The 55,950-nt window shown below is 55.4% G+C and carries 59 protein-coding genes, 3 tRNA genes and 1 pseudogene; 43 read left to right on the forward strand and 20 right to left on the reverse strand.

Annotated elements, in window-relative coordinates:
- Positions 1–346: 346 nt before the first annotated feature.
- Positions 347–1,957 carry a bifunctional glucose-1-phosphatase/inositol phosphatase gene (gene agp / locus Q7C21_RS15160; RefSeq protein WP_140033549.1) on the forward strand — a complete coding sequence of 537 codons (1,611 nt, stop codon included), beginning with the start codon at positions 347–349 and terminating at the stop codon, positions 1,955–1,957.
- Positions 1,958–2,023: 66 nt separating this feature from the next.
- Here agp and Q7C21_RS15165 read toward each other — a convergent pair whose 3' ends face one another.
- The 3 genes from Q7C21_RS15165 to wrbA are packed head-to-tail and all read right to left on the reverse strand — an operon-like array spanning position 2,024 to position 4,301.
- A complete protein-coding gene (locus Q7C21_RS15165) occupies positions 2,024–3,397 on the reverse strand; it encodes an NAD-dependent succinate-semialdehyde dehydrogenase (protein WP_008925885.1) in 1,374 nt (457 codons plus the stop codon).
- A 54-nt stretch (positions 3,398–3,451) separates the two neighbouring features.
- On the reverse strand, positions 3,452–3,682 hold the full coding sequence (locus tag Q7C21_RS15170; protein WP_003850006.1) for a YccJ family protein: 231 nt from the start codon (positions 3,680–3,682) through the stop codon (positions 3,452–3,454).
- A 19-nt stretch (positions 3,683–3,701) separates the two neighbouring features.
- Entirely contained in the window at positions 3,702–4,301 is a 600-nt protein-coding gene (gene wrbA / locus Q7C21_RS15175; RefSeq protein WP_003850004.1) for an NAD(P)H:quinone oxidoreductase, read from the reverse strand.
- Between the two features lie 293 nt (positions 4,302–4,594).
- Between wrbA and Q7C21_RS15180 the strand changes: the two genes are divergently transcribed.
- The gene (locus tag Q7C21_RS15180) at positions 4,595–4,768 is read left to right on the forward strand and encodes a general stress protein (RefSeq protein ID WP_003850002.1); all 174 of its coding nucleotides are present in this window, start codon (positions 4,595–4,597) and stop codon (positions 4,766–4,768) included.
- Between the two features lie 97 nt (positions 4,769–4,865).
- Positions 4,866–5,780 carry a DMT family transporter gene (locus tag Q7C21_RS15185; RefSeq protein WP_003850000.1) on the forward strand — a complete coding sequence of 305 codons (915 nt, stop codon included), beginning with the start codon at positions 4,866–4,868 and terminating at the stop codon, positions 5,778–5,780.
- Here Q7C21_RS15185 and rutG read toward each other — a convergent pair whose 3' ends face one another.
- From rutG to rutA, 6 genes are read right to left on the reverse strand one after another with little or no spacing between them, the layout of a single operon-like run.
- Positions 5,781–7,109 carry a pyrimidine utilization transport protein G gene (gene rutG, locus Q7C21_RS15190; RefSeq protein WP_008925887.1) on the reverse strand — a complete coding sequence of 443 codons (1,329 nt, stop codon included), beginning with the start codon at positions 7,107–7,109 and terminating at the stop codon, positions 5,781–5,783. It abuts the gene before it with no gap.
- Positions 7,110–7,155: 46 nt separating this feature from the next.
- Positions 7,156–7,671, reverse strand: coding sequence for an NADH-dependent FMN reductase RutF (rutF, locus tag Q7C21_RS15195; protein WP_003849996.1), 516 nt, complete (start codon positions 7,669–7,671; stop codon positions 7,156–7,158).
- A 19-nt stretch (positions 7,672–7,690) separates the two neighbouring features.
- Complete coding sequence (rutD, locus tag Q7C21_RS15200) at positions 7,691–8,500, reverse strand: pyrimidine utilization protein D (protein WP_003849995.1); 810 nt, start codon at positions 8,498–8,500, stop codon at positions 7,691–7,693.
- Positions 8,500–8,895 (reverse strand): pyrimidine utilization protein C, encoded by a 396-nt coding sequence (gene rutC, locus Q7C21_RS15205; protein WP_003849994.1) that lies wholly within the window; start codon positions 8,893–8,895, stop codon positions 8,500–8,502. The genes rutD and rutC overlap by 1 nt, the downstream gene beginning before the upstream one ends.
- 20 nt (positions 8,896–8,915) lie before the next feature.
- Complete coding sequence (gene rutB / locus Q7C21_RS15210; RefSeq protein WP_033761869.1) at positions 8,916–9,629, reverse strand: pyrimidine utilization protein B; 714 nt, start codon at positions 9,627–9,629, stop codon at positions 8,916–8,918.
- A complete protein-coding gene (gene rutA, locus Q7C21_RS15215; protein ID WP_003849992.1) occupies positions 9,629–10,720 on the reverse strand; it encodes a pyrimidine utilization protein A in 1,092 nt (363 codons plus the stop codon). The genes rutB and rutA overlap by 1 nt, the downstream gene beginning before the upstream one ends.
- A 306-nt stretch (positions 10,721–11,026) precedes the next feature.
- Between rutA and rutR the strand changes: the two genes are divergently transcribed.
- Positions 11,027–11,662: an HTH-type transcriptional regulator RutR gene (rutR, locus tag Q7C21_RS15220; protein WP_003849991.1), complete on the forward strand. Its 636-nt coding sequence runs from the start codon at positions 11,027–11,029 to the stop codon at positions 11,660–11,662.
- A gap of 38 nt (positions 11,663–11,700) precedes the next feature.
- On the forward strand, positions 11,701–12,675 hold the full coding sequence (locus Q7C21_RS15225; RefSeq protein ID WP_003849990.1) for a metal-dependent hydrolase: 975 nt from the start codon (positions 11,701–11,703) through the stop codon (positions 12,673–12,675).
- A gap of 44 nt (positions 12,676–12,719) precedes the next feature.
- Here the strand turns inward: Q7C21_RS15225 and cycA are convergent, their stop codons facing one another.
- Positions 12,720–14,114 (reverse strand): D-serine/D-alanine/glycine transporter, encoded by a 1,395-nt coding sequence (gene cycA / locus Q7C21_RS15230; protein ID WP_003849989.1) that lies wholly within the window; start codon positions 14,112–14,114, stop codon positions 12,720–12,722.
- 284 nt (positions 14,115–14,398) lie between these two features.
- Between cycA and Q7C21_RS15235 the strand changes: the two genes are divergently transcribed.
- Positions 14,399–15,094, forward strand: a complete 696-nt coding sequence (locus tag Q7C21_RS15235; RefSeq protein ID WP_105099332.1) for an extensin family protein — start codon at positions 14,399–14,401, stop codon at positions 15,092–15,094.
- A gap of 365 nt (positions 15,095–15,459) precedes the next feature.
- Here the strand turns inward: Q7C21_RS15235 and Q7C21_RS15240 are convergent, their stop codons facing one another.
- Positions 15,460–15,786: a hypothetical protein gene (locus tag Q7C21_RS15240; RefSeq protein WP_140915863.1), complete on the reverse strand. Its 327-nt coding sequence runs from the start codon at positions 15,784–15,786 to the stop codon at positions 15,460–15,462.
- A 454-nt stretch (positions 15,787–16,240) separates the two neighbouring features.
- On the opposite strand from Q7C21_RS15240, the gene sdiA reads away from it, so the two are divergent.
- Both sdiA and Q7C21_RS15250 read left to right on the forward strand, forming a co-directional pair.
- Positions 16,241–16,963 carry a transcriptional regulator SdiA gene (sdiA, locus tag Q7C21_RS15245; RefSeq protein ID WP_003849987.1) on the forward strand — a complete coding sequence of 241 codons (723 nt, stop codon included), beginning with the start codon at positions 16,241–16,243 and terminating at the stop codon, positions 16,961–16,963.
- Positions 16,964–17,085: 122 nt separating this feature from the next.
- A complete protein-coding gene (locus Q7C21_RS15250; protein ID WP_003849985.1) occupies positions 17,086–17,697 on the forward strand; it encodes an acyl-homoserine-lactone synthase in 612 nt (203 codons plus the stop codon).
- Positions 17,698–17,729: 32 nt separating this feature from the next.
- Here Q7C21_RS15250 and Q7C21_RS15255 read toward each other — a convergent pair whose 3' ends face one another.
- Positions 17,730–17,954 carry a DUF2594 family protein gene (locus Q7C21_RS15255; protein ID WP_003849983.1) on the reverse strand — a complete coding sequence of 75 codons (225 nt, stop codon included), beginning with the start codon at positions 17,952–17,954 and terminating at the stop codon, positions 17,730–17,732.
- A 431-nt stretch (positions 17,955–18,385) separates the two neighbouring features.
- Between Q7C21_RS15255 and uvrY the strand changes: the two genes are divergently transcribed.
- The 7 genes from uvrY to Q7C21_RS15290 all read left to right on the forward strand — a co-directional run bounded on the left by uvrY (position 18,386) and on the right by Q7C21_RS15290 (position 23,073).
- Positions 18,386–19,045 carry a UvrY/SirA/GacA family response regulator transcription factor gene (uvrY, locus tag Q7C21_RS15260; RefSeq protein WP_008925894.1) on the forward strand — a complete coding sequence of 220 codons (660 nt, stop codon included), beginning with the start codon at positions 18,386–18,388 and terminating at the stop codon, positions 19,043–19,045.
- Positions 19,038–20,870, forward strand: a complete 1,833-nt coding sequence (uvrC, locus tag Q7C21_RS15265; RefSeq protein WP_039660976.1) for an excinuclease ABC subunit UvrC — start codon at positions 19,038–19,040, stop codon at positions 20,868–20,870. The genes uvrY and uvrC overlap by 8 nt, the downstream gene beginning before the upstream one ends.
- Positions 20,871–20,939: 69 nt before the next feature.
- The gene (gene pgsA, locus Q7C21_RS15270) at positions 20,940–21,488 is read left to right on the forward strand and encodes a CDP-diacylglycerol--glycerol-3-phosphate 3-phosphatidyltransferase (RefSeq protein WP_008925896.1); all 549 of its coding nucleotides are present in this window, start codon (positions 20,940–20,942) and stop codon (positions 21,486–21,488) included.
- 152 nt (positions 21,489–21,640) lie between these two features.
- Positions 21,641–21,716, forward strand: a tRNA-Gly gene (locus tag Q7C21_RS15275).
- Positions 21,717–21,755: 39 nt separating this feature from the next.
- A tRNA-Cys gene (locus Q7C21_RS15280) sits at positions 21,756–21,829 on the forward strand.
- Between the two features lie 10 nt (positions 21,830–21,839).
- Positions 21,840–21,926, forward strand: a tRNA-Leu gene (locus tag Q7C21_RS15285).
- Positions 21,927–22,227: 301 nt separating this feature from the next.
- Complete coding sequence (locus Q7C21_RS15290; RefSeq protein WP_039660978.1) at positions 22,228–23,073, forward strand: substrate-binding domain-containing protein; 846 nt, start codon at positions 22,228–22,230, stop codon at positions 23,071–23,073.
- A gap of 31 nt (positions 23,074–23,104) precedes the next feature.
- Here the strand turns inward: Q7C21_RS15290 and Q7C21_RS15295 are convergent, their stop codons facing one another.
- Complete coding sequence (locus Q7C21_RS15295) at positions 23,105–23,299, reverse strand: hypothetical protein (RefSeq protein ID WP_375150862.1); 195 nt, start codon at positions 23,297–23,299, stop codon at positions 23,105–23,107.
- Between the two features lie 193 nt (positions 23,300–23,492).
- Between Q7C21_RS15295 and Q7C21_RS15300 the strand changes: the two genes are divergently transcribed.
- A complete protein-coding gene (locus Q7C21_RS15300; RefSeq protein ID WP_003849972.1) occupies positions 23,493–23,693 on the forward strand; it encodes a DUF6404 family protein in 201 nt (66 codons plus the stop codon).
- A 33-nt stretch (positions 23,694–23,726) separates the two neighbouring features.
- Here the strand turns inward: Q7C21_RS15300 and Q7C21_RS15305 are convergent, their stop codons facing one another.
- From Q7C21_RS15305 to Q7C21_RS15315, 3 genes and pseudogenes are all read right to left on the reverse strand, one after another.
- A complete protein-coding gene (locus Q7C21_RS15305) occupies positions 23,727–25,232 on the reverse strand; it encodes a SulP family inorganic anion transporter (protein ID WP_008925898.1) in 1,506 nt (501 codons plus the stop codon).
- Between the two features lie 137 nt (positions 25,233–25,369).
- Entirely contained in the window at positions 25,370–25,630 is a 261-nt protein-coding gene (locus Q7C21_RS15310) for a biofilm/acid-resistance regulator YmgB/AriR (protein ID WP_003849968.1), read from the reverse strand.
- A 536-nt stretch (positions 25,631–26,166) separates the two neighbouring features.
- Positions 26,167–26,634: pseudogene (locus Q7C21_RS15315) on the reverse strand (AraC family ligand binding domain-containing protein); the annotation flags it as partial.
- Positions 26,635–26,779: 145 nt separating this feature from the next.
- Here Q7C21_RS15315 and Q7C21_RS15320 point away from each other — a divergent pair.
- The 23 genes from Q7C21_RS15320 (at position 26,780) to Q7C21_RS15430 (ending at position 46,187) form a co-directional block, all read left to right on the forward strand.
- Positions 26,780–27,211, forward strand: a complete 432-nt coding sequence (locus Q7C21_RS15320; protein WP_003849964.1) for a MarR family winged helix-turn-helix transcriptional regulator — start codon at positions 26,780–26,782, stop codon at positions 27,209–27,211.
- Positions 27,212–27,213: 2 nt separating this feature from the next.
- Positions 27,214–28,899 carry an MFS transporter gene (locus tag Q7C21_RS15325; protein WP_008925900.1) on the forward strand — a complete coding sequence of 562 codons (1,686 nt, stop codon included), beginning with the start codon at positions 27,214–27,216 and terminating at the stop codon, positions 28,897–28,899.
- Positions 28,896–29,990, forward strand: a complete 1,095-nt coding sequence (locus tag Q7C21_RS15330) for an HlyD family secretion protein (RefSeq protein ID WP_003849960.1) — start codon at positions 28,896–28,898, stop codon at positions 29,988–29,990. The genes Q7C21_RS15325 and Q7C21_RS15330 overlap by 4 nt, the downstream gene beginning before the upstream one ends.
- A complete protein-coding gene (locus Q7C21_RS15335; protein ID WP_187512814.1) occupies positions 29,990–31,372 on the forward strand; it encodes an efflux transporter outer membrane subunit in 1,383 nt (460 codons plus the stop codon). Before Q7C21_RS15330 ends, Q7C21_RS15335 begins: the two co-directional genes overlap by 1 nt.
- A gap of 389 nt (positions 31,373–31,761) precedes the next feature.
- The gene (locus Q7C21_RS15340; RefSeq protein ID WP_008925902.1) at positions 31,762–32,028 is read left to right on the forward strand and encodes a hypothetical protein; all 267 of its coding nucleotides are present in this window, start codon (positions 31,762–31,764) and stop codon (positions 32,026–32,028) included.
- Positions 32,029–32,256: 228 nt separating this feature from the next.
- Positions 32,257–32,988, forward strand: coding sequence for a beta-ketoacyl synthase chain length factor (locus Q7C21_RS15345; RefSeq protein WP_375150863.1), 732 nt, complete (start codon positions 32,257–32,259; stop codon positions 32,986–32,988).
- Positions 32,981–33,781, forward strand: a complete 801-nt coding sequence (locus Q7C21_RS15350; protein ID WP_003849954.1) for a 1-acyl-sn-glycerol-3-phosphate acyltransferase — start codon at positions 32,981–32,983, stop codon at positions 33,779–33,781. The genes Q7C21_RS15345 and Q7C21_RS15350 overlap by 8 nt, the downstream gene beginning before the upstream one ends.
- A 13-nt stretch (positions 33,782–33,794) precedes the next feature.
- Positions 33,795–34,052, forward strand: coding sequence for a phosphopantetheine-binding protein (locus tag Q7C21_RS15355; protein ID WP_003849953.1), 258 nt, complete (start codon positions 33,795–33,797; stop codon positions 34,050–34,052).
- 16 nt (positions 34,053–34,068) lie between these two features.
- On the forward strand, positions 34,069–34,323 hold the full coding sequence (locus tag Q7C21_RS15360; protein WP_003849951.1) for an acyl carrier protein: 255 nt from the start codon (positions 34,069–34,071) through the stop codon (positions 34,321–34,323).
- Between the two features lie 6 nt (positions 34,324–34,329).
- Complete coding sequence (locus Q7C21_RS15365) at positions 34,330–34,893, forward strand: hypothetical protein (protein WP_003849950.1); 564 nt, start codon at positions 34,330–34,332, stop codon at positions 34,891–34,893.
- Positions 34,890–36,209 (forward strand): AMP-binding protein, encoded by a 1,320-nt coding sequence (locus Q7C21_RS15370; RefSeq protein WP_078804263.1) that lies wholly within the window; start codon positions 34,890–34,892, stop codon positions 36,207–36,209. The genes Q7C21_RS15365 and Q7C21_RS15370 overlap by 4 nt, the downstream gene beginning before the upstream one ends.
- A complete protein-coding gene (locus tag Q7C21_RS15375; RefSeq protein ID WP_003849948.1) occupies positions 36,196–36,543 on the forward strand; it encodes a hydroxymyristoyl-ACP dehydratase in 348 nt (115 codons plus the stop codon). Before Q7C21_RS15370 ends, Q7C21_RS15375 begins: the two co-directional genes overlap by 14 nt.
- Positions 36,537–38,246, forward strand: coding sequence for a glycosyltransferase (locus Q7C21_RS15380; RefSeq protein WP_078804264.1), 1,710 nt, complete (start codon positions 36,537–36,539; stop codon positions 38,244–38,246). The genes Q7C21_RS15375 and Q7C21_RS15380 overlap by 7 nt, the downstream gene beginning before the upstream one ends.
- Positions 38,239–38,652, forward strand: a complete 414-nt coding sequence (locus Q7C21_RS15385; RefSeq protein ID WP_003849946.1) for a thioesterase family protein — start codon at positions 38,239–38,241, stop codon at positions 38,650–38,652. The genes Q7C21_RS15380 and Q7C21_RS15385 overlap by 8 nt, the downstream gene beginning before the upstream one ends.
- The gene (locus Q7C21_RS15390) at positions 38,646–39,254 is read left to right on the forward strand and encodes an outer membrane lipoprotein carrier protein LolA (RefSeq protein WP_003849945.1); all 609 of its coding nucleotides are present in this window, start codon (positions 38,646–38,648) and stop codon (positions 39,252–39,254) included. Before Q7C21_RS15385 ends, Q7C21_RS15390 begins: the two co-directional genes overlap by 7 nt.
- The gene (locus Q7C21_RS15395; RefSeq protein WP_375150864.1) at positions 39,241–41,547 is read left to right on the forward strand and encodes an MMPL family transporter; all 2,307 of its coding nucleotides are present in this window, start codon (positions 39,241–39,243) and stop codon (positions 41,545–41,547) included. Before Q7C21_RS15390 ends, Q7C21_RS15395 begins: the two co-directional genes overlap by 14 nt.
- On the forward strand, positions 41,544–42,116 hold the full coding sequence (locus Q7C21_RS15400) for a DUF3261 domain-containing protein (protein ID WP_375150865.1): 573 nt from the start codon (positions 41,544–41,546) through the stop codon (positions 42,114–42,116). Before Q7C21_RS15395 ends, Q7C21_RS15400 begins: the two co-directional genes overlap by 4 nt.
- Positions 42,113–43,273 carry a beta-ketoacyl-[acyl-carrier-protein] synthase family protein gene (locus tag Q7C21_RS15405; protein ID WP_337027773.1) on the forward strand — a complete coding sequence of 387 codons (1,161 nt, stop codon included), beginning with the start codon at positions 42,113–42,115 and terminating at the stop codon, positions 43,271–43,273. The genes Q7C21_RS15400 and Q7C21_RS15405 overlap by 4 nt, the downstream gene beginning before the upstream one ends.
- Positions 43,263–43,739, forward strand: coding sequence for a 3-hydroxy-fatty acyl-ACP dehydratase (locus Q7C21_RS15410; RefSeq protein WP_375150866.1), 477 nt, complete (start codon positions 43,263–43,265; stop codon positions 43,737–43,739). The genes Q7C21_RS15405 and Q7C21_RS15410 overlap by 11 nt, the downstream gene beginning before the upstream one ends.
- Complete coding sequence (locus tag Q7C21_RS15415) at positions 43,736–44,467, forward strand: 3-ketoacyl-ACP reductase FabG2 (protein ID WP_003849940.1); 732 nt, start codon at positions 43,736–43,738, stop codon at positions 44,465–44,467. Before Q7C21_RS15410 ends, Q7C21_RS15415 begins: the two co-directional genes overlap by 4 nt.
- On the forward strand, positions 44,464–45,699 hold the full coding sequence (locus tag Q7C21_RS15420) for a beta-ketoacyl-ACP synthase (RefSeq protein WP_008925911.1): 1,236 nt from the start codon (positions 44,464–44,466) through the stop codon (positions 45,697–45,699). The genes Q7C21_RS15415 and Q7C21_RS15420 overlap by 4 nt, the downstream gene beginning before the upstream one ends.
- A 131-nt stretch (positions 45,700–45,830) precedes the next feature.
- Positions 45,831–45,974: a hypothetical protein gene (locus tag Q7C21_RS15425; protein ID WP_003849938.1), complete on the forward strand. Its 144-nt coding sequence runs from the start codon at positions 45,831–45,833 to the stop codon at positions 45,972–45,974.
- A gap of 39 nt (positions 45,975–46,013) precedes the next feature.
- Positions 46,014–46,187: a hypothetical protein gene (locus tag Q7C21_RS15430; protein ID WP_003849936.1), complete on the forward strand. Its 174-nt coding sequence runs from the start codon at positions 46,014–46,016 to the stop codon at positions 46,185–46,187.
- On the opposite strand, the gene Q7C21_RS15435 is transcribed toward Q7C21_RS15430, so the two are convergent.
- The gene (locus Q7C21_RS15435; protein ID WP_003849934.1) at positions 46,188–47,345 is read right to left on the reverse strand and encodes a hypothetical protein; all 1,158 of its coding nucleotides are present in this window, start codon (positions 47,343–47,345) and stop codon (positions 46,188–46,190) included.
- 156 nt (positions 47,346–47,501) lie between these two features.
- Between Q7C21_RS15435 and Q7C21_RS15440 the strand changes: the two genes are divergently transcribed.
- On the forward strand, positions 47,502–48,962 hold the full coding sequence (locus Q7C21_RS15440) for a phospholipase D family protein (protein ID WP_003849932.1): 1,461 nt from the start codon (positions 47,502–47,504) through the stop codon (positions 48,960–48,962).
- Between the two features lie 295 nt (positions 48,963–49,257).
- Here the strand turns inward: Q7C21_RS15440 and mdoC are convergent, their stop codons facing one another.
- A complete protein-coding gene (gene mdoC / locus Q7C21_RS15445) occupies positions 49,258–50,391 on the reverse strand; it encodes a glucans biosynthesis protein MdoC (RefSeq protein ID WP_008925914.1) in 1,134 nt (377 codons plus the stop codon).
- Between the two features lie 268 nt (positions 50,392–50,659).
- Here mdoC and Q7C21_RS15450 point away from each other — a divergent pair, with 268 nt between their 5' ends.
- From Q7C21_RS15450 to Q7C21_RS15460, 3 genes are all read left to right on the forward strand, one after another.
- Positions 50,660–52,195 (forward strand): glucan biosynthesis protein G, encoded by a 1,536-nt coding sequence (locus Q7C21_RS15450; RefSeq protein WP_375150890.1) that lies wholly within the window; start codon positions 50,660–50,662, stop codon positions 52,193–52,195.
- Positions 52,188–54,740, forward strand: a complete 2,553-nt coding sequence (gene mdoH / locus Q7C21_RS15455) for a glucans biosynthesis glucosyltransferase MdoH (RefSeq protein ID WP_003849929.1) — start codon at positions 52,188–52,190, stop codon at positions 54,738–54,740. Before Q7C21_RS15450 ends, mdoH begins: the two co-directional genes overlap by 8 nt.
- Positions 54,741–54,869: 129 nt before the next feature.
- Positions 54,870–55,109 (forward strand): YceK/YidQ family lipoprotein, encoded by a 240-nt coding sequence (locus Q7C21_RS15460; RefSeq protein ID WP_033743162.1) that lies wholly within the window; start codon positions 54,870–54,872, stop codon positions 55,107–55,109.
- Here the strand turns inward: Q7C21_RS15460 and Q7C21_RS15465 are convergent.
- Together Q7C21_RS15465 and Q7C21_RS15470 are read right to left on the reverse strand one after the other, a co-directional pair.
- A complete protein-coding gene (locus Q7C21_RS15465; protein WP_003849925.1) occupies positions 55,100–55,501 on the reverse strand; it encodes a MysB family protein in 402 nt (133 codons plus the stop codon). The genes Q7C21_RS15460 and Q7C21_RS15465 overlap by 10 nt on opposite strands.
- A gap of 131 nt (positions 55,502–55,632) precedes the next feature.
- The gene (locus Q7C21_RS15470; protein WP_008925916.1) at positions 55,633–55,899 is read right to left on the reverse strand and encodes a hypothetical protein; all 267 of its coding nucleotides are present in this window, start codon (positions 55,897–55,899) and stop codon (positions 55,633–55,635) included.
- Positions 55,900–55,950: the final 51 nt, after the last annotated feature.

A 55,950-nucleotide genomic window follows, 5' to 3' on the forward strand; every position in this document is an offset into this window, starting at 1 on the left:
GAGCGGCTTAAGGCAGCGGTCTTGAAAACCGCCGATGGGAAACCATCCGAGAGTTCGAATCTCTCCTCCTCCGCCACATTTTACAGGCCAGCACTCCGTGCTGGCCTGTTTCGTTTCTGACTTTCCAGCTTCTTCCTCCAGTCCGAAAAACCACGTCTCTGCTGCTGACGCGCGGCTGCGCATTCATCTGTTCGATGCATCTCTGCTATAGTCCACTCACTGTTTTTGCAAACATCTGGCGCTTTTCCGAGGCGAGCTGAGTTACACTGTTGATTACTTCGCTCTGAGGCGAGCTAATCGGTTGATAGCCAGAGTGTTTCTTTACTGAATAAATGGAATAGGCACAATGATCAAGAAACTGAGTCTTTGCGCATTGTCAGTGCTCGCTGCATTGCCGGTCGGAACGGTAGCATTTGCTGCTGAGGGTGACATGCAGCTGCAACAGGTGCTGATGTTGAGTCGTCACAATCTGCGTGCGCCACTGGCCGATAATGGCAGCGTGCTGGAACAGTCCACCAAAAAAAGCTGGCCGCAGTGGGATGTTCCCGGCGGACAGCTGACCACCAAAGGTGGCGTGCTGGAAGTCTACATGGGTAATTACACCCGTCAGTGGCTGGCACAGCAGGGCCTGGTGAAGAACGGCAGCTGTCCTGACAGTAATAACGTCTTTGTCTACGCTAACAGCCTGCAACGCACCGTTGCGACGGCTCAGTTCTTTGTTAATGGTGCCTTCCCAGGCTGTGACGTCGCGGTCACACACCAGGATGAAATGGGCTCCATGGATCCTATCTTTAATCCGGTCATCACCGATGGCAGCGATGCTTTCAATAAGAAAGCACTGGCCGCGATGACCGCAGCAAATGAAAAACTGTCGCTGAAACCTGCTTTCCAGCGCCTGGAAAAGATTGTCGACTATAAAGCATCGCCTGCCTGCAACAATAAAAAGCAGTGCGATCTCAGCAGCGGCCAGAACACCTTCAGCGCTGAAAACGGTAAAGAGCCAACTGTCAGTGGCCCGCTGAAAGTGGGTAACTCCCTGATGGATGCGTTTACGCTGCAGTATTATGAAGGATTCCCGCTGGATCAGGTTGCATGGGGCCAGATCAAGACGCCTGAACAGTGGAAAGAGCTGTCAGCCATTAAAAATGGTTATCAGGACGCCCTGTTCACCAGCCCGGACGTTTCCCGTGAAGTGGCGGCCCCACTGGTGGATTACATCCGCAGTCAGTTAGTGGATCAGGACAAAGCCAACGCGCCGAAAATCACGCTGATGGTGGGTCATGACTCGAATATCGCCTCGCTGCTGAGCGCGTTGCAGGTCAAACCTTATGAGCTGCCTGATACTTACGAAAAAACGCCGATTGGCGGCCAGGTTGTTTTCGAACGCTGGCATGATGCGAAAACGGATAAAGACCTGCTCAAAGTCGAGTATGTCTATCAGACGGCCGATCAGCTGCGCAACGCTGACGTGCTGAATCTGAAAAACCCACCGAAGCGCGTTACGCTGCAACTGGCGGGTTGTGAGACGGATGCAAACGGCTATTGCAGCTGGGATCAGTTCGCTCAGGCGCTGAATGCTGCGCTGCAGGGCACGCCAATGCAACCTGCGGCGGCACCACAACCTGCAGCACAGTCTGACGACGACAGCGCAAAAGCCGCAGCGACGAATGACGCTGCTGCTGATAAAGCTGAAGCGGATAAAGCGACCGCAGCCAAAGCGAAAGCTGAAGCCGACAAAGCTGCCGCTGAGAAGTCTGAAGCAGATAAAGCGGCTGCTGAGAAAGCAAAAGCGGATAAAGAAGCATCTGAGAAGGCTAAAGCGGATAAAGCCGCTGCTGAGAAAGCGAAGGAAGACAAAGCAGCCTCAGCCAGTGACGCGAAAGCTGACCAGGCTAACGCTGCGAATAAGCCTGCCACAGTGCACAACGACGAATCAAAGTCAGCGGCAACGCAGTAATTGCGCTGTAGCGACCCATAATAAAAAACCCCGTCGAAACGGGGTTTTTTTATGGCTGCAGGGCGATTAACCCGCCACAACGACCAGTTTCTGGTTAGCAAACTCTTTGATACCCAGATCAGAGAGTTCACGGCCATAGCCTGAACGTTTCACACCACCAAAAGGCAGTTCCGCTGAGGTGTCGCTCTGTGAGTTGATAAACACCATCCCGGTTTCAATGGCGGAAGCCAGTTTACGACCGCGAGCCGTATCCCGCGTCCAGACTGAGCCACCCAGACCGTAGTGCGAGTCGTTTGCCAGCGCCACAGCCGCATTATCGTCGCCGACGACATAAACCTGTGCCACAGGACCGAAGAACTCCTGATAATAAGCAGGATTATCCGGGGTGATGCCAGTGAGAATGGTTGGCTGATAGAAGCAACCCGCGCCCTCTGCCGCTTTACCGCCTGTCACCAGTGTTGCGCCATTAGCGACCGCTTCATCGACCTGTTTCACCAGGCGGTCACGTGCATCAGCAGAAGAGAGCGGGCCAAGTGTGGTTTTCTCATCCAGCGGATCGCCCAGCGTTGCAGAACTCAGCGCAGCACTGAACTGGCTGATAAAGCGATCGGCAATTTTCTCATGCAAAATAAAGCGTTTTGCGGCAGTACAAACCTGACCGCAATTGCTGAGACGTGCCTGCACGCCCTGACGCACGGCTTCGTCAAGATCCGCATCATCCAGCACCACAAACACATCATTGCCGCCCAGTTCCAGCGTCGATTTCTTAAGATACTTACCAGCCTGCTCAGCAACGGCGCTTCCTGCGCGCTCTGAACCGGTCAGGGCAACACCCTGCACGCGATCGTCAGCAATCAGATCGGCAACCTGCTCGTTTGATATAAACAGGTTAGTCCAGGCCCCTTCAGGCGCACCCGCTTCACGAACCAGTTTTTCAAACACATCGGCACAATGCGGCACAATATTGGCATGTTTCGCCAGCACAGGGTTGCCCAGCGCCAGATTAGGTGCCAGTACGCGCATCAGCTGATAGTAAGGGAAGTTCCACGGCTCGACGGCAACTAACACGCCAATCGGGTGATACTCAACCCAGGCCTCGCCCAGCTCGCTGGGATAGGCCTGCGGCTGCAGAATACGTTCGGCATGCTCTGCGTAGTAGCGGGCAATCTGTGAACAGATTTTCACTTCGCCACGACTCTGACCAATCAGCTTACCCATCTCTTTACTGGCGATGGTTGCCAGCTCTTCCGCGCGGCTATCAATCAGGTCAGCCAGTTTTTTCAATACCTGCAGACGTGGCTGAATTTCACCTTTGCTCCATGACGAGTGGAAAAGACGATCGGCCACGTCCAGCGCATGGCTGACAGCCGATTCATCATGTGAAGGCCAGCTTTTCAGCAATTCATTGTTTGCGGGATTAATGCTTTGATAGGAAGACATAACGTACTCCTTGGTGAGCTAAAAAAGTGAGGGCGGGAAATTCCCGCCCCTGAATCAGACGTTCTTACGTTCTACGGGCTTATCATCCCAGGTCAGGAGATCTTTATCGGTCTTTTCAAAGGCGCGAATGAGCACATCGTCGCTGCCTTGCTGACGCCAGATCTCTTCTGCCAGTCTTTCATCGTAATTCGCCACTTCGAAAATGGCCTCGGCAATTTCAGGGGAGGTATGACGCAAACTTGCCCATTCGCCAACGTGATGTGCTTTCGATTGTTCAGTAGACATACTTTTCTCCTTGATTAAATCAGTCCTGCAGTTTCACAGTCAGTCCGGCAACATGTTCACCCTGAAAACGGGCAATATTGAGTTCCGCCTCTGTAGGCTGACGCGAGCCATCGCCGCCCGCCAGCGTGGTCGCACCATAGGGTGTGCCACCACGAACCTGAGAAATATCAAACAGCTCTTTGGTTCCGTAGCCGATAGGAACGATGACCATGCCGTGATGGGCCAGAGTGGTCCAGACTGACGTAATAGTCTGTTCCTGACCGCCGCCAGTCCCGGTTGAGGTAAAGACACTGGCAACCTTGCCAAACAGTGCACCCGATGCCCAGAGACCGCCAGTGCGATCCCAGAACGTCCGCATCTGCCCGGCCATGTTGCCAAAGCGGGTCGGGGTACCGACGATAATTGCGTCATAGTGCGGCAGCATCTCAGGCGAAGCTTCTGCAGCCTGCTGATTGGTTTTGCCGCCCACCTGTGCAAAGCGATCGGCCTCCATTGTTTCTGGTACCCGCAGGATATCCACTTCCGCGCCGGGAACCCGACGAGCGCCTTCTGCAACTGCGTTCGCCATTGTTTCAATATGTCCGTACATCGAGTAGTAGAGCACCAGAATCTTGGCCATAAATCTCTCCAGGTGGTTTTGACGTCCAGAAAAAGTATAGAAGAGCTTTTGTTTTACGCAGGCGATACAGACATCGTGGCGAATGAATCGGGCAATAATCCTGCAGATAATCGGTGATAAACCGGCGTAATGTTCGTTCTTTAAGCAAATTACTGGTGATTACTCTGTTGCGAAATGTGACTGCTGGATGAGTTTATGCAGAGTCTGGCTATTATTTAAGCATGGGCTGGTTTCGGAATTCAGCCTTCTACTTTTAGTTCTTTATTAATCGCACTACGCGAAAGGAGCAAATCATGACAGCACATCGTGGAGGTTCAGGAAATTTTGCTGAAAACCGTGAGCGTGCCGCTGAAGCGGGACGTAAAGGCGGAAAAAACAGCGGCGGTAATTTTAAAAATGATCCGCAGCGCGCAGCACGCGCCGGTGAGAAAGGGGGACGCAGCAGCCCTAAAAAAGCGGACGCATAACCTGACGTTCACCGCCGGCGCTTACCGGCGGTGAACGTCGTTGCTTTTCCTCCTCGCTCTCCCCACAATATCGTCCGGACACATCATCAGGTGAATTATGTCGGACACACCCCGCGGTTTAACCCTGCGCCTGACGCGGCAGGAGCTGGTATTACTTTTTATCACCATGATCTGGGGCGGCACCTTTCTGGTGGTGCATCGGGCGATGCAGCACTCTGGTCCATTCTTCTTTGTTGGCCTGCGTTTTGCCACCGCCGCGCTACTGCTGGCCTTTTTTTTCCGGCGGTATCTGGTGGGCATGACCTGGCTGGAGGTGAAAGCGGGCACGCTGATAGGCCTGTCGATCGCCGGTGGCTATGGCCTGCAGACCTGGGGAATGCAGACCATCTCCAGCAGTCAATCTGCTTTCCTTACCGCACTTTATGTTCCGGTGGTGCCGTTGCTACAGTGGCTGTTTTTACGCCGTCCGCCGGGCATCATGTCATGGCTGGGGATTGTGCTGGCGTTTACCGGATTACTGCTGGTGGCCGGGCCGCAGGATGGCCGTATTAGCCTGAATGCCGGTGAAATAGCGACGCTGCTCAGCACGCTGGCAATTGCCGCCGAGATCATTCTGATCAGTCGTTATGCCGGCAAGGTCGATGTGCGCCGCGTGACGTTGATCCAGCTGGCGGTGGCGTCTGTGTCTGCCTTTGTTTTGATGGTCCCCAATGGCGAGACGGTGCCCGCAATATCAACACCACTGCTGCTCAGTGCTCTGGGACTGGGTGCGGCCAGTGCGCTGATTCAGGTCACCATGAACTGGGCGCAACGCAGCGTTTCGCCAACCCGTGCCACGGTAATTTATGCCGGAGAGCCAGTATGGGCTGGTGTAGTAGGACGTATTGCGGGTGAGCGTCTGCCTGCTCTGGCGTTGCTGGGTGGGGCGCTGATCGTCTGCGGGGTGATCGTCAGTGAACTGCGGCTGAAACGAAAAAAAGCGGTGCAGCCTGTAGCCACACCGCTGGAGTAGTTAACCCTGCTGCCGCGCAAGCGGCTTTTCCTGCGATGCCCCACTGCGGCGTCGCAGAATGGCATTCAGGATAATCGCGCCAAACGTGGCGGTACCGATTCCACCAAGTGTGAAAGACCCGATTTTCAGCGCGAAATCCCCTGCACCAAGAACCAGCGTGGTAGCGACCATAATCAGGTTGCTGTTCTGACCTAAATCAACATGGTTCTGCACCCAGATGCGTGCGCCTGCCACCGCAATCAGTCCGAACACCACAATGGATGCGCCGCCAATTACCGGGGCCGGAATGGTGTGGATCAGCGCACCAAACTTCGGCGAGAAACCGGCGAGGATAGCGATGATGGCCGCCGCAACAAATGCCAGCGTGGAGTAGACTTTAGTCACGGCCATCACGCCAATATTCTCGGCATAGGTCGTCACGCCACTTCCGCCGATCGAACCAGAGAGCATGGTGGCCAGTCCATCCCCGACAAAAGCACGTCCCATGTAAGGATCGAGGTTACGGCCGGTCATGCCCGCCACCGCTTTCAGATGCCCGAGGTTTTCAGCCACCAGAATGATCGCCACCGGCGCAATCAGCACCATCGCCTGCAGATCAAAAGTGGGTGCGGTGGTGTGCGGCAGGCCAAACCAGGCAGCCTGTGACAGCATCGTAAAATCGACCGGTTTGCCCAGTCCGAGACCGTTGGTCAGAATCGCATAGATCGCCCACGCCAGAATCAGGCCGACCAGAATCAGCAGACGCTGAATCATCCCGTGGGTAAACACCGCCACCAGACCGATACAGAGCACGGTCATCACCGCGACCCAGCTGTCGAATGAAGAGGCAGAGACGCTGTGAACCGCGATTGGAGCCAGATTCAGCCCGATCGCCATCACCACCGCGCCTGTCACTACCGGCGGCATCAGGTTTTCGATCCAGCGCGTGCCTGACTTCATTACCACCAGCCCAATCAGCGTGTAAAGAACGCCACAGGCGATGACACCGCCCAGCGCCACGCTGAGATTTGGATTCAGTCCCTGACCACTGAAGCCGGTTACCGCAATCACCACGCCAACAAAGGCGGCGCTTGACCCAAGATAACTGGGTACCCGACCGCCGGTAATAAAGAAGAACAGCAGCGTGCCAATACCCGAGACCAGAATCGCCAGATTGGGATCCAGCCCCATCAGCAGCGGCATCAGCACCGTTGCGCCAAACATCGCCACCGCATGCTGTAAACCCAGCACCAGCGTTTGTCCCAGAGGGAGTGTCTCATCCGGGGCGATAATACCGTTTTCTGTTAGTGCCGACTTCTTTTGCCATTGCGGAAACCAGGATCGTGCCATCGTCTACTCCAGAGCGTGATGAATGCCGGTGGGTTACAGGGAAGTGTTAACAGGCATCCTGCCGCATCAGGGGATGATATCCCCGGTCAAACCATGCCAGGCCGTGGGTATCATCGTTACGAACCAGGCCCACGACTTCACAGAACAGCGTGTCATGCGTACCGACGCTGACAATCTGCGTGATACGACAGTCAAAGGAGGCCACCGCGCCGCTCAGTACCGGCGATCCGGTCACGGCCGTTGACCACTCAGCCGCAATGAAACGATCAGCCATTGGCGTTTTTCCGCCGAAAAGATTGGAAAGCGTTTCGTGTCCTGCAGCCAGCGTGTTGACGCAGAGCTGCATGTTTTCGCGGAATACAGAGTAAACCGAGGCAGAGCGATTCAGGCAGACCAGCAGCGTCGGTGGCGAATCAGTGACGCTGCACACAGCAGAAGCGGTAAAGCCTGCGCGGCCAGCCGGTCCTTCAGTGGTAATGATGTTGACCGCAGCACCCAGCCGCGACATCGCATTACGAAACTCAGTTTTCTCAACGGCTGGGGTAAGGGTTTCCAGGCTCATAGTGTTCTCCGCGAAAGGGTTATCCTGCGACGCGCTGCAGCGGCTGCACGTCATCAGTCTGATCCAGCCACTGCAGCAGCAGGGCATTAAATTTTTCAGGGTCGGTGACGCTCATGGCGTGGCCGCCCCAGGCCATCATCTGTTCAGTGGCATTCGGCAGCGTCGCGGCCAGCTCGGTTGAGCAGCTCCACGGCACCAGCAGATCGTCCTGGCTGGCAATCACCAGCACCGGCTGCGGAATGGCGGCGGCCCGTACGCTGAAATCGGCGCTCATCAGGGCGTGCAGCCGACGCATCAGGTTTTCCATCCCCTGAAAATGGGTGATGTGATGGCTATCCTCCTGCTCCAGCCGCGTCTGATGCTCTGCCATCCACTCCGCAGGATAGAGAAACAGCGGCTGAGCACGAACAAAAGCCTCGACGCCGACATTGAGCAGCAGATCCTGCCGTACCTGGAAGCAGCGGCGGGTATGCGGATGCAGTGTCAGCCAGCCGTTAATTACCACGATCCTTTCAATCCGATCCGGATAATCCAGCGCCAGCTGCATCCCCACCAGACCGCCCAGCGCGTGACCGATCAGGCTGAAGCGCAGGATGCCGTGCTGCGCCAGCGCCTCGGCCAGCTCTGCGGCCATCATCGCCATGCTGTAACCTTCCGGTAAACTCTCCGCGCTGCGACCGGTCCCGCGCTGGTCATAGAGCACGACCCGATAGCGTGCGGTCAGTGCCGCCAGCTGTGGCTGCCAGAAACCCGCCACCCCGCCCAGACCCGAAGAGAGCACCAGCGTCGGTGCCTCAGGGTTTTGCAGACCCAGAAAATCCAGCTGCATCAGACCTCCGGTTTGCCGATGTGCGCCACGCTGGCGATTTCAATCAGCGCGTCAGGCTTGACCAGTCCGCACTGAATGCAGAAACGTGCCGGTTTTTCACCCGGGAAGTATTCGGCGTAAACCTCATTCACCGCGGCGTAATTCGACCAGTCGGTGATGAAGATCGAGTTAAAAGTCACATCAGCCATGCTGCCACCGGCGGTCTCAATCACCTTTTTAATCGTGTCCAGCACGTGGCGGGTCTGCGCGGCGGCGTCACCCACATGGACGACATTGTTGTCACCATCAAACGGCAACGTACCTGAGACATAGACCACGCCATCCGCCAGCGTGCCGGGGACAAACGGGGCGATAGGTGTGGTGGTGCCTGGCGGAACAATGATACTTTTCGGCATAGTGACGTCCTTTTAGTGGATTAGCGGGTATTCAGGCTTTCGCAGAAGGTATCGACATCCGATACCCAGCCAAAAAAGGTTTCGATATTGAACAGGGCCGCCTGCTGTGCAAAGGGCGGACCCGCCTGGTAGGTGGCGTCTTCCAGCACCACACCGAAATATTCCAGGAAGAAGCCGTCGCGTAGTGTCGATTCGACACAGACGTTGGTGGCGATGCCGGTGAAAATCAGATGCCGGATCCCGCGACTGCGCAGCGTGCTGTCCAGTGAGGTGTTATAGAAACCGCTGTAGCGCGATTTTGGCAGCACAATGTCACCCGGCTGCGGCACCAGTTCATCCACCAGCGCGTAATCCCAGCCGCCCTTCGACAGCAGCGTGCCCTGCAGTTCAGGCCGTTTGCGCATGGTTTTTAGCGCATTCGATTTGTGGAAGTTAGGGGAACCGGCATCACCCGCTTCAACATAGTCACTGTCCCAGCCGTTCTGGAACCAGATGATTTGAACGCCAGCGGCACGGGCCGCGGTCACCGCCTGATGAATTTTCGCAATCACCGGTTTCGTGGCAGACACATCGAATCCGGCCAGATCGAGGTAGCCTCCTTCAGTGGCGTAGGCATTCTGCATATCTACGACAATCAGTGCTGTCTGACCTGGCGGAAAGGCGATCGGCTCTGGACGGGCAGGCAGTTCGACCTGATGAAGCGCCTGAGTATGGGCGCAATAAACGGTACTCATCATGCCACCTCCTGCTGTGCATCAAGCAGGGCGCTGCGACAGGTCATCAGTGGCTGAATGTGCTGACCGAAGTTTTCGATACCTTCCAGGAAATCATCAAAGGTCAGCAGCACGCCGTGCGTGCCTTCTACCTGCGCCACTTCATCCAGCATCCGCGCTACGTTTGCGTATGAACCGACCAGGGTGCCCATATTGATATTGACCGCTGAGGTCGGATCCGCCATCTGACGTACATTGGTGTCACTGCCCGATTTGGTGTCCTGCTGACTCTGGGTGGTAAGCCATGAAAGCGCCTCTTCATCCGCTCCCGCTTTGTAGTGTTCCCACTTAGCCCGCGCTTCTTCGTCTGTTTCGGCAGCAATGATCATAAACAGTACATAGGAGCCGACATCGCGACCCGCTTTTTCAGCGGCCTGCTTCATGCGAATCGAGGTCGAGCTGAATGCAGAAGGGGTGTTCACACCTTTGCCGAAGCAGAAGTTGTAATCGGCGTGCTGAGCAGAGAAGGCCATGCCGGCATCGCTCTGTCCGGCGCAGATAACTTTCATCGGGCGCTGTGGCTGCGGACTGACGCGGCAGTCGTTCATGGTGAAGAACTCACCTTTAAAGTCCGATTTTCCGGTGCCCCACAGGTCACGCAGCACGGTAACGTACTCGGTCAGATAAGAATAACGGCTGCCGAAGTACTCATCGCCAGGCCACATTCCCATTTGTTCATATTCTGGTTTCTGCCAGCCGGTTACCAGGTTGACACCGAAACGACCGCCTGAAATGGAATCAATGGTGGACGCCATGCGCGCCACAATGGCCGGAGGCAGCGTCAGGGTGGCCGCAGTGGCATAGATCTCAATACGTGACGTGACAGCAGCCAGGCCTGCCATCAGCGTGAATGACTCCAGGTTATGATCCCAGAATTCTGTTTTACCGCCAAAGCCGCGCAGTTTGATCATCGAGAGCGCAAAGTCGAAATGGTAATGCTCTGCTTTCAGCACAATGGCTTTGTTCAGTTCAAACGTTGGCATGTACTGCGGCGCATTGGATGAAATCAGCCAGCCATTGTTACCAATCGGAATAAAGACGCCTATCTTCATGTGAAACCTCGTTGCGATGGGGGAAAGGTATTTCACGCGCTGCACTGCATCCTGCTACGTCCTTGTGGGCTGCGCTCAGTCACAATTCTGCAAACTGTGTGCCACATTTTTTATTGTTTTAAATAACAATGAGTTAAATTTAACCCGAAAGAGGTAAGTGGAGTCACTGGTCCATTTCGGACCATCTGGTCAAAATTCGCTGCACGTTTTACATGCAACCTGGGCAAAAAAGGTGCAGGTCGTGGATTGGGCAGCAATGAATCCCTTTGCTATGATGCGCTGACACCAGATGGATGAGGTAAACCTGTGAATACCGATGAAAAAAAACCAACGCGTCGATCGCGTGCGGTTGCAGCGAAGCGGGCCGCTATACTGGAAGCGGCGTTAACATTCTTTTCACAGTTTGGCATTCACGGCACCAGCCTTGATAAGGTGGCTGAGCTGGCCGATGTCTCTAAAACCAATCTGCTCTACTATTTTCCCTCAAAAGAAGTGCTTTATGTGGCGGTGCTTAAGCAGATTCTGGATGTCTGGCTGGCGCCGTTGCGTGCCCTGGCCCACGATCAGGATCCGCTCGTCGCTATTCGGCGCTACATCCGGCTGAAGCTGGAAGTGTCGCGCGATCATCCTCAGGCTTCGCGGCTGTTCTGTCTGGAGATGCTGCAGGGCGCACCGCTGCTGAAAGGTGAGCTGGCGGGCGATCTCAAGCAACTGGTGGATGACAAGGCGGCCATTATTGAACGCTGGATTGATGAGGGACGGCTGGCAGGCGTTCAGCCGCAGCATCTGATCTTTATGCTATGGGCCACCACACAGCATTACGCCGATTTTGCTACCCAGGTTGAGGCTGTCACCGGTCAGACACTCAGCGATCCGGCGTTTTTCGACCAGGCTGTTGATAATGTTCAGCGCATGATCATTGAAGGGATTCGCGTACGCTAAATCGGGCCACATTCATCGTTCGGTAACGGAGTGAATTAATGGATTCTGTTTCGCAGTTCGTACTGGGTGCCTCAGTCAGTGTTGCCGTGATGGGACGACGGGCGCCGATCTGGCAGGCCGCGCTGGTGGGCGGTGTCTGCGGCACCTTACCCGATCTGGATGTGTTTATTGACCACGGCGATGCAATACGCAACATGACGCTGCATCGCACAGAAACGCATGCGTTGCTCTGGCTTACGCTGGCATCGCCACTGATTGCCTGGCTCGTAGCAGCACTGTGTCGTCAGCGGGTGAAGTGGCTGGCATGGTGGCCTGCGATCTGGCTGGCTCTGATTACCCATCCGCTGCTTGATTTGATGACGGTTTATGGTACCCAGCTTGGTCTGCCACTCACCGATTATCCCTATGCCATCGGCAGTATTTATATCGTTGATCCCCTTTATACATTTCCACTGCTGACAGGGCTGGGCGTTGCGCTCTGGCGTCGCGGTGACAAAGGCATCCGCGGTAACCGTGTCGGACTGACGCTGAGTACACTGTATCTGGTCTGGAGCGTGGTGATTCAGGGCGTGGCAGGCTGGCAAATTCGGGCGTCGCTGACGACACAGGGGATTGCGGCTAATCACGTGCTGGTAACGCCCACTGCGTTTAATACGCTGGTCTGGCGCAGCGTGATTATGACGCCGGAACGCTACGGCGAAGCTTACTGGTCACTGCTCTCGCCGTCGCGTCCCCTGCAGGTGACATGGTATCCGCGGCATCCTGAGCTGTTTGACGCTTTTCGGGGCAGCTGGTATGCAGAACGTGTCGCCTGGTTCAGCCACGGTTTTTACGCCCTGCGTGAGCAGGATGGAGAGACGACAATTGCCGACCTTCGTATGGGCGAAGGCGATAGCTATACGTTCACCTTTGGTCTGGGCTCGCCTCAGCATCCCGATGCACGGCCACAGCGTTTACCTTATGAACGCCCCTCTTTATCCGCCATTTTCTCGTCACTTGGCGAGCGCCTGTAAAAAAGCCCGGTCAGATGACCGGGCTTTTTCCATGCTGTTACCGATTAGCGGCTGCGACGATTACGCAGCATCCAGCCCACACCCAGCAGGGCAAACCAGAGTGGCGTAACCATCAGCGCCTGGCGCGTATCTTCCTGTAGCGTCAGCAGCACCAGCACAAAGGCGAAGAAGGCCATGCAAACCCAGCACATGAATTTGCCGAGCGGCATCTTAAAGGCCGACTCCGCATGGCGCTGCGGATGCTTTTTACGGTAGGCCAGGTAGCTGCACAGAATGATGGTCCAGACGAACATAAACAGGATGGCGGAGACGGTCGTCACCAGCGTAAAGACCTTCATGACATCCGGGATCAAATAGATCAACGCTACGCCAATCAGCAGGCAGAGACAGGAGAAAAACAGACCCGTGGTAGGGACCGCGCGGGCGGAAAGCCGGCCAAACGCGCGACTGGCGACACCCTGCTGCGACAGGCCATAGAGCATACGGCTGGTGGAGAAGATACCGCTGTTGGCTGAAGAGGCGGCAGAGGTCAGCACCACAAAGTTGACGATACTTGCCGCAGCGGGCAGACCAATCAGGACGAACATCTCAACAAACGGACTGCGATCGGCCATGACCTGGGTCCACGGCGTTACCGCCATAATGACCATCAGCGCCAGCACGTAGAACATGATCACCCTGAGTGGAATCGCATTGATAGCACGCGGTAAGACTTTATGCGGATCGTGGGTTTCAGCTGCTGCCGTGCCCACCAGTTCAATACCGACGAAGGCAAACACCGCAATCTGAAACCCGGCAAAGAAGCCGCTGAGACCTTTCGGGAACATCCCGCCGTGATCCCAGATGTTGCTCAGTGCCGCCGTGCCGCCACCCGGTGAAGGATAGTGAACAGACACCAGCACAATCCCGGTCACGATCAGCGCCACAATGGCGACGATTTTAATGATTGCGAACCAGAACTCCATTTCGCCAAACAGCTTGACGGTGGCAATGTTCAGCGCCAGAAAAACCACTACGCAGAGCAGAGCGCTCATCCAGATTGAGAAGCCCGGAAACCAGAGCTGGAAATAGGCGCTGATGGCCACCACGTCAGCGATGCCTGTCACCACCCAACAAAACCAGTAAGTCCAGCCAGTAAAATATCCCGCCCACGGACCAAGCAGGTCAGCCGCAAAATCACTAAAAGATTTGTACTCAAGGTTGGAGAGCAGCAACTCCCCCATGGCGCGCATCACAAAGAACAGCATAAAGCCGATAATCATGTAGACAAAAATGATCGAGGGACCGGCCAGACTGATGGTTTTACCGGAACCCATAAACAGGCCGGTGCCGATAGCGCCACCGATGGCGATTAGCTGGATGTGACGGTTGTGCAGGTTGCGCTGTAATTTATCAGGCGCATCCTGGGTGCGTGCGGTTTCTTTAGATTGATCAACCATAGAATTGTCTTTCCTGTCTTGATGTTGTGTCAGCTCTGCTGGCTGTTAGTTAAGGCATCTGCCTGAGGGCAAGTCGGATAAGATAGAGGAAGTCACCCCAAAGCCGGTAACAATTTTTTACCTGATGTGATACCGGTCAGGCGCAATGACGGTGGCAGCGGGTCATTCTGGTTATTACTGCGTCAGTCTGAGTAATGATTCATCACGTAATGTCAGGCAGACGGCGTAAAGGGTTTTTTGCCCCTACACTTTTTTTTGCTTATCATCATGCTGCACAGGGGACTATGCGTACGCTTATCCTGTTTCTGCTGTTAATCGCGCTGGGGTGGGGCAGCTTACCCTGGCTTAAGCAGCATCTGCCGCCGCAGTTCAATCCGTTTACACCGCTCTCTGTCACAGACCCGCCGGGCTGGATGACGCAGATTAAGATGAAAAGGCTGGCCAGCGATCCGGACGAATGTCTGGACGTGATGCGTCGTGCTCAACAGGCGGGTTGGGTCAGTTTCACTGAGCGTCCGGCCGTAACAGGTAAATGCCCGCTTACTCATCCGCTGAGGATCCAGAAATTCGGTCCGATCAGCCTCAGCAGCAGTTTTCTCGCCAGTTGCCCTATGGCGGTCGCCAGTACGATGTATGCGCTTCACAGTCGTGAACAGACCGCCAGGGATATGCACAGTCCGCTGGTACGAATTACGCATGTCGGCAGCTATGCCTGTCGTAACATCTATCACCGCACACAAGGGCGGCTTAGCGAGCATGCCACCGCCGATGCGTGGGATGTCACAGGCTTTCAGCTGGCTGATGGTCAGCGGCTTGAGGTCAGTCGTCACTGGCAACAGCCAGAAGAAAAGGCGGCGATGTTACATACGTTGTGGCGTGGCGGCTGTGAGGTGTTCGGCAATGCGCTCGGCCCGGATTACAATGCCGCACATGCCTCACATTTTCATCTGGGTATGCGAGGAGCAGGGTACTGCCGATAAATCATCAGACAGGATTAATACCGTGTTTGGTTAAGGAATGTTCTGACAGCGTTTGCAAAACCCACCCAGTTTTCATCGCAGAACCCGAATCACACGGGATTTAGCCTGACGACAGATTAGGGTGCCGAAAAAGCGCCTTTTTCAGGTCCATTATTTAAAATAAATCTACGCCTGCGGGATTAATGGATTGCGCGATTTTTCAGCATCGATGGTGCTAACAGGCTCCACGTTATAATGAAATTTTTTCACGATCTTACTTGTAAGAATAATCGTATTAATATGAATTTTTCTTAAGCGTGATGGGCGATTTTTATTCCGTAAATCTATTTTATGTGGTTCCGGTTTATGGCTATCGATAAAGTGATTTAATTGATTAAAAGAGAATCAGTAATTGATGTACAGATGCTATAAATAGTGTTTTGTGCTATAGCATTATTGACACCGGGAGAGGAGTGAAGCTGATTTTCCCGGCCAGGGCTTAGTGAGGGCAGATAAACAGAAAAGTCCTGCCGTGATGGGAAGGGTTCAGAAGAGAATATCGCCATGCAATGCATGAGCAGAATGTTCTTATTAACAGCGCATGGCCAGGCCTGACGAAGAGAGGCAAAAAATGAAGGTAGATGTGCCATCATGACCTGCTGAATACCTGCCGGAAGCCGGGAATCTGTCGTGAAGATGAGTAAAACAGCCACATAACTGGCTGCCAGTGCCTGGACTTAAGGCGACAATAACTAAGCCGCGCTTATTTCCTGATGAAAAATATGTCAGTCAACCAGGCCTGCCGTCTCGCTTATAATCGCTATTTAACACATTGTTTACTCATTATTTACTCAGCGATGTGACGCGTTATTGAATATCTTTATCTGAAATTACTGGCAAATGATAAAGTGATGCCCGATATTGGGGATTGAAATCCTATCAGAAAAATCTTATTCTCATGGGGTGATTGAAATTGCTGTGATCGACCTCACATTACCATTGCCAGCAAGCTTTTTCACTCCGCTCACAAGGTGAAAGGTTAATTGGCCCCGCAGGGCGACGGGTTCATCCCTGACGATGAATTAAATGACTTATGCTAATTTAATTTATCCGATGAATCCGAATGAATATTACCGCAAGAGCGAGTGAAATTAACGTTGAGGCAATATGAGTACTGAAAATTATTTCGCCTGGCGAAGTGAGGTGAAACAACAATTTCAGGCATTAATGGCATGTTCTGATTTGAAGCCATTATTGCAACAATTTACTGAGTCATTAGGTTTCGATTATTTCGCTTTTTTGATTCAGCATCCGGTGCCCTTTAGCCGGCCGCGTATTCATCTGCATAGCACCTATCCCAAATTATGGGTTAAACGTTATGAGAAGCAGAATTATTACGCTGTCGATCCAGTACTCTCGCTGTGTCAGCGACCGGGAAGAGGGTTGATGTGGACAGAAGAAATGTTCGCTGGTGCCGGCAATCTGTGGCGTGAGGCAAGAGAGTATGGGCTGCAGAGCGGATTTTCTTGCTCTGCAATGGCACCAAATCGCGCGCTTGGTATATTATCTATATCATCGCAACAGCCCATTCCTCTCAAGCTCTGCCACGAAGAGCTTGAAGTAAAACTGCACCTTTTAGCGGAACTAAGCCTGGATACGCTGGAACGCTTTAGCGATGATGCAATGATGGTACTGAAAAAAGAGTTTAGTCAGCGTGAGCTGGAAATTCTGAAATGGACGGGTGAAGGAAAAACGGCGGTCGAAATTTCTCTTATTTTATCCATCTCTGAACATACCGTTAATTTTCACCAAAAAAATATGCAAAAGCGTTTCAATGTTTCCAATAAAACGCAGATTGCCTGCTACGCAGCAGCAATCGGACTGATTTGAACATAAAACAACTGCTACATTTGGCAGTTCCTTTGTACAGGTCTGTTGTCTACCCTGCGCCGGGACTGTGTCAGGCTGGCGCAAAGAAATCATTGTAAAAATGGGGATGTCAGAGGCGCATGATGAAAATAGTGCAAACGCAATTAAAGGATATGCCATCCTCGTTGCTTGCCGAACTCGGCAGCTACCGTTACAGCGTCTTTGCGCGCGGCGAAGGGTGGTCAATACCGCCCCGTCTGAGTACGCCAGGACAGGAATATGATCGCTATGATCGTTCAGATGTGACCTGGTTGATCGCATGGAATGCGCGTGAAGGAATCAGCGGCTGTGCACGTCTGATGCCCTGGTTTGAACCTGAGCAGAGCGAAGGCATTGTGCTGCCTTTCAGCCATGAGAGAGTGTGGGAAATGTCGCGCTTCTCGGCCCGGCTGGAGGTCGACGCCGAACTGCCGCTGAATATTCTCTGGCACGCGGTGCAGATGGCAGAACTCAATGGCATGGAGTACATCATTAGTTCGGCAACGCCGATGCTGGAAAAGATGTTTGAACAGCATGGGGTGGTGTATGAACCGCTTACGCCGGGACTTATTCTGTCAGAAGATAATCTGTTTGCGATCAGGATTCCGGTGGAACAGCCAGCGCTGGCAGAGAAGTATCGGGGAACAAGGCGTTTCAGTCCGGAAGAGGTACTGCCAACGCTGGGCGTTTCCGTTAACTGGCAGGCGCACAGTTAGCGTATATGCCCCCGCCACTGGGGGCAAAAGAATTACTGACGGTAGGCAGTTTTAATCTGCTTAATGGTGTTGCTGAACACTTCCGCCTGAGGCTTGTCACCCAGCGTCTGTACATAGCGTTCCATGTTGATAATCACTTTTCCAGCATCAGCCTGGCCCATACCTTTCAGGATCAGGGTGATCATCATCTTCAGCCCCGCGATTTCATCCGCTAATTTCCGGGCTTCCTGCGAAGTTGCAAAATCTTCATCGCTCATGTGTATCTCCTTGGTGAATGACAACGTGTCGGCAATCTGTCCGAACAGCAGTGCGTGAGTATATCACAGCGTCAGTATGTTGCTGATGCAGCCGGTTCGTTTCGTCTGAAACAGCAGGTTTGTCCAGTGCAACTAATCAATCGCAGAAAGTAATCAACGAGAGCCTTCCACCTGATATTACCTGTCACTGCAGCGCTGGGTAACCGTAGTACCAGTTGTTAATGTCATGAAATAGTGAGACTTTAAGGATTGTTTGACGGTGCTTTCTGTTTCAGGAAATGTCTGAGAAATCAGGCTGGGCCAGGCTAAAAGTGAACAGGCTAAGCCAGGACTGTTTTACTTTGTTGATGTGCTTTTGAGGTAAAAGCGGGTATGATTATCGCTTGAAATCGTTAGTCGCTTCCTCTTTTTCAGCCTCTGGAGTTTCCCCGTTGATCAGTGTGCTTCTTGTTGATGACCATGAACTTGTCCGTACCGGCATCCGTCGCATCCTGGAGGATGTTAAAGGTCTGGCCGTGGTCGGAGAGGCCAACTGTGGTGAGGATGCGGCTAAGTGGTGCCGTGCTAACCAGGTTGATGTGATCCTGATGGACATGAACATGCCTGGCATCGGCGGACTGGAGGCGACGCGCAAAATCGTGCGTTACAATCCCGATATCAAAATCATTATGCTGACTATTCATACGGAAAGTCCGCTGCCTGCTAAAGTTATGCAGGCGGGGGCAGCAGGCTACCTCAGTAAAGGGGCAGCACCCCAGGAAGTGGTCAATGCAATTCGCTCGGTGAATGCCGGACAGCGATATATCGCATCAGACATCGCTCAGCAGATGGCCCTGAGTCAGATTGAGCCGCAAAAAACGGAATCCCCCTTTAGCTGTTTGTCGGAAAGGGAATTGCAGATTATGCTGATGATCACCCGGGGACAAAAGGTGACGGAAATTTCCGAGCAGTTAAATCTCAGTCCTAAAACCGTTAACAGTTACCGCTATCGGATGTTCAGTAAGCTGAATATCAGTGGCGATGTAGAGTTAACGCATCTGGCCATTCGACATGGCCTCTATAATGCGGAGCCGTTAATCAGTAGTGAATGACGTTTTTGATTCCAAAGCCTTTTTGAGTACGGTAACCAGCAAGCCCGGTGTTTACCGCATGTATGACGCCTCAGGCACCGTCATCTATGTAGGCAAAGCCAAAGACCTGAAGAAGCGTCTGACCAGTTACTTCCGCGTTCAGGTCGGCAGCCGAAAAACCGAAGCGCTGGTCAGCAATATCCAGCACATCGATGTCACCGTCACCCACACCGAAACCGAAGCGCTGCTGCTTGAACATAACTACATCAAGCTCTACCAGCCGCGCTATAACGTTCTGCTGCGCGACGATAAATCGTATCCCTACATCTTTCTCAGCAGCGATACTCATCCGCGACTGGCGATGCACCGTGGGGCAAAGCATGCCAAAGGCGAATATTTTGGCCCGTTCCCGAACGGCTATGCGGTGCGTGAAACGCTGGGACTGTTGCAAAAAGTTTTCCCCATTCGCCAGTGCGAAAATAGCGTCTACCGCAATCGCTCCCGGCCCTGTCTGCAATATCAGATTGGTCGCTGTCTCGGCCCCTGTGTTGCCGGGCTGGTCAGTGAGGAAGAGTATGCGCAGCAGACCGACTATGTGCGCCTGTTCCTGGCCGGTAAAGATGATCAGGTGCTTAACCAGCTGGTTAAACGTATGGAAGAGGCGAGCATTGGCCTGCGTTTCGAAGAAGCGGCCCGGCTGCGCGATCAGATTCAGGCCGTGCGGCGCATCACCGAAAAACAGTTTGTCTCCAATCAGGGCGATGACCTGGATGTGATGGGTGTGGCTTATGAGGCGGGCATGGCCTGTCTTCACGTGCTGTTCATTCGTCAGGGCAAAGTGCTGGGCAGCCGCAGCTACTTCCCGAAGGTGCCTGTGGACACTGATTTGGCCGAAGTCGTGCAGACCTTCGTCGGGCAGTTCTACCTGCAGGGCAGTGAAGCACGTACGCTGCCTGGCGACATCCTGCTGGACTTTACTTTGCCAGAGCGCGAGTTGCTGGCAGAGTCCCTAAGTGAACTGGCGGGACGTCGGGTTAACATTCAAAGCAAGCCACGCGGCGATCGCGCCCGCTATCTCAAGCTGGCGCGCACCAACGCCGCGACAGCGTTAACCACGCGTCTGTCTCAGCACTCTACCATCCACCAGCGGCTGAATGCGCTGGCAGAGTTTCTTGAGCTCGACAAGATCACACGCATGGAGTGTTTTGATATCAGTCACACCATGGGTGAGCAGACCATCGCCTCCTGCGTGGTGTTTGACCAGAATGGTCCGCTGCGTGCCGACTATCGTCGCTACAACATTACCGGCATTACGCCGGGAGATGACTACGCCGCCATGAACCAGGTGTTGCGACGCCGGTATGGCAAAGCGATTGAAGAAGATAAGATCCCCGACGTGATTTTGATTGATGGCGGTAAAGGTCAGCTGTCACAGGCGATACAGGTCTTTGCCGAGCTGGATGTGCCCTGGGATAAAAACCAGCCCATTTTACTCGGCGTTGCTAAAGGCAGCGACCGTAAAGCCGGTCTGGAAACGCTGTTCTTTGAGGCTGAAGGGGAGGGCGTTTCGATGCCACCTGATGCACCTGCACTGCATGTGATTCAACACATTCGTGATGACGCTCACAATCATGCAATTTCAGGTCACCGAAAAAAACGGGCCAAAGTGAAGAACACCAGTGCACTGGAAAGCATCGAAGGCGTCGGGCCGAAACGACGTCAGCAACTGCTTAAGTACATGGGAGGCCTGCAACCGTTAATGAATGCCTCGGTGGAGGAGATCGCAAATGTACCAGGCATCTCGCATGCGCTGGCAGAAAAAATATACTATTCCTTGAAACACTAACATTGAAACGGGGGGGGCAATGTAGGAACATAGGTTAAATTCTACCTATATCCAGACAGTTACCGGCATATGCAATTAAACATCCCGACGTGTCTCACCCTGTTTCGAGTTGTGCTCATCCCGTTCTTTGTGCTGGCTTTCTATCTGCCGTTCATTTGGGCGCCGCTGGCTACTGCACTGATCTTTATTTTTGCTGCTGTTACCGACTGGTTTGATGGCTTTCTGGCGCGCCGCTGGAAGCAGACGACGCGCTTTGGCGCATTCCTCGATCCGGTTGCTGATAAAGTGCTGGTCGCGATAGCGCTGGTGCTGGTGGCAGAACATTTTCACGCATGGTGGATTACTCTGCCAGCGGCAACCATGATTGCCCGCGAGATCATTATCTCTGCGCTGCGTGAATGGATGGCGGAGATTGGCAAGCGCAGTAGTGTTTCTGTCTCCTGGATTGGTAAAGTCAAAACGACTGCGCAAATGTTGTCTCTCTTCGCACTGCTGTGGCGCCCAGATGCCACCGTTGTAGCGATTGGCGTGGTGGCGTTATACATTGCTGCAGTGCTGACTTTCTGGTCGATGTTCCAGTATTTAAGCGCGGCGCGCGGTGATTTGCTCGAACCGTGATCGATACGATTTAAAAAGCAGCAAACGGATGGTCTGTGAGGATAATTTTATTGACTCATTGCGTCATCTAAGTAGAATGCATCGCATCGAACGGCAGCCAGGCTGCCAGAAGATAAACAAAATCAGCAGGTTCGATAAGATTGCTGAAAATTGCGGGAATAGCTCAGTTGGTAGAGCACGACCTTGCCAAGGTCGGGGTCGCGAGTTCGAGTCTCGTTTCCCGCTCCAGATTCGCATGTCAGGTTAGCCTGGCGGCATCATAGTTAAGGCGCGTTGGCAGAGTGGCTATGCAGCGGATTGCAAATCCGTGTACCTCGGTTCGACTCCGGGACGCGCCTCCAGTTACACCCAGCCCGGGTGGTGAAATCGGTAGACACAAGGGATTTAAAATCCCTCGGCTGTAAGGCTGTGCGGGTTCAAGTCCCGCCCCGGGCACCATATCGCTTTACCAATAAAATCAATGATAAGCAGTGTCGTCAAGCCGCCCCTCAGAGGCGGTTTTTTTGTGCCCGGAATCTGGCATGGCTGGCACCTCACATCCTTAGGCTTTTCAACTGGCATCACGTCTCAGTGCTGAATAACCGTTCATTATCCGTGTCACTGCTTTGCCAATTCAAACCTGATTACATCTGATTTCATTCATTTTTGCGGCCTGAGTCGAATTTCATAACCTGTTGAAACAGGTTGGTTTATCGTAAAGTGGTGGGTATTATTTGCCGTTGCAGAGACGTTAACGTCAATGACCAGACCTTTCAAACATGACTCAGCCCTTTCGGCTTTACCGCCGGTTATTGGTATTGTCGCCAGCCAGTTGCTCAATCCGTATCAACAGAAAATGCTGGACGAGGTAACGCGGCAACTTAATGTTCGCGGTGCTATCACCGTGCTGTTGAGTGCCGATAGCGAAGAAGCTCTGACAGCACTCATCCGGCAGGCGAAACCGCTTGCGACGCGGGGGTTGATACTGCTACCCGGCAACCGCATTACAGATACCTGCAATTTGCCGGTGCTTGAGATTGACGCGGAGCCTGAACTGCAAGCGGATGCGCGGCGGGCAGGGGAAGTAACATCGGAATTACTGCTCGCGGAAGGGCATCAGCGGTTTGGCTTTATGCAAAGCCAGCCTGTTGAAGGCGCGCAAAAGCAGGGCTATAGCACGGCACTACAGGCGGCGGGCAGGGTGCTGAATGCTGTGCTGACTTCAGAGGCAGATGATCGTGATGGCGCGTATCAGGCGATGATGGATTATTTGAAAAAGACCCGTGCCGCCGATCGTATTCAGGCACTCTTCTGTGAAAGCGATCTCCTGGCCTTTGGTGCGATACAGGCAATCCGTGATTTTGGTCAGGGTGCCCACATTGCGGTGGCGGGATTTGGAGACAGTGAGGAAGCCCGGAGCTCTACCTGGCATCTTACCAGCTGGTCACCTGATATCAGGCAAATTATGGGCAACGCGTTAGATCGCTGGTTGGGGCAGCACGTTGTCACCAGTCAAGTGCAGGGGCAATTAGCGCGTCGCCACTCCCATTTTGGCAAAATTGCGCCAGGAGAAATGTCAGCCTGCGGCTGCGCCTTTCGGCATTAGCCAGCCTGCAACGCAGACTGGCTGAAACAGACTATCCCTGCGGTTGTCCTGCCGGGCCAACACCGCCTGGTGCGCCAACTGGCTGCTGCCCGCCCGGAGGGGGTGGTGGAGCCTCTTTGCCTGGCGGCGGTGGCGGTGGTGCATCTCTGCCCGGCGGTGGTGGTGCACAGGCAATGAGTGTCGCAAGTATAGCCAGCATCGATAACAGGTAAGCAATACGTTTCATCGTAATTCCCTGATCAGGTAAGCGGAACGTAGAGTATAGAGAATCGCCGTAAAATTACCTGGACGAGGTAACATGTCCGAGCCAGAGAGAGAATTTGTGGCGATTATATGAGACGTCTCTCAACCCGAATAAACGGGCGATGCTTTTTGGGCCGGAGCAGGTTAAGGTGGTTCATTATTTAAGAGGAGTCGTTATGAATGGCATTATGAAGTTCGTCCGCGGATGGCTGGTGTTCTCTGTACTGTGGGGCGTATTCATGTGGTTTATGTCATGGCATCAGCAGGGAAAAGAGCCAGGCCTGGCGATTCTGACAAGTCTCTATGCTGGTTTAATCTATCAGGCGCTGATTACTATGGTTGGCCGCTATCGGGCGCGGCGGCAACAGGCAGAGTAAAGTCTGCTGCCGGAGAGGCAGCAGAACGGCGTTTTAGCCGAAATTACCGGTCAGGCGCTGATGGAAATCAGTGCTGCGCGGATCCAGCCCTTCAATCGTCACGTCTGCACCATAACGCTGATAGCGATATTCAATACCATCCAGCGCTGCGACGCTGGATGCATCCCAGATCTGCGCGTGCGTTAAGTCAATCGTCACTTTTTTCGGGTCATGCGCATAATCAAAATGCTCAAACAGATCGTTGCTGCTGGCAAAGAACAGCGGGCCACGTACCTCATAGCGTACTGACTCACCATCTTCACTCAGCTGACGTTCAGCATGAATGACATGTGCAATACGGCGGGCAAACAGCAGCATCGCCAGGATTACTCCAGCGAGCACGCCCAGTGCCAGATTTCCTGTCCAGACCGTTACCGCCACTGTCAGCACCATAATCAGCGTCTCTGACCACGGCATACGTTTCAGTGTGTTGGGCTGCAGGCTATGCCAGTTAACGGTTTTCACTGCCACCACCATCATGATACCGGCCAATACTACCATCGGAATTTGCGCCATTATCCGGCTCAGTCCGGTCACCAGCAGCAGCAGCACCAGACCCGCAGCCACGGTTGAAACGCGGCTGCGCGCACGGCCCAGCTCAACGTTGACGATAGTCTGACCTATCATCGCGCATCCGGCGATACCGCCATAAAATCCCGCAAGGATATTTGCCACACCCAGACCCCAGGATTCGCGGCGCTTACTGGACGGGGTATCGGTCAGGTCATCGACCAGTTTGGCGGTCAGCAGCGACTCCATCAGCCCGACAAAGGCGATACTCAGTGCGGTGGGCCAGATAATCTGCAGAGTCTGCAGGTTAAGCGGTACCAGCAGGCTGTTAAAACCGGGCAGGCCAGGACTCATCGGTCCTTCATCGCCCACGTTCGGCATGCGATAGCCCATTAATAGCGCGACGCCCGTCACCACTACAATGGCAACCAGCGGAGAAGGAACACTCTTTAACAGACGCGGTAACAACAGCACGATTGCCAGGGTCGCGACAAAGAAAATCCACACCAGAGATGACTGGCCCCAGACGTGCGGCACCTGAGCAAAGAAAATCAGCACGCCCAGCGCATTCACAAATCCCAGCATCACCGAGCGGGGGATGTAGCGCATCATGCGTGCCAGACCGGCCACGCCAAACAGAATCTGAATCACGCCGCCCATGACTACCGCGGGCAGAATATATTCAACACCGTGCAGATGAACCATCGGTCCGATTACCAGTGCGACAGAACCGGCAGCCGCCGTAACCATCGCCGGGCGTCCGCCGAGTATCGACAGGGTCAGGCAGAGCACGACCGAGGCGATGAGACTGACTTTAGGGTCTACACCGGCAATAACGGAAAAGGAGATCACTTCAGGGATTAATGCCAGCGCGGTAATTACTCCGGCAAGGCATTCGCGGGTCAGCAGCGCAGGCGAACGCAGAACGCGCCCCACACTGATATCGCCCGCCACAACGTCGGTTGCGGCAACATCATTGGTTTGAGTCATAAAGGTCTGCAGGCTCTTTAGTTGTTTTGCTCCCGCGCGAGGGGCGGGAAGATCAGGCTCATGGTGAGGGGCAGATAGTACCGGGCGACGGGCAAAGATGCCAGAAAAAGGGGGGAACTCCCTCCATGGAGTCAGTCTTACAGCGAAAAATCATCCGGGGTCTTGTGGACCACGAGGTCGAGCAGCTGGCGGTAGCTATCCAGCATTTCCCTGTCACTTTCCAGTTCAAGCCGATGAATGAGTTTGGAAATAATGGCTTTATTATTCACTGGCATGCCTGACTGCAAAATTTCTGCAATCAGGATACCCAGCATTTCCATCTCGCTGGCTGGCTTGTTGGCCGCAGGGTTAAAATAATCAGCGATTTCCTGATTGGTCCGGGGAATAATATATTGCATGTGTAAGCCCTTCAGAACAGCCCGATTCCGGTTCGGATGTCAGGACAAAAGCGATCAAAAAAACCACCGCATGGACAGATGCGATGGTACCAGTGCCACAAATTGAGCAAACAAAAATTAACCTCTGAAGGTGGAAATCCACTGACACCTTCAGAGGCGACGCAAATGCATCATTCGTTACAGAGTCGCATACAACTCGTGACAGTAAACTTATACAATGAATAACTATCTGTAAAATCGAATTCTTTAGCAAAATGTGCCATTCACAACTTATCAAGGAGTTATAAGGATTATTCCGACACAAAAGTTGTACAAATAACCTATACAGATGGCGGGATTGACGAACCGGGTGGAAAAAGCCGGGAAGCCGTGGCCAGCTTCCCGGGAACAAATTAGCTGAACAACACCAGTTTAGCCGTCAGCTTACGCAGGTTTTTTTTATCGCCGACGATGGCAATGCCCAGCAGCCGCCATTGCACCAGCCTGGCATCTTTATCGACGGGCTGAGCGGGCAGTGACCATTGCCGGTGCGAGGTGAGCTGACTGAACATCCGATCCATCGCCGCCTCTTTGATGATCGCGGGATGGTTGTACCACAGTGCATCAAACGCGTGCCAGACAGCATAAGCCAATGGGCGGTCGTCGCGCAGTGTGGTTGCAAAGCGGAGTTCACGCGGCAAGGGGTCATCAGCCTGATTAGGCGTAAGCTGCTGCGCAATCTGTTGCGGTGAAAGATAGAGCATACGATAGGTGAAGCCGCTGTGGTTGATAGCATCGCCATCATGCAACTCCTCAGGCTCCAGCATAAAAACCGTGCCGGGACGGCTTTGATGCTGTTTGCGCCGCGAATGAAACTGCTGTACACCTTGCTCGGTCACGCCAATAAGATAGCTGTCGTGCCAGTGGGGATCCCAGGCGTGGCCAGTGAAATGGGCGCACAATGCCTCAATACCGCTAACGGCGTCACGGCGCAAATCGATCCAGTTTGCTGATGCCTGATTCATGTTATCCGGCTCCTGATTGCGGCCTCTGGACATTCTGACGCGATCCACTAATTTTTAACAGACCGGACGCTTTTCAATCGCGTTTCGCTTTGCGTATAATAACGCCTCCACTCAATTAGATATCTTACTATTAGGCTGCTAACATTTGTCTGAGCATACGCGTACCTTTACCCACTTACTGCATCTGACCGCCCATGCCTGGCGCCTGGCGGTTGATCGTCACCTTAAAGATAGCGGCTTAAGCATGAGCAGCTGGATGGCCATCGGGCTGATTGCCAGTGAGCCGCAGCGCATGACGCAGACCGAACTGGCGCAACTGCTGGGGCTGGAAGATGCCAGTATGGTGCCGCTGGTGGATCGGCTGGTGAAACAGTCGCTGCTGACGCGGGTACAACCGCCAGAAGATCGCCGTAAACGTCACCTGGTGCTGACCGATAAAGGCAATGAAGCCTTCGCCAAAGTGAAAACCGAGGCTGATGCTCTCCGTACTGAAATGCTGGCTGATATTGATCCCGGGGATCTGGCCGTCACCGAGCGCGTCCTGCAACAACTGCTGAGCCGCATGGGAAGTATGTAGAGGTGGCAAAGCGAAATCCCTACGCTGCACGCGAGTGGTTACCGCACGAAAAACCGATGCTGCCGGGTTCACCCTCGACGCCGCTGCATCCCATGCCAAAGCGCCTGGCATTTGGCCTGATCGGCTTACTGATTTCGCTGACGGGTGCGTTAAGTAACGCACTGGTCACCGCGAACCTGGTTAATCTGCAGGGCACCTTTGGAGCCTGGTCGAATGAGATTGCGTGGTTACCTGCAGTCTACGTGATGGGCAACATCTCTATAAATCTGCTGCTGGTAAAATTCCGACAGCAGTTTGGCCTGCGTGTCTTTACTGAAGCCTTTCTGGTGCTTTATGTACTGGTCGCATTCTTTCACTTATTCGCTAACGACCTGAGCTCGGCGATCATTGTGCGCACCGCCCATGGCATGGTGGCGGCGGCGCTCAGCTCACTGGGCATCTACTATCAGGTTCAGGCCTGGCCCGCAAAACATCGCCTGAAAGCGCTGGTGATTGGCCTGACGGTCTCTCAGCTGGCTATTCCGCTGGCCCGCTTATTTTCGTCAGAATTACTGCAGCTCAACGAGTGGCGTGGCCTTTATCTGTTTGAACTCGGTCTGGCACTGATCGCGCTGGGTGGGGTGCTGCTGGTGAAACTGCCACCAGGCGATCGCATTAAAACCTTTGAAAAGATGGATTTCCTGACCTTCGTTCTGCTGGCGCCTGGCATGGCGCTGCTGTGCGGCGTGCTGACGCTGGGTCGCATTGAATGGTGGTTCACCACGCCGTGGTTGGGAATCTGTACTGCAATTGCCCTGACGCTGATTGTCGCGGCGATTGTTATTGAGCATAACCGGCGTAACCCCCTGATTAACACCCGCTGGCTGAGCAGCGGCATGATGGTGCGGCTTGGCATTGTCATGGTCATGATCCGTATCGTACTGGCGGAACAGAACACCGGCGCGATCGGCTTTTTGCAGCAGATGGGTTTGCAGAACGATCAAATGCGCGGTCTGGCACTGGCGATCATGGCCGGGGTTATCGTGGGCATCGCCGCCAGCGCACTCACCATCAAACCCAATCATCTCAACTGGCCGATTGTCGCCTCGCTGGTGGTGATGATTATCGCCTCGCTGATGGATGCGCAATCCAGTCCGCTGACCCGTGGCCCCGAAATGTATCTCAGCCAGTTTTTGCTGGGCTTCAGCAGCGCCTTTTTCATGGCACCGGCGATGCTGATGGGCATTGGTAGCGTGGTGACCCAGCCAAAAAACCTGGTGAGCTTTGTGGTGCTGTTTGGCATGAGTCAGAACCTGGGTGGACTGATCGGCTCAGCGATCCTTGGCACTTTTCAGGTCTGGCGGGAAAAATATCACTCCAGCCTGCTGGGCGATCAACTCTCACTGCTCGATCCTAACGTTACCGAACGGCTAAGCCAGTACAACGCGCTATTTAATTCACTGGTGGGTGACGACGTTCTGCGCGGTGCGCAGAGCACCACCCAGTTACAGACGGTCGCCACGCTACAGGCTAATGTGCTCGCCTACAACGATACCTATCTGTTAACCGCTGCGCTGGCTCTGGTGACTCTGATGTGGGTCATCTGGCGTTTAACCCGGCGTCGTTATCTTGACTGGCGTCAGGCACAATTTAATCTGCGTGAGCAGCAACAGCTGGCTGCGTTACAGGAATCAACGGAGAAACAATGAGTCAGCAGGATGAGCTTCAGGCGGCAGAACGCGAACGTGCAAACCGTCGACGTATTCTTTCGATAGCCGCTGGCAGCGGTATTGTAGTGATTGGCGTACTGGTTATCCTGTATGCCTGGCAGCTTTGGCCTTTTACCAGCGCAATACAAAGCACCGAGAATGCCTATGTGCGCGGTCAGGTGACCTTTATCAGTCCGCAGGTGAATGGCTATCTCACCTCGGTAAAGGTCATCGATCTGCAGCCGGTGAAGAAAGGGCAGTTGCTGATGACGATTGATGATCGTATCTATCGTCAGCGGGTGCATCAGGCGCAGGCGCAACTGGCGATGAAGCAGGCGGCTCTGAAAAACAATCTGCAGCAGCGGCGCAGCGCAGAAGCGACCATCCAGAGCAATAAAGCGGCGCTGGAAAACGCGAAAGCGCAGGCACTGAAAAGCGGCTTTGATCTCAAACGCGTTGAGAATCTTGCGGCGGATGGATCGCTGTCGGTACGTGAGCGCGACGCCGCCCGCGCAGCAAACGCTCAGGCCCAGGCCCAGGTCCGCCAGGCTGCCGCGCAGATCGCCGTCGCGCAGCAGAACCTGCAAACCGTTATCGTTAATCGCGACGCGCTGGAGGGGGATGTCGAGAGCGCCCGCGCCGCGCTGGAGCTGGCGGAGATCGATCTGGCGAATACCCGGATTACCGCGCCTGATGATGGCCAGCTCGGTCAGCTGTCAGTGCGAACCGGCGCCTATGTCACGGCCGGTACGCGCCTGACCTCGGTAGTGCCCAATCACAAATGGATCATCGCGAACCTGAAAGAGACTCAACTGGCCCATATCCGGCCTGGCCTGCCGGTGACGATTCGGGTCGATGCACTGGATGGCAAACGCTTTAACGGGCAGGTGGAATTTATCTCGCCGGCAGCCGGCTCAGAGTTCAGCGCTATTTCACCTGACAATGCCACGGGTAACTTCGTTAAAATTGCGCAGCGTATTCCGGTTCGGATCCGTATCAACGAGCAGGATATGCAGCAGCTGCGCCCGGGCATGTCGGTTGAAGTCGATATCGATACCGCAGCCCAGGCCGCCGATGAGGGCGCACAATGATGCGTCGCGGCTTACTGGTAAGTGCGCTGATGCTGGCGCTGACCGGCTGCGCCACGCAGGTTGAAAAGGCACCGTCCTCTCTGCCGATCCCCGCCGCCTGGCGCAACAGTGTCGGGCCTGCTGCTGCGCCGGAAGCGGAGTGGTGGCGCGCGTTTCATGATGCGTATCTCAACCGGCTGGTCACACAGGCGCTGCGCAACAATCCTGATATTCTCACCGCGCGTTCCCGGGTTGATCAGTATCGCGCCCAGCTGCGCGCCACGCAGGGTGATGAATTTCCGACCCTCAGCGCCGGCGTAGCGGCGACCCGTGAGCGAACGCTCTCCTCAGTGACGGGCCAGCCGTATGAAACCGATGTTTTTCAGGGGTTGTTACAGGCAAATTACGAGGTTGATCTCTGGGGAGCGCGTAGCAATAGCGTCTCGGCGTCGCAGGCAAGCTTAGCGGCGCAGCAGGCCGCCGCGTCTGCTGCAGAGCTGACCATTGCCAGCTCAGTGGCATCGGGTTATCTCAACCTGTGCGCGCTGGATGAACAGCTGCGGGTCACCGAGGCGACGCTGGCGACCCGCAACAATTCACTGAAGCTGGCCCAGCGTCAGTTTGAGAGCGGCTACACCTCAAGGCTGGAGTGGATGCAGGCCGCTTCTGAATATCAGTCGGCGAAAGCACAGATACCGCAGCTGCAGCATCAGATCGCGCAGCAGGAGAATGCGCTGAGCGTCCTGGTGGGCATGAACCCGCGTAGCATTGCCCGCCGTCAGCAGTTTGACCAGATTCTACCGCAGCAGATGCCGTCGCTGCTGCCGTCCGAACTGCTTAATCGCCGCCCGGATATTGTGCAGGCGCAGCGTCAGTTACTGGCCGCAGATGCCAGCCTTGCCTCATCGCGCGCTAAGCTGCTGCCAGGGCTGAACCTCACTGCCACCGGCACCCTGCAGAGTTCGGTGCTGCACCAGCTCGCAGACAATCCATTCCGGCTCTGGAGCGTGGGCGGCAGCATTCTGGCACCGTTGCTGAACCGTGAAGCGCTGACGGCACAGGTTGATGTCTCAATGGCAACGCGCAATCAGGCGCTGTACGGCTATGAAAAAGTGGTGCGCAACGCCTTCTCGGAAGTCAACGATGCCCTGGACGCTATCCGACAGCGTGAGGCACAGCTTCAGGAACTGCAAAAGCAGGAAACTTACGTAACCGAGGCGCTGCGCATTGCCCGCAACCGCTATCAAAATGGCTACGCTTCCTATCTGGATGAACTGGATGCGCAGCGAACCCTGTTTTCAACTCAGCTGAATCGGGTGGCCGTTAAAAATAATCTGTTGCTGGCGCAGATCGATCTCTATCGCGCACTGGGCGGTGGCTGGGCTCCCGCCTCCACACAATGACTGCCCGGGCCGATCCAGCCGCAGTAAGAGTTTCTGCGGCCGGGATCGGCCTCTGCGCAGACGCCGCGACTGCGCATTTTACCTCGCGTTAATCCCTCAAATAACCACCCAAAACCTATACATACTTCTGCTTACCTGTCTTTACATTCGATGGTATCATGCGCGGGTTTTGAACCAGCCAGCCGGAAAAATGCACGTAATGTTAAGCTGGTGTTGGATGATTTTTACGTTTAACTCACTGATAAAAAAGATCAAAGAAGGGACTCGTTATGATCAAAAAAACAATTTTTGCGCTGGCTGTGGTCGCTGCATGATTAACCGGCTGCGCATGCACGCCGCCGATTCATAACGTGAATCAGGCCCTCACTCAGCATGACAGTGATAATCAGATGAAACTGGCGATCATTGAGGCGGGTATTGGCCGGAAACAGCTGATGACACCCGTTTCGCCTGGTGTAATCAATGGTCGTCTGGCCCAGCGTGATGTTGTGGCGACCATCCGCATTACTTACACCAGACAGAATTACCGCATTGAGTCTGTCGGCAGTGAAAACCTGAGAGCGGGACAGGGTGTGATCCTCAATAACGACAACGACTGGATGGCCAATCTCGATCAGGATATTCAGTTGCGGCTGTCGGCCCTGGCCGCCCGGTGATCGGCGTGCTGTTGCAATAATGGGTCGACAGACTCGCTAAGCATAAAGTTCTGCGGCAGCCGGCCGACAAATCAGATGAGCTGCTATTGATGAATCCTTGAGTAAACCTCTACCGTGAGAACCTGATTAGGGTTCGGCAGGTTTTCCGGTACGCACTTTTTTTGCAGAAGGCAGGAGTGACGATCCAATGAACGCCGACTCCACACGTATGATGAAAAGAGTGTTGAGATGAAACTCGCTTACTCACTGGTCGACTGGCAGGCACTGGCTCCGGGTTTAAGCGCGCCAGAAGCCTGGCAGGACTGGGCGCAACAGAGCAGGGCCATCGACCCCTTAGCGGCGATGGCAAAGCCGCAATACTTACCGATGATGACGTCGCGTCGTCTGAGCGGCGGCAGCCGTGCGGCGGTAGAGTGTGGGCTGGCGCTTCTGGCACGGCAGAAGGCAGACGCTATCGTGTTTACCAGCCGTCACGGTGAACTGGAGCGTAATCTGCGTATTCTTAATACCCTTGCAGATCAACAGTCAATGTCACCTACAGACTTTGCCATGTCAGTTCACAATTCGGCGGTTGGCAGCCTGACCATTGCGGCAAAAGCGCCGCTGGTCTCGACCTCCATTGCGGCAGGCATGGACTCTTTTCAGCAGGGATTGATTGAAGTCAGCGCTCTGCATCAGGCGGGTTATCAGCAGGTGCTGCTGGTCGACTTCGACGGCATCGTGCCGGACTATTATCTGCCGTGGCTGGCGGATCAGCGCGTGAATTTTCCTTATGCGGTGGCACTGCTGCTGCGTGCGGGCGAACAACTGTCTTGCACTGGCTGTAAAGGCGAAGAGAAGAGGGCAGAAACGCTGTTACCGCAGAGCCTGCGTTTTCTGCAGCAATGGCTGGCGGCTTCGCCCACCTTCAGCCTGGCAGGCGAACGCCTGACATGGCACTGGGAGAGAAGTCATGGCTGATTGCTCACAACCCGCTCAGCACTCAGGCAGCCGCCTTAACTACTGCTGGCGACTGGTGATGACGGCCGTCAATTTTACGCTGTTTGGGCTGGGCGGACTGCTGCTGTCACTGATTGGCTTCAACCTGCTACTCCTGATCCAGCGCGATTCTCTGCGCCGCCGGCTGCTGGCCCGACGCGCTATCGCCTTTAGCTTCCGCTGCTTTCTGCGTTTCTGCCGGATGACCGGCGTTTACGACTACCGCATTGAAGGCGCAGAGCTGTTGCAACAGGATCGCGGATGCCTGATTGTCGCTAATCATCCGTCACTGATCGACTACGTGATGATCGCGTCGGTACTGCCAGAGATGGATTGTCTGGTAAAGGCCGATCTGCAAAAAAATCCCTTTATACGTGGGGTGATTCGCGCCGCCGATTATCTGATCAACAGTGAAGCGGAGACGCTGCTGCCGGACAGTCAGCAGAGACTGGCGCGCGGCGACAATATCCTGATTTTTCCGGAAGGCACCCGTACCCGTTACGGTCAGCCGCTGACTCTGCAGCGCGGAGCCGCCAATATTGCGGTGCGCGCCGGATGCGATCTGCGCGTGGTTCACATCACCTGCAGCCAGCGTATGCTTGATAAACAGAGCCGCTGGTATCAGATTCCGCCGGTTAAACCGCTGTTTACCGTGCGAGTAAAGTCACGAATCGACAGTCAGTCGTTTTGTGAAAGCAATCCCGATGCGCAGCCACTGGCCGCGCGTCGCCTGACCCGCCACTTAGAGCAGGCGCTGGTCCCCCAGAACAGGTAAGACGAAAACCGGTATGGATTCATTAATTAACGATATCAAACAGATGATTATCGACACGCTGAACCTTGAAGATCTCAGCCCCGATGATATTGAGACTGACGCTGCCCTGTTTGGCGACGGGCTGGGGCTGGACTCAATTGATGCACTGGAACTTGGCCTGGCAGTGAAAAATCGCTACGGCGTGACGCTCTCTGCGGAAAGTGAAACCCTGCGTGCCCACTTCTTCTCTGTCGCGACGCTGGCCGCGTTCGTCAACCAACAGCGCGGCTGAAAGCGGAGACAATCTTATGATGAACAAAGAAGAGATTTATCAGGAAGTGACTTCGCTGCTCACCAGCCTGTTTGAAATTGCGCCCGAGGATATCCACCCCGAGGCGCGTCTGTATGAAGATCTCGAGCTCGACAGCATTGATGCTGTCGATATGGTCGTGCACCTGCAAAAACGTACCGGCCGTAAAATCAAACCGGAAACCTTCCGCGCGGTCCGAACTGTGCAGGATGTCGTGGATGCGGTGGAACAACTGATGCGCGAAGACGCCTGATCCGTCGTGCCTGCTGCTACGCTTCGCCTGCTCAATCTGCTTACGCTGCTGGCCTGGCCCTTGCTGGTCTGGCTGGCACTGACCCAGCCGCGCTGGCAGGGACTCTTCTGGCTGCTGGCGCTGCTGTTTGGCCTGCGCTGGCTGCAACTGCGTCGTCAGCAGAACGCGCTGGGCGCGGTCATGGGCTGGCTGGCGCTGCTCGGCGCGCTGCTCTGTATCAGCAGCCAGCTGTTACGCGCTCAGCATCTGTTGCTGTGGTATCCGGTGGCGGTCAATCTGGCGATGCTGCTGGTGTTCGGTGCTTCACTCTGGAGCGCGATGCCGCTGGTGGAGCGTATTGCCCGGCTGCGTGAGCCAGAACTTCCTGCCGCCGCAGTGCCTTACACCCGTCGCGTCACGCAGATCTGGTGCCTGTTTTTTATCGGCAATGGCAGCATGGCGTTCTATACCTGTCTGCAGGGCGATCTGCGGCTCTGGACGCTGTGGAACGGTGGCATCAGCTACCTGTTGATCGGCGTGCTGATGGGCGCTGAGTGGCTGGTTCGTCAGCGTGTGAGGCGAAAAGCATGAGCGTGGCCGAGTGGCTGACAGGCGCCGATCGTGAAGTCGCCTGGCGAGGCGATCAACCCTTGATGCTCGGCGCGATGCGTCGTCAGGTGCAGGCACTTAGCCTGCGCTTAGCGGCACAGCCGGGCACGCACTGGGGGCTCTGTTTTGACGACAGTTATCGTTTCTGTGTGGCGCTGCTGGCCTGCTGGTATGCCAGTAAAACGCCGGTGATGCCGGGTCATAGCCGCGCCGCGCTACTGAATGAGATGCAGGAGCAGCTTGATGGGGTGCTGTGCGACATGCCGCTGGCGGTCAGCCTGCCGCTGCTGACGTGGGATGAGGCAGAAGCCCAGGGCCAGCTGCCACCACTGCCTGCGAGCTCAGCGCTGATACTCTTTACCTCGGGGTCCACCGGCGCACCGCGTCAGGTGGTGAAGTCACTGACGGTGATGGAGCAGGAGAGCCGCTGGCTCAGCGCTCTGTGGGGCGAACAGCTGCAAGGCTGCAGGGTGATTGCCTCGGTCAGCCATCAGCATCTTTACGGTTTATCGTTCCGACTTTTCCTGCCAATGACGCTCAGGCTGCCGTTTTCCGCTCAGCCGCTGTTCTACGGCGAGCAGCTGGCCCAGCTGCCGCGCGACTGTCGCTATGCTTTTATCAGCAGCCCGGCTTTTTTATCGCGGCTGGACAGTACGCTCGACGCGCCCGGCTGTGAACTGATTGTCTCTGCCGGTGGCACCCTGCGCGGGCCGGATGCAGAACAGGTCTGGCAGCGCTTTGGCTGCCCGGTCAGTGAAATCTACGGTAGCACCGAAACCGGCATTCTGGCCTGGCGTCAGTGCGATCGGGCCGATGCCCCGTGGCGAAGTTTTTCTGGCGTCAGGCTTGAGCAGGTGACGCCCGAACGCTGGCAGGTCTGGTCGCCGCTGATTGCGGGTGATAACGGCCTTGCGCTGGACGACCGCCTGAATATGCAGCCCGATGGCGGATTTCAGCTGGCAGGACGTCACGATCGCATCGTGAAAATTGGAGACAAGCGCATCTCATTAAGTGAGATAGAGCGCCGACTGACCGATCTGCCGGAAATTGACGATGCCGTGGCGCTGGTGGTCACGCGTCATGATCGTCAGGCAATTGGCGTCGTGCTGTCGCTCACCAGCACGCTGGATGAAGCGGCTCTGCACCAGCACAGACAGCAATGGAAACGCCAGCTGCAGTGCTGGCTGGAACCGCTGGCGATGCCGCGCTACTGGCGGATTGTTGCCACCATTCCGGTTACCCCCCAAAGTAAACGCGCCTGGCCGCAAATAGAGGAACTTTTTCATGTTGCCGATTGAACGAAGCCGGGAGTTGCAGGCTGACAGCGCCACGCTGATTCTGCAGGTTGAAGCCGGACTGTTCTGGTTCCAGGGCCACTTTCAGACGCTGCCTATTCTGCCTGGCGTGGCTCAACTGGACTGGGTGATGCACTACGGCGTGTCACTGCTCGCGCCGGGTAAGCAGTTTGCCGCCATTGAAAACATCAAATTTCAGCAGCCGGTGCTGCCTGACTCACTTCTGCAACTGCGTCTTGACTGGGATGCTGAAAAGTCGCGCCTGAGTTTCCGTTACAGCCTGCTCAGTCACGACGGCGAGCCGAGCGCCAGCATCGGGAAGATCACGCTGTGCTAACCCTGCCGTTTACGCCTTGCGTAGTGATCCCGTGTTACAACCATGGTGCGATGATGGCATCGGTACTGGCCCGGCTGGCACCGTTTAATCTGCCGGTTATCGTCGTGGATGATGGCAGCGACACGGCGACTCAGCTTCAGCTGGCGACGCTGTACGCCGCAGAGCTCACTGTGCTGCGACTCGACAGCAATCAGGGTAAAGGTGCGGCGGTGATTCATGGTCTGCGCGCTGCGGCGGCACGCGGATTCACCCATGCCGTGCAGCTTGATGCGGACGGTCAGCATCAGGCAGAAGATCTGCCGCTGATGCTGGCGGAAGCTGAGCGCTATCCCGACGCGCTGATCTCCGGACAGCCGATTTATGACGATTCGATCCCTAAATCACGTCTTTATGGTCGCTATATCACACACTTCTGGGTCTGGATTGAAACGCTGTCGCTGTCGATCCGCGACAGCATGTGCGGTTTTCGTGTCTATCCGCTGGCCCCCACGCTGGCGTTGTGCGATCGCCGTGCCATCGGCCAGCGCATGGATTTCGATACTGAGATCATGGTGCGGCTCTACTGGAAGGGCATACGCAGTCGCTTTATCCCGACCCGCGTCACCTATCCCGCCAGCGGGCTGTCGCACTTCGATGCGCTCTATGACAATCTGCGCATCTCCTGGATGCATACCCGTCTGTTCTTCGGCATGCTGCCGCGGATCCCGCGTCTGCTGGCGATGCGTAACGCGCCAGCACACTGGTCTGTGGAAACGGAGCGGCGCGGACAGTGGGGATTACGTTTTATGCTGGCGGTGTATCGCTATGGCGGGCGGCTGCCCTTTACGCTGCTGCTCTGGCCGGTCGTCGCGGTCTACTGGCTGAGCGGTCAGCGCGCGCGAAGCGCTTCACGGCAATGGCTGGCGCAGGTCACCGTCGCCGCACAGCAGCGGCAGGTTGCATTACCGCCGCGGCTTAACAGCTACCGCCATTTTCTGCGCTTCGCCGGGGCGATGCTGGATAAAGTCGCCAGCTGGCGCGGGGATTTGCATTGGGGACGGGATATCGATTTCGCGCCGGGCGCAGAAGCGATAATCCGCGCACCCACACCCCAGGGCAAGCTGATCCTGGCCTCCCATCTTGGCGACATTGAAGCCTGTCGCGCGATGGCGCAGCAGGTCAGCGGACTGGTGATTAATGCACTGGTGTTTACCGACAATGCCCGGCGCTTTCGGGCGGTACTGGAAACTATCGCCCCGCAGGCGGGGGTCAATCTGATGCCGGTCAGTGATATCGGGCCGGAGACAGCAATCCTGCTGCAACAGAAGCTGGATGCGGGCGAATGGGTGGCGATTGTCGGGGATCGTACGGCGGTCAATCCGCAACGCGGCGGCGAGCGTCGGGTCATCTGGAGCGATTTTCTGGGTCGGGCAGCACCGTTTCCACAGGGGCCGTTTGTGCTGGCGGCTGCGTTACGCTGTCCGGTGCTGCTCATGTTTGCCCTGCGGCAACAGGGTAAACTGCTTATCCACTGTGAGCCGTTTGCCGATCCGCTGCTGCTGCCCCGTGCACAACGTCAGCAGGCGCTGCAACAGGCGGTCGATCGCTATGCGCAACGGCTGGCGCATTATGCGCTGCTGGCCCCGCTGGACTGGTTCAACTTTTTCGATTTCTGGACGTTGCCTGATCACCAGGCGCACCACAAGGAGTCTGACCATGACTGAACATCATGCTGAAGTCGTGCTGACTGTTTCATTCCACGACTGTGATCCCATGGGTGTGGTCTGGCACGGTAACTATTTCCGCTTCTTCGAAGTGGCACGCGAAGCCCTGCTGCGCAGCATCAATTACAGTTATGCCGAGATGGCTGCCAGTGGCTACGTCTGGCCGGTGGTCGATACCCGGGTTAAATATCGCCATCCCCTGCGCTGTGAAGAGACGATTCGCGTCAGTGCCCGGATTACAGAATATGAGAACCGCCTGCGCATCGACTATGAGGTGCGAAACGCGGCCGATCAGATCACCACTAAAGCGCATACGCTGCAGGTTGCGGTTGAGCAGGAGAGTCAGGCGCTGTGCTTTGTTTCGCCCGATATTTTACTGGAACGTTTAGGAGTAAAAGGATGCTGAAAATAGTGCTTACCGGCCTGCTATTGTGGGCCAGTGCGGCCAGCGCAGTCACACTGGATCAGCTGCAGCAGCGTTTTGCCAGCCAGCCAGTGATCCGGGCCGACTTTACCCAGACGCGCACCATTTCAGGTATGCGTCAGCCGCTGGTGTCGCACGGTCAAATGCTGATCGCCCGTGAGCAGGGGTTATGGTGGCATCAGCAGACGCCGTTTGTGATGACACTGCTGCTGGATGATAAGCGCATGGTGCAAAGCCTTAACGGCCAGAAGCCCCAGGTGATCACCGCTGACAGCAATCCGCAGATGTTCCAGTTCAATCATTTGCTGCGGGCGCTGTTCCAGGCTGACCAGAAGGTCCTTAACGAAAATTTCAGCGTGGCCTTCAGCGATCGTGGCAACGGCGCCTGGACGCTGGACCTGACGCCCAAAGCTGCGCCGCTCAACAAAATCTTCAACCGTATCTCGCTGGCGGGTAATACCTTCCTGGACAGCATCAACCTGGATGATAAGCAGGGCGATAAAACCGAGATTCAGCTCAGTAACACCCGCATTGAACCGCCGCAGTTAAGCGACGAGGAGCAGGCACGTTTTGCCGGGCCGTAACGATCGGCTGCTGGCGATCCTGTGGCTGGCCATCTGTCTGCTGCTGGCGGCGGCGCTCGCTTTTCTGTTGCCGCGCAGCCAGCTCAACAGCAGCGTGCTGGCTTTGCTGCCGCAACAGAATCTGGGCGCAGCACCGCCTGCGCTACAGCAGGCTTTTATGCAGCGGCTGGATCGCCAGATGGTGTGGCTGGTTTCACCCGGTGAGCAGGACGATCCGCAGGTCGCTGCCTGGTGGCTGGCGCAGTTGCGTGCGCTGCCTGACCTGAAGCTTGTGCAGGGCGATCTTGATGCACAGCAGCAGCAGCAGTGGGGCCGTTTCGCCTGGCAACACCGCAATGGTCTGCTTGATGAGTCGACACGCAGCCGCTTGCAGAACGGGGGTGAGGCGCAGGCAGACTGGCTGCTGGCGCAGCTTTTTTCAGCCTTCTCGGGCGTCAGCAGCAGAGAGTTGCAGGGCGATCCTTTGATGCTGGTGCGCGGTTCACAGCTGGCGCTGGCTCAGAATGCCGGACGTATGACGCTGCATGATGGCTGGCTGACCGTAAAAGACGAGCAGGGTAAGCAGTGGTATTTTCTGCATGGCGAACTGGCGAACAATGCTTTCAGTATGCAGCAGAGCCATGCGCTGGTGACCCGGCTTAGCGCGCTGGAGCAGCAGCTTAAAAGCCGCTGGCCGCAGGCGAAACTGCTGACACGGGGTACTGTCCTGTTCAGCGACAACGCCAGCCAGCGTGCGCAGCACGATGTTAAAACCCTGGGGAGTGTAACGCTGGGTGGCGTCGTCCTGCTGGTGCTGCTGGTCTTCCGATCACTGCGTCCATTGCTGCTGACGGTGACGTCTGTGGCGGTAGGCGCGATGGCAGGCACAGTGGTGACGCTGCTTTGCTTCGGTGAGCTGCATCTGATGACGCTGGTGATGAGTCTGAGTATTGTCGGCATCTCGGCGGATTACACGCTCTATTATCTCACTGAGCGTATGGTTCACGGCGAACAGCAGTCACCGTGGCAGAGCCTGCGCAAAGTCCGCGGTACGCTGCTACTGGCGCTTGCGACCACCGCGATTGCCTGGCTGCTGATGCTGCTCGCGCCCTTTCCCGGACTGCGTCAGCTGGCGGTGTTTGCCGCCAGCGGATTAACCGCATCCTGTCTGACGGTAATTCTGATCACGCCGTGGCTGGTACGTGGATTACCGGTGCGTCCGGTGCCGCTGATGGTGCCGCTGGCGTGCTGGCTTGCCGCCTGGCGTCGCCAGCGCGGGTTGCGTGTCGGATTACCTGTATTGATGGCCATCTTCGCCCTGACCGGAATCGCTCAGTTAAAGGTAGATGATGACATCGCGCATCTGCAAAGTGCCCCCGCACAGCTGCTTGAACAGGATCGCCAGCTCGCTACTCTGACCGGCCAGCGTGCCGATCAGACCTGGTTTGTGGTCTGGGGCGATGATGCTCAGCAGACGCTGCAGCGGCTGGAAAAACTGGCACCGGATCTCCATCAGGCACAGCAGCAGGGCTGGCTGCAACATTATCGTCTGCTGCCGCTGAAGTCGCTGGCGCAGCAACAGCAGGATCTGCAGCTGCTGAAACAGGCCGTTCCGACGATTACGGCCCGCCTGCAGCAGGCGGGAATTGCCCTTGCCGCGCCGGATCTGACGCCAATGCCGGTAACACCCGATGCCTGGCTGTCGGGTCCGCTGAGTGAGGGCTGGCGTCTGCTGTGGCTGACGCTGCCGGACGGGCAGAGCGGTGTTCTGATCCCCACCAGCGGCGTAAAAAATAGCGCCGCACTCGCAGAGCTGGCTAAGCAGCATCCTGGCGTCAGCTGGATCGATCGCAAGGCGAGTTACGATGCGCTGTTCAGTTTCTGGCGTACCCTGCTTGGCGGATTACTGGCACTGGCGCTGCTGCTGATCACCCTGAGTTTTGTACTGCGCCTGGGATTAAAGGCGGGCTTACGCAGCGCGCTGCCGTCGGTGCTGTCGCTGGCGATGGCGCTGGCAACGCTGGGCTGGATCGGCGCATCGCTGAACCTGTTTGCGCTGCTGGCGCTGATTCTGGTGCTGGGGATCGGCATTAACTACACGCTCTTTTTCAGCAATCCACAGGGTACACCAATGACTTCGTTGCTGGCGGTATCGCTGGCGATGATCACCACCTTACTGACGCTGGGCATGCTGGTATTCAGCAGCACCAGCGCGATTGCCAGTTTTGGCACCGTATTATGCAGCGGCATCTTCAGCGCTTTCCTGCTGTCACCGCTGGCGATGCGACCCACCCGATCAAGGAGTAAACGATGATCCGCGCCGCCTGTATTCTGCTGACGGCTCTGCTGCTCAGCGCCTGTGCCGGACCGGCACCCGACAGCAGCCGTCCCACCGCCTGGCTGAAACCGGGCGTGAAGGTGACGCTGCCGCCGCCAGGCATCCGTCCCGCCTTTCAACAGCAGCAGTTGCTGACCGGCCAGTTTAAAGGCCAGAGTCAGTCACTGCTGGTGCTGCTCAGTGCTGATGAACAGCAAATTGATCTGGCGGGGCTCTCTTCGGTGGGTATTCGACTCTTCAGTCTGCGCTATGATGCCAGCGGTATTCATACCCAGCAGTTGATGCCGCTGCCACAGATGCCGCCCGCGAGTCAGGTTCTGGCAGACATCATGCTCAGCTACTGGCCGCTGGATGCCTGGCAAAAACAGCTGCCGCCAGGCTGGAAGCTGCAGGATAAGGGATTAAAGCGACGGCTGATCGATGCCGATAACCAGCTGGTAACGGAGATTGATTATCTGCAACGGGGTAATCAGCGCCAGCCAGTCAGCATTCGGCAGCATGCCTTTGGCTATCAGATCCGCATTCAACATCTGGACGCCTCATGATTTATATCTCTGCTATCGGCATGCTGAATGCCCTGGGAAATGACAGCCAGCAGATCGCGGCCAGCCTGAAAAAAGGTGAGGCACCCGGTATGCAGTTGCGTCATGGCTGGCTGAGCGGTGATCGCGCCTGTTGGCTTGGCAGAGTTGAAGGTGAGCTGCCAGCGATTCCTGCTGTCCTTAGCGCGCATAACACCCGCAACAACCAGCTGCTGCTGGCCGCGCTGATACAAATCCGTCCGACGCTTGATGCGGCGATTGCACGCTATGGCGCCAGCAGAGTGGCAATTGTACTGGGGACCAGCACCTCGGGGGTGGATGAGGGGGATCAGCAGATTTGCGGCGGCCAGCCCGATTATCACTACCAGATGCAGGAGCTTGGCGATCCGTCACGTTTTCTGGCGCACTACCTGCAGCTCGATGGCCCGGCCTATACCATTTCCACCGCCTGCTCTTCCAGCGCCCGCGCCATTATCAGTGGTGAGCGGCTGATCGCGGCAGGGCTGGCGGATGTCGCGCTGGTGGGCGGTGCAGACTCGCTGAGTCGGATGCCGATCAACGGTTTCGACAGTCTGGAATCGCTCTCTGAGCGTCGCTGCGCGCCGTTCAGCTGCGAGCGTGACGGTATCTCGATTGGCGAAGGAGCCGCGCTGATGTTGCTGACGCGGGAACCGCAGCCGCTGGCGCTGTTGGGTGCGGGTGAATCTTCCGACGCCTGGCACATGTCTGCGCCCCATCCTCAGGGCGAAGGCGCTGAACGGGCGATGCGAATGGCGCTGCAACAGGCGAATCTGTTGCCGCAGCAGGTGGGTTATATCAATCTGCATGGCACAGCCACGCCGCTGAACGATCAGATGGAAGCCGCCGTGATTCATCGTTTGTTTGGCAATGCGGTGCCATGCAGCTCAACCAAACATCTGACCGGCCATACGCTCGGCGCGGCGGGCGTGTGCGAAGCTGCGCTCAGCGCGTTGATCCTGCAGAACAATCTGCCGCTGCCTGCGCAGGATTTTAGCGCGGCGGCGCAGGATGAGACGCTGCCGGATTGCGGATTGCTGTTACAGCCACAGGCGCTGCAACGGCCGGTCATCGCCTCTAATTCATTCGCCTTTGGTGGCAACAACACCTGCCTGATTCTGGGACGCCTTGATGGACATTAATTCTCCCGCGGCACTCTGGCTGCCGCATGCTGCACCGATGCTGCTGCTTGATCAGCTGATTGCCGTTGATGATGAGCACGTTCACTGTCAGGTATCGACCTGTGCCGATGGCATACTGGCGCCATTTCTGACGCCACAGGGCGAACTGCCTGCCTGGTTTGGCGTCGAGATGATGGCTCAAACCGTAGGCGTCTGGTCGGGCTGGCATGCAAAGCAGGGTGGCGCAACCCTTATCCCGCCCGGCATGCTGCTGGGTGGACGCGGCTGGCGGGCAGAACAGCCGTACTTTCCCGCGAACGTCACTCTGGATATCAGAATGACGTTGCTGATGCGCGATGACCGTATGGGCAGCTTTGAGGGCGATATTTGTTACGGCCCGCAACGGCTTGCCAGCGGTCGTCTCAACACCTGGCAACCCAATGAAACAGAGTTAAAGCAATTAATGTCACAAGGAAATCAGCCATGACAAAGTCGGTATTAGTCACGGGCGCCAGTAAAGGCATTGGCCGCGCGATTGCGCTGCGTCTCGCCCAGGATGGCTATCAGGTTATCGTTCATTTTAACCGCGACCGCGCGGGGGCTGAGCAGTGCCTGCAGCAGATCGAATCTGCAGGCGGCAGTGGTCGTGTGCTGGGATTTGATGTGGCTGACCGGGCAGCCACCCGTGCCGCGCTGGAAGCGGATATTGCGCAACACGGGGCCTACTATGGCGTGGTGAGCAATGCTGGCATCACCCGTGATGCAGCGTTTCCCGCCCTGACGGATGAGGAGTGGGACAGTGTCATCCACACCAACCTCGACAGTTTTTACAACGTTATCCAGCCCTGCGTGATGCCGATGATCGGCCTGCGCCGCGGTGGTCGCATTATTACCCTCTCTTCGGTCTCCGGGATGATGGGCAATCGCGGTCAGGTCAACTACAGCGCGGCGAAAGCGGGCATTATCGGGGCCACCAAGGCGCTGGCGATTGAACTGGCTAAACGCAAAATCACCGTTAACTGCATCGCGCCCGGTCTGATTGATACCGGCATGGAGGGGCTCGAACCTCAGGTGATTGAAGAAGCGATGAAGATCGTGCCGATGAAGCGCATGGGCACGGCCGACGAAGTCGCCGGACTGGCGAGCTATCTGATGTCCGATATCGCCGGTTACGTAACGCGTCAGGTGATTTCAATTAATGGAGGCATGCTGTGATCCAGCGGGTAGTCGTAACCGGTATGGGCGGCGTAACGGCCTTTGGTGAATCCTGGGCTGAGGTTTCGGCGCGTATTCGTGCCGGGCGCAACGCGGTACGCTTTATGCCGGAGTGGCAGATCTATGACGGACTGCATACCCTGCTCGGCGCGCCCGTGGATAACTTTGAACTGCCTGCGCATTATACCCGCAAGCGTATCCGCGCCATGGGCCGCGTTTCGCTGCTGGCAACGCGTGCCACCGAACTGGCGCTGACCCAGGCAGGGCTGATTGACCATCCGGTGCTGACCTGCGGAGAGACGGGCATCGCCTACGGCTCCTCTACCGGCAGCACCGGGCCGGTCAGCGAGTTCGCCACCATGCTGACCGAAAAGCACACCAACAATATTACCGGCACGACGTACGTGCAGATGATGCCGCATACCACCGCCGTGAATGCCGGGCTCTTTTTCGGCCTGCGCGGCCGGGTGATCCCGACCTCCAGCGCCTGTACGTCAGGCAGCCAGGCTATTGGCTATGCCTGGGAGGCGATTCGTCATGGATATCAGACGGTGATGGTGGCGGGTGGTGCGGAGGAGCTCTGTCCGTCGGAAGCGGCGGTGTTCGATACCCTCTTTGCAACCAGCCAGCGCAATGACGCGCCACACACCACGCCAGCGCCTTTTGATCAGCAACGCGATGGCCTGGTGATAGGCGAAGGGGCCGGCACGTTGATCCTGGAGTCGCTGGATCATGCCCTGGCGCGTGGTGCCACAATTTATGCTGAAATCACGGGCTTCCACACCAACTGCGATGCCGCCCATATCACGCAGCCGCAGCGGGAAACCATGCAGATCTGCATTGAGCGGGCATTGCAGAGCGCCGGTATTACCGCATCAGAAGTCGGTTATGTGAATGCGCACGGCACGGCCACTGAGCGGGGTGATATGGCAGAAAGTCTGGCGACGGCAGCGGTGTTTGGCGAGTCAACGCCGATCTCCTCTCTGAAATCCTATTTTGGCCATACGCTGGGTGCCTGCGGGGCGCTGGAAGCCTGGATGAGCATTGAGATGATGCGGGAAGGGTGGTTTGCGCCCACGCTTAACCTGACGCAACCGGCCGCTGATGGCGGTCAGCTGGATTACATCATGGGTGAGCCGCGAGAGATTGAAACCGACTATATCCAGAGCAACAATTTTGCCTTTGGTGGCATTAACACATCTCTGATCTTCAGACGCTGGCGCGGCGTCTGATATCCGGTCCGTGCGGTACTGACACGGGCCAGTTTATTTTCCGAACGAAAAAACCGGACGATAAACAACCTTTCATTTACACTGTCACTCACCGCATTACGCCCTGCGGCCCTATTTTCCACAGGATAGTTATGTCTTTGCCCTTGCCACCCGACGATCACGATGAGCCAATTCGCCAGTCACTTGACGATGCGCACTTTGCGATAGTGGTGCTTGCGGTGACCTCGGTAACGCTTATAATCTTTGTCCTGATAGTTACGCTCTGGATGAGCTGACACGCCCAGGGATTCGTCGGATGGCATAAGGAGAAGGCGATGGACTCCGGAGATGACAAATTAATCGCAATTATCGGTTTGCTGGCGGCCTGCCTGATCGGGGTCACTTTCCTGTTTACCATGGTCTGGCTGACCGACGTTCGTCATCCTGCCGATCCCTCTCTTGATGTTCGCTCCTGTTACCCGAAGAACCATCCTTCTCAGCATGCCTGATTATGCGTTACGAGTGGTGAACTTAATCTGCTGACTGCGCAGAACCAGCGCCAGCGCTTCATGCAGCTTGCGGTTGCCATTAGGATCAGCTAATCCCAGCAGCGGACCGGGTGAACGCCGGTCGTCAGCCCAGGCGGGATACTCCACCACCGGATAGAGCGAAATGCCCTCCACTGCAATGCCGTGATCCAGCGCTACCGCCACGTTTTCACTGATCTCCTGCAGCCAGGGGGCGCGCGCGTCACCCTCTGCGCCGGTTTCGGCAATTAACATCGGGCGCTGGTAGCGTTGCCAGCACTGCGCCAGCAAAATGTGCAGTGGAGTTCGTGCCGGATCCTCCAGTGACATCGGCTGGTCGGGGAAAAACCAGTGGTTATCGGGATAGTAGTTCAGGCCCAGGATATCCAGGCAATCTTCACTGCCGCCTAACTCTTTATCAACGCGACCGGCCAGCATATCCCAGGCCTCGAACTGCGCCTGATGCTGCGCATCCGCGTAAGGTTTGCTGTCTGGATTATCGGGATGATGGGCAATCTGTACCAGCGGATCGGTCAGCACAAAACGTGCTTCCGGATAGACTTCGCGAATGGCGTGAATCGCTGCCAGCGAGGCACGGACCAGCTGTCGCTTCAGTTCTTTACCGCGATTAGCGGCATGGGGATTGAACCAGGCCACATCGGCTCCAGCCCATGACCAGAATGAAATTTGATTTACCGGCGTAAAGAAGGGGCGTTCGATGCCCTGATCGTGCATCAGTTGTGCCATCGCACGGGCGAAACGACTAAAATGCTCAACGAATTCGGCTTTCCAGATATTAAGATGATCGGGATAACCAAAGTGCGCCAGCTCCCAGATGATCTCCATCTGCTGACGCTGTGAAGCTTCTATCATCGGCAGAAAACTTTGCCAGTCATACTGGCCGGGGATCTTTTCAATCAGATGCCAGCGTGCACCGTCACGGGCGGTGAGCAGATGCTGTTCAGTCAGGGCAGCATAATCTTTTTCCAGCAGCATATCGTGGCCACTGCTGAAAACCATATCCAGCCGTTTGCCCGGGGTACGGCAGGCGGTAGAGCAGGGAAAACTGCCCTGGAAAAAGCTGCGAAACAGGCTGGGATGGTAGCGCTGGCGGGCATCTGTAAGGGATTGATGAGACATATTCCTCTCCTGCCGGGTTAATGCCGGTCACAGATCGTCCGGTTAAGTCTAGACTAAAAAACGCCCATAACTGCCCACGCATTCGGAACAGAGGTATGGTGTCAGAGGGCGGGCCGGGGAATAATAAAAAATAACTGCATTTTACAGGGAATTGTCATGACCGAAGCGTTTGAGCTCTCCCAGTCATCGGAACGTACCAGCTGGCTGGAAACGCAGCTGGAGCCAGAGTGTCAGCGTCATCCGGGAATGAGCGGTGTCCATCAGCTGAGCGACGGGCTGGATGCCTTTGCCGCACGCTATCTGCTGATGCAAAAAGCGGAACGTTCACTCGATATTCAGTACTACATCTGGCAAAACGATCTGTCGGGACGGTTGCTGTTCAGCGCGGTGCTGGAGGCGGCCCGTCGTGGCGTGAAAGTGCGGCTGCTGCTGGATGACAACAATACGCCGGGCCTGGACGATACGCTCGCCCAGCTTAATCGCCATCCCAACATTGAAGTGCGGCTGTTTAATCCCTTCTCGTTTCGTACCCTGCGCGCACTGGGATATCTCACTGACTTTACCCGTCTGAATCGCCGCATGCACAACAAGAGCTTTACCGTGGACGGTGTCACGACTGTGGTCGGCGGGCGTAATATTGGCGACGAATATTTCGGCACCGGCAATGAACCGTTGTTTGCCGATCTGGACGTGATGGCGATAGGCCCGGTGGTGAAAGAAGTCGCAGAGGATTTTGAGCGTTACTGGCGCAGTAAGCCGGTATCAAAGCTGCAGCAGGTGCTGGATGAAGAGGAATCCGAAGAGGACAGTGTGAGCCTGCCAGCAGAATGGCGTCACAGTGAACCGGTACAGCGTTACCTTCAGCGGCTGGAAAATTCGTCACTGCTACAGGAGCTGGAAGAGGGCACGCTGGACCTGACCTGGGCGAAAGCGCGACTGCTCAGTGATGATCCGCGTAAAGGACTGGGTAAAGCACGCGCCAGAAGCCTGCTGCCGCAGCGGATGATGGAGGTGATTGGTACGCCGCAGGAGCAGTTCGACATCATCTCTGCCTATTTTGTGCCGACACGCGCTGGCGTCGCTCAGTTGCTGGCGCTGAAGCGCAAAGGGGTAAAAATTGCCATTCTGACCAACTCGCTGGCGGCCAACGATGTCTCAATTGTCCATGCCGGCTATGCTAAGTGGCGCAAAAAACTGCTGCGTCACGGCATCGCGCTCTATGAACTTAAACCACAGGCGGGCGTGCCTGATGCCCCGCACGACCGGGGATTAACCGGTAACTCGGGCTCCAGCCTGCATGCCAAAACCTTTTCGGTAGATCAACAGACGCTGTTTATCGGTTCGTTTAACTTCGATCCGCGTTCTGCCGTGTTGAATACCGAGATGGGGCTGGTCATTGAGAGTGCGGCGCTGGCCGCAGAGACGCATCAGCGTTTCAGCCACTCGATGCGCGATCGGGCATGGACGCTGCGGCTGGATAAGTGGGGAAGGGTTAACTGGCTGGAGTATCCGGATGAGCCGCAGCAGATTGTGCATAAACACGAACCGGGTTGCTCGTGGTGGCAACGTCTTCAGGTAAGGCTGGTGTGGCGACTGCCGATTGAGTGGCTGCTGTAAACAGGACCTTGCCTGGGTACAGGGCTGGCTCAGGAAGCATACGCCCTCCGCAAAGGCGCAAAACCCGCCATCCATGGCTCGCTCAGCGCGGGCGATTACGCACCTCATCTCTGAGGTGCGCCCGTTGCCGGGCCAACGCGTTGCGTTGTTCAAAAACGCTCCCGACGTTTGTGTCCCTGGCCCGCTATGCTTTGCTACGTGTGTATGCTCCCATCGCTTTAAACGCTTAAGCGGTCTGTGAGACACATCGTTTATAGCCTGACCTCACTGATGGCCTGAGATCAGTGATCGCCTGTCATTGTGCTTGTTTACGCTCAAATTTCCCCGAGAACAGGAAACGCAGCAGCGGGATGCGCAGGTGAATCTCATACAGCAGAAACGCGATGCCAAACACCATCAGCAGGCCCACAAAGAAGCCCAGCGTGTTGTTTTCAATCCGTGGTGTGACATAAATACCATACAAGAGCGTCAGCGGATGGTGCACCAGATAGATAAACAGCGACGCATTCACCAGATACATGATGCGTGGCGAATGCGAATTCAGCAGCTTATGACCAAAGCAGAAGCAGACGTTCAGCATGCAGAGACCCATCAGCGTGGTGATAATCGCATCCAGCTCATATAACCAGCCATCGCCGCTGCTGAGACGCTGATTTGTGCAGTAGGCAACAAACATCACCACCGCGCCGATCCACATCACCGGATTAAACCGCACAAACAACTGCTTCAGCGGCGGATGTTTCCATGCCAGCGCCCCCAGCATAAAGAACGGCAGATAGAAAAGCGTTTGCATAACCACAATGCTGAATAAGCCATCCATCAGCCAGGCTGGCTGGAATATAAACACCAGACGGCGGAACACACACCACACCAGCGCCCATGTCAGTACACCCGCGGTCAACGCTCCCCAGCCCACCCGCGTATAATCAATGGTGCGGTGCTGATCGCGCAACCAGCGGAACGTGACCATGCCGAGCGTGGTCAGCATCACCAGCACCACCAGGAACCACAGGTGTGAAATCAGCTCCCACATCAGGTTATTGAATTTCTGGTACGGCGTGAATCGCGGCCAGTCAGCCAGCTTATCTGTCCAGGCCTTCAGCATGAAAAATTGCGGCAGCGTGAGCAGCGGAACAGCGGTGAGTAGCGGAATCCCCACACGCTCCAGACGCACTTTCAGGAAGCGACGTGGCTGATAGCGCAGATACAACATATAGGAGAAGTATCCTGAAATGACAAAAAACACCTGCATACGAAATGCATGAATAAAGTCATTCAGCAGCGTCAGCCATAACGAGGCCTCATGACTGTTGACGGCCCATTTTTGCGCGGAGTAAATGAGGGAAACATGAAAAGGTACCCCCAGTAACATCAGATACGCGCGTATGGAATCAAGAAAGTATTCACGTTCAGGTTTTACAGTACTCATAAAGTTCCAGTTCGTTAGTACGTATGGCCGGTTTCACCCTGAAACCGGATTATGTTCTGTGAAAAGTCTACCTGGGATAAACCAGGTATACTATCAGTGGAATCCGTAGTGTCTAATTGTCCTAAAAGTAGCGTTAACCCAGACGAAATGCGGGAACAATGTTGCGCATAAGCTGTCGGAAAACCGAATAATCCTTTAAGATAAACGGGTTTGATTTAAGCACACGAAAGGGGGGGATGTGCCGACTAAAGAAAAAAATAAAGCCGGACTGATGAAGGTACGCTGGATTGGTACTGCAGTTCTGCTGGCGTTGTACGCCAATAACAGTTGGGCGTTTAACATCGATGATGTAGCCAAACAAGCCAAAGCGTTGGCAGGGAAAAGCTTTGAAGCGCCTAAAAGCAATTTACCCTCTCAATTTCGTGAAATGAAATTTGCTGATTATCAGCAGATCCAGTTTAACCACGATAAAGCGTATTGGGGCAAACTGCGCACGCCATTCAAGCTGGAGTTCTATCATCAGGGCATGTATTTCGATACCCCGGTGCAGATCAACGAAGTGACGGGCAGCGCGGTACGCGAGATTAAATACAACCCCGACTATTTTAATTTCGGTAACGTAAAACATGACGCAGAAGCGGTAAAAAACCTCGGATTTGCGGGTTTTAAAGTGCTTTACCCACTCAACAACAAGGGTAAAAACGATGAGATCGCCAGCTTCCTGGGTGCAAGCTACTTCCGTGTGATCGGTGCTGGCCAGGTTTATGGCCTGTCGGCGCGTGGCCTTGCCATCGATACGGCGTTGCCATCCGGTGAAGAGTTCCCGCGTTTCAAAGAATTCTGGATTCAGCGTCCTAAACCGCAGGACAAGCAGCTGGTGATCTACGCACTGCTTGATTCGCCGCGTGCGGCGGGCGCGTATCGCTTTGTGCTGCATCCGGGTGAAGCGTCAACGGTTGATGTGCAGTCTAAAGTTTACCTGCGTGATAACGTCGGCAAACTGGGGATCGCACCACTGACCAGTATGTTCCTGTTTGGTCAGAACCAGCCGTCGACGGTGAACAACTTCCGTCCGGCACTGCACGACTCTGATGGACTCTCTATCCATAATGGCAACGGAGAGTGGATTTGGCGTCCGCTGAATAACCCGCGTCATCTGGCGGTGAGCACGTTCACCATTGAGAATCCGAAAGGTTTTGGTCTGCTGCAACGTGGGCGTGACTTTGACAACTACCAGGATCTGGACGACCGCTATGACCTGCGTCCAAGCGGCTGGGTTGAGCCAATCGGCGACTGGGGTAAAGGCCGGGTTGAACTGGTTGAAATCCCGACGGCAGATGAAACCAACGACAACATCGTTGCTTTCTGGACGCCAGAGACGCTGCCAGAGCCTGGTAAAGAGATGAACTTCAAATATCGTCTGCACTTCTCGCGCGACGAAAACCAGCTGCACTCCGATGATACCGCCTGGGTCAAAAATACCCTGCGTTCAGCGGGTGACGTGAAGCAATCTAATCTGGTGCGTCAGCCTGATGGCACCGTGGCTTTCACCATCGACTTCGTGGGTAAAGACATGAGTAAGATGTCGGAAAACAGTCAGGTGGCACCTCAGGTCAGCGTCGGTAAAAATGCTGATGTGGTTGAGCAGAGCGTACGTTATAACCCGGTCACCAAAGGCTGGCGTCTGGTGTTGCGTCTGCGTGTGAAAGATGCCAAACAGTCCACGGAAATGCGTGCGGCCCTGGTAAGCGGCGACAAGACATTGACGGAAACCTGGAGCTATCAGTTACCTGCCAATGAATAAATCGACTTTTACACCTCAACGTTATGTGGAATCTCTGCCGCTGGATGCGGCAGGGAAGGCACGCCTGAGCGTCTCCTTGCAGAATGCCGGCGAGTTCCACTTCATCCATGATGCGCTGGGAAGGGATGTCGCAGCCAGTGATCGTCCGGATGATGCGCCGTTAAAATCGGTCTCATCGCGGGTTGAAATGGCCTGGCCTGATTCATTGGCCGACGGTCAGCAGTTGGGCAAAGATTATCTCGACCGCACCACGCTGAAAGCGATGCCGAAGGTCAAACGCTCACTGATGTTCCCGGAAGCGTGGCGGACCAACCCGGTCGCCCGTGCCTGGGACTCACTGCGTGGACACAAATCGGTTCCGCGTTATGCCAATGCGGAAGAGCGTCGTGCCGAAGAGAAGTGGCGTCATGTCGGTTCAATTCGTCGCTACATCCTGCTGATCCTGACCATATTTCAGACGGTGGTCGCCACCTGGTACATGAAGAGTATTCTGCCTTATCAGGGCTGGACGCTTCTGGATCCGATGGAGATGATCAATCAGAACTGGCAGCAGTCAGTGATGCAGATTCTGCCTTACTTATTGCAGACCGGTATCCTGTTCCTGTTCGCCATACTCTTCTGCTGGGTCTCTGCTGGCTTCTGGACAGCACTGATGGGCTTCCTGCAGCTGCTGATTGGACGTGACAAATACAGTATCTCTTATTCAACGGTCGGAGATGAGCCGCTAAATCCGGAACATCGTACTGCGCTGATTATGCCGATCTGTAATGAAGACGTTGAGCGTGTTTACGCCGGTCTGCGTGCGACATGGGAATCCGTGGTTCGCACCGGTAACGCTGAACACTTTGACGTTTACATCCTCAGCGACAGTTACGATGCGGATATCGCCATTGCCGAGCAGAAAGCCTGGATGGAACTGGTGCGGGATGTTGGCGGCGCAGGCAAGATTTTCTATCGCCGTCGTCGTCGTCGTGTGAAGCGTAAAAGCGGCAACATCGATGACTTCTGCCGTCGCTGGGGCAGCAACTATAGCTACATGGTCGTGCTGGATGCGGATAGCGTCATGAGCGGTGAGTGTCTCACCGGTCTGGTACGCATGATGGATGCTAACCCGAATGCCGGGATCATCCAGTCGTCGCCGAAAGCATCGGGTATGGATACGCTGTATGCGCGCTGTCAGCAATTTGCCACCCGTGTATACGGTCCGCTCTTTACGGCCGGTCTTCACTTCTGGCAACTGGGCGAGTCTCACTACTGGGGTCACAACGCCATTATTCGCGTAAAACCCTTTATTGAGCACTGTGCACTGGCTCCGTTACCGGGCGAGGGCTCTTTTGCCGGTTCGATCATGTCGCATGACTTTGTGGAAGCTGCGCTGATGCGTCGTGCTGGCTGGGGCGTCTGGATTGCCTATGACCTGCCGGGATCCTATGAAGAGCTGCCACCGAACCTGCTGGATGAGCTGAAGCGTGACCGCCGCTGGTGTCACGGTAACCTGATGAACTTCCGCCTGTTCCTGGTAAAAGGGATGCACCCGGTCCACCGTGCGGTATTCCTGACCGGTGTGATGTCCTACCTGTCTGCTCCGCTGTGGTTTATGTTCCTGGCGCTTTCAACTGCCTTGCAGGTGGTGCATACGCTGATGGAACCGACCTACTTCCTGCAGCCACGGCAGCTGTTCCCGGTCTGGCCGCAGTGGCGTCCCGAGCTGGCAATAGCGTTGTTCTCGACCACCATGGTGCTGTTGTTCCTGCCGAAGATGCTGAGTGTGGTGTTGATCTGGTTCAAAGGGTCAAAAGCCTACGGAGGTCCTCTGCGCCTGCTGGCTTCACTGGTGCTGGAAACGCTGTTCTCAGTGCTGCTGGCGCCGGTACGTATGCTGTTCCATACGGTGTTTGTTGTCAGTGCCTTCCTCGGCTGGGAAGTGGTGTGGAACTCTCCGCAACGTGATGACGATGCGACGCCGTGGAGCGAGGCATTTAAACGTCACGGTTCGCAGATGGCATTGGGTCTGGTGTGGGCAACGGGTATGGGACTGCTGGATCTTAACTTCCTGTGGTGGCTGGCCCCGATTGTCTTCTCGCTGATTCTGTCTCCGTTTGTTTCTGTGATGTCGAGCCGCTCAACACTGGGTCTTAAGAGCAAGAAAGCCAAATTGTTCCTGATCCCGGAAGAGTACTCGCCGCCGCAGGAGCTGGTGGATACCGATCGTTATGTGCTGCTAAACCGCGAACGTGCGCTGGAAAATGGCTTTATGCATGCCCTGTTCCATCCTGCGTTTAACGCACTCGCAACGGCACTGGCGACATCGCGCCATAAGCAGAGTCAGCTGCTGGACTATGCACGTGACCGTCGTGTGGATCAGGCACTGAGCGATGCACCGGATAAACTGGGCCGCGAGCAGCGACTGCAGTTAATCAGCGATCCGGTGGTACTGGCCCGTGTTCATACCCGACTGTGGGAAAATGCGGATAAGTATCATCAGTGGGTAGAGAGTTATCAGAAACTTAACCTCAACCCTAACGCGCTGGCAAAAAACGCGTAATCTGAAAAGCGGCAGCGATGCCGCTTTTTTTATGGGATTAAAACAGCGATACGCTGATAAATTGTTTGCTGGCAGTCACCGTGAGCAGCGCGTGACGTTTTCAATGGCAGTTCATAGCGGGTATCAGTGGTGAAAGCATTTTTAAAGGCAGGCGTTGTTGTAGCTGCGGTGCTTTGCTTAAGCGGATGTGGCAGTATCATCAGTCGCACCCTGCCGGGACAGGGACACGGCAATCAGTATTATCCCGGCGTACAGTGGGATGTACGCGACAGCGGCTGGCGAGTCTTAACGATCCTCGATTTGCCACTGTCGCTGGTGGTTGACACCCTGTTGTTACCGGTGGATGCCAGTCACGGTCCTTACGAATAACTGCGATCGGAGTCGCTGTTATCATCTTCCCACTCTTGCGCGGCGGCTTCACCCTCTTCGGTGTCCAGCGGCGGCTCAAGCTGGAATTCGCCGTCATCCCATTCGTGCAGGGTATTTTCTGCTAACCACTCCTGGCGCAGTTCAACTTCGTCAAAGTCAGCATCAAAGATGGCCTGTGCGGCGTCACCGCTGCGGAAGGGCAGGCATTCCCCCGCTTCACCTTCATCGGTCAGGAACTCAGCCTGCCACATAATATCGCCATCCTGCATGACATACTTTTGCAGGCCAAACTGACTGATCGATGCTTCTTCTTCATCCACCTCAGGATTGTTAGCGAGGTACTCTTCACGTGCAGCATCAATCGCTTCCTCTAACGTACTGTACATGCTCATCAATCTTCTCCTTACCGGGTTCATTAACTGCAGATTCATTTGATTTCAGTGAAGGATAGACGAAATTCAGGGGAGGGAAAGGGCGGGTCAGTGCAACTGGCGGGAAATAAACCATTTCCCGCCAGTCAGGGTCAGATCATCTTTTGTGGAAAGTGCAGAACGGGTTGAACAGAGTCATGAATCACCGGCGCTGAGTAGCGGATACAGCATTTTATACAGGGCTTAACTTTCTTAAAATTAATTCTGGCGATGGAAAGCGCCTGGCTCAGGTTATATAAAGTGCCAATGAAGATGACTTCATCTTTATCTGGCATTCGCTTACACCCTTTACGATGAAGGAAATGATAATTTTCCTGATCGGTACCAATTGTGACGTAATAGTAGAGACCTTTGTTCATATAATATGTCCCGATAGAGGTTTGCTGTGTTGTCTTTTTATAATTTTTGTC

The sequence above is a fragment of the Pantoea sp. ANP04 genome (assembly GCF_041982285.1).
In the GTDB taxonomy this organism is placed as follows: domain Bacteria; phylum Pseudomonadota; class Gammaproteobacteria; order Enterobacterales; family Enterobacteriaceae; genus Pantoea; species Pantoea eucalypti.

Bases quoted from the DNA above. Each gene is read 5' to 3' on its own strand.
- Q7C21_RS15465 (WP_003849925.1), bottom strand. From the start codon at position 55,501: ATGAGCATGTACAGTACGTTAGAGGAAGCGATTGATGCTGCACGTGAA.
- Q7C21_RS15250 (WP_003849985.1), top strand. From the start codon at position 17,086: ATGAAAATAGTGCAAACGCAATTAAAGGATATGCCATCCTCGTTGCTT.
- Q7C21_RS15375 (WP_003849948.1), top strand. From the start codon at position 36,196: ATGTTGCCGATTGAACGAAGCCGGGAGTTGCAGGCTGACAGCGCCACG.
- Q7C21_RS15225 (WP_003849990.1), top strand. From the start codon at position 11,701: ATGGATTCTGTTTCGCAGTTCGTACTGGGTGCCTCAGTCAGTGTTGCC.
- Q7C21_RS15235 (WP_105099332.1), top strand. From the start codon at position 14,399: ATGCGTACGCTTATCCTGTTTCTGCTGTTAATCGCGCTGGGGTGGGGC.
- Q7C21_RS15425 (WP_003849938.1), top strand. From the start codon at position 45,831: ATGTCTTTGCCCTTGCCACCCGACGATCACGATGAGCCAATTCGCCAG.
- mdoH (WP_003849929.1), top strand. From the start codon at position 52,188: ATGAATAAATCGACTTTTACACCTCAACGTTATGTGGAATCTCTGCCG.
- Q7C21_RS15370 (WP_078804263.1), top strand. From the start codon at position 34,890: ATGAGCGTGGCCGAGTGGCTGACAGGCGCCGATCGTGAAGTCGCCTGG.
- rutA (WP_003849992.1), bottom strand. From the start codon at position 10,720: ATGAAGATAGGCGTCTTTATTCCGATTGGTAACAATGGCTGGCTGATT.
- pgsA (WP_008925896.1), top strand. From the start codon at position 20,940: ATGCAATTAAACATCCCGACGTGTCTCACCCTGTTTCGAGTTGTGCTC.
- Q7C21_RS15180 (WP_003850002.1), top strand. From the start codon at position 4,595: ATGACAGCACATCGTGGAGGTTCAGGAAATTTTGCTGAAAACCGTGAG.
- Q7C21_RS15355 (WP_003849953.1), top strand. From the start codon at position 33,795: ATGGATTCATTAATTAACGATATCAAACAGATGATTATCGACACGCTG.
- cycA (WP_003849989.1), bottom strand. From the start codon at position 14,114: ATGGTTGATCAATCTAAAGAAACCGCACGCACCCAGGATGCGCCTGAT.
- Q7C21_RS15360 (WP_003849951.1), top strand. From the start codon at position 34,069: ATGATGAACAAAGAAGAGATTTATCAGGAAGTGACTTCGCTGCTCACC.
- Q7C21_RS15305 (WP_008925898.1), bottom strand. From the start codon at position 25,232: ATGACTCAAACCAATGATGTTGCCGCAACCGACGTTGTGGCGGGCGAT.
- Q7C21_RS15185 (WP_003850000.1), top strand. From the start codon at position 4,866: ATGTCGGACACACCCCGCGGTTTAACCCTGCGCCTGACGCGGCAGGAG.
- rutC (WP_003849994.1), bottom strand. From the start codon at position 8,895: ATGCCGAAAAGTATCATTGTTCCGCCAGGCACCACCACACCTATCGCC.
- Q7C21_RS15340 (WP_008925902.1), top strand. From the start codon at position 31,762: ATGAAACTGGCGATCATTGAGGCGGGTATTGGCCGGAAACAGCTGATG.
- rutD (WP_003849995.1), bottom strand. From the start codon at position 8,500: ATGCAGCTGGATTTTCTGGGTCTGCAAAACCCTGAGGCACCGACGCTG.
- Q7C21_RS15300 (WP_003849972.1), top strand. From the start codon at position 23,493: ATGAATGGCATTATGAAGTTCGTCCGCGGATGGCTGGTGTTCTCTGTA.
- wrbA (WP_003850004.1), bottom strand. From the start codon at position 4,301: ATGGCCAAGATTCTGGTGCTCTACTACTCGATGTACGGACATATTGAA.
- Q7C21_RS15470 (WP_008925916.1), bottom strand. From the start codon at position 55,899: ATGAACAAAGGTCTCTACTATTACGTCACAATTGGTACCGATCAGGAA.
- Q7C21_RS15295 (WP_375150862.1), bottom strand. From the start codon at position 23,299: ATGAAACGTATTGCTTACCTGTTATCGATGCTGGCTATACTTGCGACA.
- Q7C21_RS15400 (WP_375150865.1), top strand. From the start codon at position 41,544: ATGATCCGCGCCGCCTGTATTCTGCTGACGGCTCTGCTGCTCAGCGCC.
- rutG (WP_008925887.1), bottom strand. From the start codon at position 7,109: ATGGCACGATCCTGGTTTCCGCAATGGCAAAAGAAGTCGGCACTAACA.
- Q7C21_RS15345 (WP_375150863.1), top strand. From the start codon at position 32,257: ATGAAACTCGCTTACTCACTGGTCGACTGGCAGGCACTGGCTCCGGGT.
- Q7C21_RS15430 (WP_003849936.1), top strand. From the start codon at position 46,014: ATGGACTCCGGAGATGACAAATTAATCGCAATTATCGGTTTGCTGGCG.
- rutB (WP_033761869.1), bottom strand. From the start codon at position 9,629: ATGAGTACCGTTTATTGCGCCCATACTCAGGCGCTTCATCAGGTCGAA.
- mdoC (WP_008925914.1), bottom strand. From the start codon at position 50,391: ATGAGTACTGTAAAACCTGAACGTGAATACTTTCTTGATTCCATACGC.
- Q7C21_RS15310 (WP_003849968.1), bottom strand. From the start codon at position 25,630: ATGCAATATATTATTCCCCGGACCAATCAGGAAATCGCTGATTATTTT.
- Q7C21_RS15350 (WP_003849954.1), top strand. From the start codon at position 32,981: ATGGCTGATTGCTCACAACCCGCTCAGCACTCAGGCAGCCGCCTTAAC.
- Q7C21_RS15170 (WP_003850006.1), bottom strand. From the start codon at position 3,682: ATGTCTACTGAACAATCGAAAGCACATCACGTTGGCGAATGGGCAAGT.
- Q7C21_RS15440 (WP_003849932.1), top strand. From the start codon at position 47,502: ATGACCGAAGCGTTTGAGCTCTCCCAGTCATCGGAACGTACCAGCTGG.
- Q7C21_RS15290 (WP_039660978.1), top strand. From the start codon at position 22,228: ATGACCAGACCTTTCAAACATGACTCAGCCCTTTCGGCTTTACCGCCG.
- Q7C21_RS15330 (WP_003849960.1), top strand. From the start codon at position 28,896: ATGAGTCAGCAGGATGAGCTTCAGGCGGCAGAACGCGAACGTGCAAAC.
- sdiA (WP_003849987.1), top strand. From the start codon at position 16,241: ATGAGTACTGAAAATTATTTCGCCTGGCGAAGTGAGGTGAAACAACAA.
- Q7C21_RS15385 (WP_003849946.1), top strand. From the start codon at position 38,239: ATGACTGAACATCATGCTGAAGTCGTGCTGACTGTTTCATTCCACGAC.
- Q7C21_RS15405 (WP_337027773.1), top strand. From the start codon at position 42,113: ATGATTTATATCTCTGCTATCGGCATGCTGAATGCCCTGGGAAATGAC.
- Q7C21_RS15390 (WP_003849945.1), top strand. From the start codon at position 38,646: ATGCTGAAAATAGTGCTTACCGGCCTGCTATTGTGGGCCAGTGCGGCC.
- Q7C21_RS15335 (WP_187512814.1), top strand. From the start codon at position 29,990: ATGCGTCGCGGCTTACTGGTAAGTGCGCTGATGCTGGCGCTGACCGGC.
- Q7C21_RS15165 (WP_008925885.1), bottom strand. From the start codon at position 3,397: ATGTCTTCCTATCAAAGCATTAATCCCGCAAACAATGAATTGCTGAAA.
- Q7C21_RS15435 (WP_003849934.1), bottom strand. From the start codon at position 47,345: ATGTCTCATCAATCCCTTACAGATGCCCGCCAGCGCTACCATCCCAGC.
- Q7C21_RS15415 (WP_003849940.1), top strand. From the start codon at position 43,736: ATGACAAAGTCGGTATTAGTCACGGGCGCCAGTAAAGGCATTGGCCGC.
- Q7C21_RS15410 (WP_375150866.1), top strand. From the start codon at position 43,263: ATGGACATTAATTCTCCCGCGGCACTCTGGCTGCCGCATGCTGCACCG.
- agp (WP_140033549.1), top strand. From the start codon at position 347: ATGATCAAGAAACTGAGTCTTTGCGCATTGTCAGTGCTCGCTGCATTG.
- rutF (WP_003849996.1), bottom strand. From the start codon at position 7,671: ATGAGCCTGGAAACCCTTACCCCAGCCGTTGAGAAAACTGAGTTTCGT.
- Q7C21_RS15255 (WP_003849983.1), bottom strand. From the start codon at position 17,954: ATGAGCGATGAAGATTTTGCAACTTCGCAGGAAGCCCGGAAATTAGCG.